The 57,671-nt window shown below is 49.3% G+C and carries 47 protein-coding genes and 1 tRNA gene (2 of these 48 running past the window's edge); 35 read left to right on the top strand and 13 right to left on the bottom strand.

Annotation, left to right across the window (positions count from 1 at the left end):
• From V3C10_19195 to V3C10_19180, 4 genes are all read right to left on the bottom strand, one after another.
• Positions 1–307, bottom strand: partial view of a cell wall-binding protein gene (locus tag V3C10_19195; GenBank protein ID WVP61408.1) — the start only. It extends 1,061 nt beyond the left edge of the window; only the first 307 of its 1,368 coding nucleotides appear in the window; the start codon lies at positions 305–307; its stop codon lies beyond the left edge, outside the window.
• Between the two features lie 284 nt (positions 308–591).
• Positions 592–2,199 (bottom strand): aldolase catalytic domain-containing protein, encoded by a 1,608-nt coding sequence (locus V3C10_19190; GenBank protein WVP61407.1) that lies wholly within the window; start codon positions 2,197–2,199, stop codon positions 592–594.
• Between the two features lie 14 nt (positions 2,200–2,213).
• The gene (locus tag V3C10_19185) at positions 2,214–2,927 is read right to left on the bottom strand and encodes an HAD hydrolase-like protein (GenBank protein ID WVP61406.1); all 714 of its coding nucleotides are present in this window, start codon (positions 2,925–2,927) and stop codon (positions 2,214–2,216) included.
• Positions 2,928–2,954: 27 nt separating this feature from the next.
• Positions 2,955–3,716: an NTP transferase domain-containing protein gene (locus V3C10_19180; GenBank protein WVP61405.1), complete on the bottom strand. Its 762-nt coding sequence runs from the start codon at positions 3,714–3,716 to the stop codon at positions 2,955–2,957.
• A 605-nt stretch (positions 3,717–4,321) separates the two neighbouring features.
• Between V3C10_19180 and V3C10_19175 the strand changes: the two genes are divergently transcribed.
• The 9 genes from V3C10_19175 to V3C10_19135 all read left to right on the top strand — a co-directional run bounded on the left by V3C10_19175 (position 4,322) and on the right by V3C10_19135 (position 17,864).
• Positions 4,322–4,834 carry an ATP-binding protein gene (locus tag V3C10_19175; GenBank protein WVP61404.1) on the top strand — a complete coding sequence of 171 codons (513 nt, stop codon included), beginning with the start codon at positions 4,322–4,324 and terminating at the stop codon, positions 4,832–4,834.
• A gap of 214 nt (positions 4,835–5,048) precedes the next feature.
• Positions 5,049–6,980, top strand: a complete 1,932-nt coding sequence (locus tag V3C10_19170) for a thiamine pyrophosphate-binding protein (GenBank protein ID WVP61403.1) — start codon at positions 5,049–5,051, stop codon at positions 6,978–6,980.
• Between the two features lie 37 nt (positions 6,981–7,017).
• Positions 7,018–7,950, top strand: coding sequence for an NAD(P)-dependent oxidoreductase (locus V3C10_19165; GenBank protein WVP61402.1), 933 nt, complete (start codon positions 7,018–7,020; stop codon positions 7,948–7,950).
• 156 nt (positions 7,951–8,106) lie between these two features.
• Complete coding sequence (locus V3C10_19160; GenBank protein WVP61401.1) at positions 8,107–9,171, top strand: glycosyltransferase family 2 protein; 1,065 nt, start codon at positions 8,107–8,109, stop codon at positions 9,169–9,171.
• Between the two features lie 4 nt (positions 9,172–9,175).
• A complete protein-coding gene (locus tag V3C10_19155; GenBank protein WVP61400.1) occupies positions 9,176–11,362 on the top strand; it encodes a glycosyltransferase family 2 protein in 2,187 nt (728 codons plus the stop codon).
• 11 nt (positions 11,363–11,373) lie between these two features.
• On the top strand, positions 11,374–12,375 hold the full coding sequence (locus V3C10_19150; GenBank protein ID WVP61399.1) for a glycosyltransferase family 2 protein: 1,002 nt from the start codon (positions 11,374–11,376) through the stop codon (positions 12,373–12,375).
• Positions 12,375–14,333 (top strand): LCP family protein, encoded by a 1,959-nt coding sequence (locus V3C10_19145; protein ID WVP61398.1) that lies wholly within the window; start codon positions 12,375–12,377, stop codon positions 14,331–14,333. The genes V3C10_19150 and V3C10_19145 overlap by 1 nt, the downstream gene beginning before the upstream one ends.
• Positions 14,334–14,415: 82 nt before the next feature.
• Positions 14,416–15,837: an undecaprenyl-phosphate glucose phosphotransferase gene (locus V3C10_19140; GenBank protein WVP61397.1), complete on the top strand. Its 1,422-nt coding sequence runs from the start codon at positions 14,416–14,418 to the stop codon at positions 15,835–15,837.
• A gap of 26 nt (positions 15,838–15,863) precedes the next feature.
• Positions 15,864–17,864 carry an LCP family protein gene (locus V3C10_19135; protein WVP61396.1) on the top strand — a complete coding sequence of 667 codons (2,001 nt, stop codon included), beginning with the start codon at positions 15,864–15,866 and terminating at the stop codon, positions 17,862–17,864.
• Between the two features lie 112 nt (positions 17,865–17,976).
• Here the strand turns inward: V3C10_19135 and V3C10_19130 are convergent, their stop codons facing one another.
• Positions 17,977–19,185: a class I SAM-dependent rRNA methyltransferase gene (locus V3C10_19130; GenBank protein WVP61395.1), complete on the bottom strand. Its 1,209-nt coding sequence runs from the start codon at positions 19,183–19,185 to the stop codon at positions 17,977–17,979.
• A 1,126-nt stretch (positions 19,186–20,311) separates the two neighbouring features.
• Between V3C10_19130 and V3C10_19125 the strand changes: the two genes are divergently transcribed.
• From V3C10_19125 to clpX, 3 genes are all read left to right on the top strand, one after another.
• Positions 20,312–21,787 (top strand): trypsin-like peptidase domain-containing protein, encoded by a 1,476-nt coding sequence (locus V3C10_19125; protein WVP61394.1) that lies wholly within the window; start codon positions 20,312–20,314, stop codon positions 21,785–21,787.
• 342 nt (positions 21,788–22,129) lie between these two features.
• Positions 22,130–23,545 (top strand): transglutaminase-like domain-containing protein, encoded by a 1,416-nt coding sequence (locus V3C10_19120; GenBank protein ID WVP61393.1) that lies wholly within the window; start codon positions 22,130–22,132, stop codon positions 23,543–23,545.
• A 46-nt stretch (positions 23,546–23,591) separates the two neighbouring features.
• The gene (clpX, locus tag V3C10_19115; protein WVP61392.1) at positions 23,592–25,082 is read left to right on the top strand and encodes an ATP-dependent Clp protease ATP-binding subunit ClpX; all 1,491 of its coding nucleotides are present in this window, start codon (positions 23,592–23,594) and stop codon (positions 25,080–25,082) included.
• A 47-nt stretch (positions 25,083–25,129) separates the two neighbouring features.
• Here the strand turns inward: clpX and V3C10_19110 are convergent, their stop codons facing one another.
• A complete protein-coding gene (locus tag V3C10_19110; GenBank protein WVP61391.1) occupies positions 25,130–26,824 on the bottom strand; it encodes a S8 family peptidase in 1,695 nt (564 codons plus the stop codon).
• A 166-nt stretch (positions 26,825–26,990) separates the two neighbouring features.
• On the opposite strand from V3C10_19110, the gene lspA reads away from it, so the two are divergent.
• Positions 26,991–27,491 carry a signal peptidase II gene (lspA, locus tag V3C10_19105; protein ID WVP61390.1) on the top strand — a complete coding sequence of 167 codons (501 nt, stop codon included), beginning with the start codon at positions 26,991–26,993 and terminating at the stop codon, positions 27,489–27,491.
• A gap of 85 nt (positions 27,492–27,576) precedes the next feature.
• On the opposite strand, the gene coaW is transcribed toward lspA, so the two are convergent.
• On the bottom strand, positions 27,577–28,413 hold the full coding sequence (gene coaW, locus V3C10_19100; GenBank protein WVP61389.1) for a type II pantothenate kinase: 837 nt from the start codon (positions 28,411–28,413) through the stop codon (positions 27,577–27,579).
• Positions 28,414–28,583: 170 nt separating this feature from the next.
• Here coaW and V3C10_19095 point away from each other — a divergent pair, with 170 nt between their 5' ends.
• Complete coding sequence (locus tag V3C10_19095) at positions 28,584–29,894, top strand: hemolysin family protein (protein WVP61388.1); 1,311 nt, start codon at positions 28,584–28,586, stop codon at positions 29,892–29,894.
• A 146-nt stretch (positions 29,895–30,040) separates the two neighbouring features.
• On the opposite strand, the gene V3C10_19090 is transcribed toward V3C10_19095, so the two are convergent.
• Positions 30,041–30,400: a TIGR04086 family membrane protein gene (locus V3C10_19090; GenBank protein ID WVP61387.1), complete on the bottom strand. Its 360-nt coding sequence runs from the start codon at positions 30,398–30,400 to the stop codon at positions 30,041–30,043.
• A 206-nt stretch (positions 30,401–30,606) separates the two neighbouring features.
• On the opposite strand from V3C10_19090, the gene scfA reads away from it, so the two are divergent.
• The 8 genes from scfA (at position 30,607) to V3C10_19050 (ending at position 38,808) form a co-directional block, all read left to right on the top strand.
• The gene (scfA, locus tag V3C10_19085) at positions 30,607–30,753 is read left to right on the top strand and encodes a six-cysteine ranthipeptide SCIFF (GenBank protein ID WVP61386.1); all 147 of its coding nucleotides are present in this window, start codon (positions 30,607–30,609) and stop codon (positions 30,751–30,753) included.
• Positions 30,754–30,885: 132 nt separating this feature from the next.
• A complete protein-coding gene (gene scfB / locus V3C10_19080; GenBank protein WVP61385.1) occupies positions 30,886–32,283 on the top strand; it encodes a thioether cross-link-forming SCIFF peptide maturase in 1,398 nt (465 codons plus the stop codon).
• 67 nt (positions 32,284–32,350) lie between these two features.
• Positions 32,351–34,507, top strand: a complete 2,157-nt coding sequence (gene secD, locus V3C10_19075; protein ID WVP61384.1) for a protein translocase subunit SecD — start codon at positions 32,351–32,353, stop codon at positions 34,505–34,507.
• Between the two features lie 3 nt (positions 34,508–34,510).
• On the top strand, positions 34,511–35,653 hold the full coding sequence (gene tgt / locus V3C10_19070) for a tRNA guanosine(34) transglycosylase Tgt (GenBank protein WVP61383.1): 1,143 nt from the start codon (positions 34,511–34,513) through the stop codon (positions 35,651–35,653).
• Between the two features lie 88 nt (positions 35,654–35,741).
• Entirely contained in the window at positions 35,742–36,014 is a 273-nt protein-coding gene (gene yajC / locus V3C10_19065; GenBank protein WVP61382.1) for a preprotein translocase subunit YajC, read from the top strand.
• 1,114 nt (positions 36,015–37,128) lie between these two features.
• Positions 37,129–37,722, top strand: coding sequence for a TetR/AcrR family transcriptional regulator (locus V3C10_19060; protein WVP61381.1), 594 nt, complete (start codon positions 37,129–37,131; stop codon positions 37,720–37,722).
• A complete protein-coding gene (locus tag V3C10_19055) occupies positions 37,691–38,362 on the top strand; it encodes a hypothetical protein (GenBank protein WVP61380.1) in 672 nt (223 codons plus the stop codon). The genes V3C10_19060 and V3C10_19055 overlap by 32 nt, the downstream gene beginning before the upstream one ends.
• A 23-nt stretch (positions 38,363–38,385) precedes the next feature.
• Entirely contained in the window at positions 38,386–38,808 is a 423-nt protein-coding gene (locus V3C10_19050; GenBank protein WVP61379.1) for a DUF2871 domain-containing protein, read from the top strand.
• A gap of 88 nt (positions 38,809–38,896) precedes the next feature.
• Here the strand turns inward: V3C10_19050 and V3C10_19045 are convergent, their stop codons facing one another.
• Entirely contained in the window at positions 38,897–39,769 is an 873-nt protein-coding gene (locus tag V3C10_19045) for a helix-turn-helix transcriptional regulator (GenBank protein ID WVP61378.1), read from the bottom strand.
• Positions 39,770–40,154: 385 nt separating this feature from the next.
• Between V3C10_19045 and V3C10_19040 the strand changes: the two genes are divergently transcribed.
• The 8 genes from V3C10_19040 to V3C10_19005 all read left to right on the top strand — a co-directional run bounded on the left by V3C10_19040 (position 40,155) and on the right by V3C10_19005 (position 50,293).
• Positions 40,155–40,373, top strand: a complete 219-nt coding sequence (locus tag V3C10_19040; GenBank protein ID WVP61377.1) for a 4Fe-4S binding protein — start codon at positions 40,155–40,157, stop codon at positions 40,371–40,373.
• A complete protein-coding gene (locus V3C10_19035; GenBank protein WVP61376.1) occupies positions 40,370–40,951 on the top strand; it encodes a 4Fe-4S binding protein in 582 nt (193 codons plus the stop codon). Before V3C10_19040 ends, V3C10_19035 begins: the two co-directional genes overlap by 4 nt.
• Before the next feature lie 490 nt (positions 40,952–41,441).
• Positions 41,442–42,530, top strand: a complete 1,089-nt coding sequence (gene leuB / locus V3C10_19030; GenBank protein ID WVP61375.1) for a 3-isopropylmalate dehydrogenase — start codon at positions 41,442–41,444, stop codon at positions 42,528–42,530.
• Between the two features lie 514 nt (positions 42,531–43,044).
• Complete coding sequence (ilvD, locus tag V3C10_19025; GenBank protein ID WVP61374.1) at positions 43,045–44,715, top strand: dihydroxy-acid dehydratase; 1,671 nt, start codon at positions 43,045–43,047, stop codon at positions 44,713–44,715.
• Positions 44,716–44,782: 67 nt separating this feature from the next.
• Positions 44,783–46,471, top strand: a complete 1,689-nt coding sequence (ilvB, locus tag V3C10_19020; GenBank protein ID WVP61373.1) for a biosynthetic-type acetolactate synthase large subunit — start codon at positions 44,783–44,785, stop codon at positions 46,469–46,471.
• Between the two features lie 106 nt (positions 46,472–46,577).
• Complete coding sequence (gene serC, locus V3C10_19015; protein ID WVP61372.1) at positions 46,578–47,663, top strand: 3-phosphoserine/phosphohydroxythreonine transaminase; 1,086 nt, start codon at positions 46,578–46,580, stop codon at positions 47,661–47,663.
• Between the two features lie 61 nt (positions 47,664–47,724).
• The gene (locus tag V3C10_19010; protein ID WVP61371.1) at positions 47,725–48,894 is read left to right on the top strand and encodes a phosphoglycerate dehydrogenase; all 1,170 of its coding nucleotides are present in this window, start codon (positions 47,725–47,727) and stop codon (positions 48,892–48,894) included.
• An 85-nt stretch (positions 48,895–48,979) separates the two neighbouring features.
• Complete coding sequence (locus V3C10_19005; protein WVP61370.1) at positions 48,980–50,293, top strand: DUF1015 family protein; 1,314 nt, start codon at positions 48,980–48,982, stop codon at positions 50,291–50,293.
• A gap of 2 nt (positions 50,294–50,295) precedes the next feature.
• On the opposite strand, the gene V3C10_19000 is transcribed toward V3C10_19005, so the two are convergent.
• Complete coding sequence (locus tag V3C10_19000) at positions 50,296–51,570, bottom strand: M23 family metallopeptidase (protein WVP61369.1); 1,275 nt, start codon at positions 51,568–51,570, stop codon at positions 50,296–50,298.
• Positions 51,571–51,773: 203 nt separating this feature from the next.
• Here V3C10_19000 and V3C10_18995 point away from each other — a divergent pair, with 203 nt between their 5' ends.
• Positions 51,774–52,253, top strand: a complete 480-nt coding sequence (locus tag V3C10_18995) for a PaaI family thioesterase (protein WVP61368.1) — start codon at positions 51,774–51,776, stop codon at positions 52,251–52,253.
• A gap of 42 nt (positions 52,254–52,295) precedes the next feature.
• Here the strand turns inward: V3C10_18995 and V3C10_18990 are convergent, their stop codons facing one another.
• Positions 52,296–53,108, bottom strand: a complete 813-nt coding sequence (locus V3C10_18990; protein ID WVP61367.1) for an MBL fold metallo-hydrolase — start codon at positions 53,106–53,108, stop codon at positions 52,296–52,298.
• A gap of 171 nt (positions 53,109–53,279) precedes the next feature.
• Between V3C10_18990 and V3C10_18985 the strand changes: the two genes are divergently transcribed.
• Positions 53,280–55,217 carry a fructose-1,6-bisphosphatase gene (locus V3C10_18985; GenBank protein ID WVP61366.1) on the top strand — a complete coding sequence of 646 codons (1,938 nt, stop codon included), beginning with the start codon at positions 53,280–53,282 and terminating at the stop codon, positions 55,215–55,217.
• 30 nt (positions 55,218–55,247) lie between these two features.
• A complete protein-coding gene (locus V3C10_18980) occupies positions 55,248–55,715 on the top strand; it encodes a DUF1700 domain-containing protein (protein ID WVP61365.1) in 468 nt (155 codons plus the stop codon).
• Between the two features lie 173 nt (positions 55,716–55,888).
• Here the strand turns inward: V3C10_18980 and V3C10_18975 are convergent.
• Together V3C10_18975 and V3C10_18970 are read right to left on the bottom strand one after the other, a co-directional pair.
• Positions 55,889–55,961, bottom strand: a tRNA-Gln gene (locus tag V3C10_18975).
• A 144-nt stretch (positions 55,962–56,105) separates the two neighbouring features.
• Positions 56,106–56,573, bottom strand: coding sequence for a hypothetical protein (locus V3C10_18970; GenBank protein ID WVP61364.1), 468 nt, complete (start codon positions 56,571–56,573; stop codon positions 56,106–56,108).
• Between the two features lie 255 nt (positions 56,574–56,828).
• Here V3C10_18970 and V3C10_18965 point away from each other — a divergent pair, with 255 nt between their 5' ends.
• A complete protein-coding gene (locus tag V3C10_18965; protein ID WVP61363.1) occupies positions 56,829–57,551 on the top strand; it encodes an acyl-ACP thioesterase domain-containing protein in 723 nt (240 codons plus the stop codon).
• 1 nt (position 57,552) lies between these two features.
• Positions 57,553–57,671, top strand: the 5' end (the start) of a protein-coding gene (locus V3C10_18960; protein ID WVP64666.1) for a S1-like domain-containing RNA-binding protein. 721 nt of this gene lie beyond the right edge of the window; 119 of the gene's 840 nt are visible here — the first part of the coding sequence; it begins with the start codon at positions 57,553–57,555; its stop codon lies off the right edge, out of view.

The raw sequence follows: 57,671 nt of genomic DNA, 5'->3' as shown, positions 1-57,671 counted from the left end.
CCACGGATACCCACTGGTTTTTCACCATGCGGCCTGTGGAGTTAACATAATACTCGTCAATTCTCTGGCTTACGGCAAGGTCGCCGTTCTCATCCAGGTAGAACCAGTCGCTGTCTTTCTTCTTCCAGGTGTTTGTCTCTTTGTAGCCGTCTTCATCATAGAAGAACCAGCTGCCGTCTTCTTCTACCAAACCCTTAGCTGCTGCATAAGATGTGTGGATACCTGTGTAATTTGTTGCCATTGGTGCAGCCGCAGCCATGATTGCCGCAGCGGATAATACAGCCATTAATTTTGTTTGCTTGCGCATTTTTTAATCTCTCCTTTTTCGTTAAATGTCTCTGGCCGAAAATCCATCGTTGCATTACGTTGTGATTATAGCTTATCAGGTGAGGAAAAAGATAGTGCAGGTTGCTGGTAAGGATGGAAGGAAATAGGACTTAAGGAAGTGAGGAGGAGAATGGGAGAGAGTTACGTCTGTGCGCAGCCAGGTGCCGCCCGTAAAACAGGGCAGCCAAAGCCCCCGCGGTGTGCAGGGGTTAGGGCATTACCGTACACGGAGTGAACAGTAACGTCAGGGCTGCCCTTGGCAGATTAACGCTGATACAGCGAATCTGTAATAAATTCGACATCCAGGGTTCCGGATAGACGGTTCAGGGTGTCTTTGACATACTGGTTGATGCCCTGTGATTTTTCCCGGGCAATCTGGTAATCCATATCTGCATTAAAGTAGTTGTCGCCGTGATAGCTGTATCCGTCGAAACCGGCACATGCGGCATGGCGTACGCCTGTTTTAACGAGCACATTTAAAAGCATGACGAATGAATTATCAATAATCTCGGCATCCAGATCGATCAGGGAGCTGTAGTTTAAGGTGTAATCGAAGCGATCCTTTACGTTGGTGACATTGGATGTCGCAATGACCCTGACTGCATTTTCCGGTGAATCGGAGAGCTCCAGCAGTCGGCTGCCGAGCTGGACGTAGCGTCTGGAGTTGCTCAAAAACGCATAGTTGATGGAAATGCCGTCCGGAATATAGTTCACGGAAATAATGATTGGTTTTGTTTTTTCAATGTAAGAAAGCACCTTTTCTTTTTGAAGTTCCATATTTTTGCCGGGACCCAGGAGAAGGACGGGTTTGCCCGCCAGGCATTCGGTCAATTTGTTTATGTCGGCCTCGTCGTTGCAATCCGTGCTCTGGTAGGTGCGGTACAACTGCTCGATATATTCTTTATCGTAGAGCAGTTTTTTCTCGGGTTCGATGCTGTCCAGGATCCCGTTCAGGGCCTTTAAGGACAGGGTCTGTTTGTCCATCAGGAATTTTACGTAGCTTGGATGACAGTTGTTGGAGGCGGCAATATAGAAGAAAAGGTTATATCCCCATGGGGTTTTCCTGAAAAACGGCATGATATTGATATCAATGGCCTCCAGCATCTGGGCAGTATTGTAATTCTTTCCGAAGAAGGTATTCATGTACATGGCGATCAGCTCCAGCGGAAGGTTTCCCGCGCTTTTGCCCATCCCATATAAGGAAGCGTCGATCAGAACCATGCGGTCTGCAGGTTCACGGAGGATATCAATGCTGTTGGAATAAGCTAACTGGAAATTGTTATGTGAGTGATAGCCGATTCCGATTTCCTTTTTCAGATTATGGTTTAAAAGTTCAAAATAGTGCAGCAGGTTCTCCTGGTGCAGCAGGCCGTAAGTGTCTACGATGGAAAGGGCGTAGGGTTCCAGCTCATTTACCAGATCGATTAGATCGAGCATTTCCCGGTCGGAATAGCTGGTGATGGAGACGGCCTGTACGAATACGTCATATCCCAGCTCTTTAACCTGGCGGCAGTAGTCGATTGCCTCTTTCATTACATGTTTTTTAAAGATCACCCGGATTCCGTCGATAAAGGTCTCTTCACAGCGGGAAAGGTTTGAGATGCCGCAGGTTCCATAGTCTATCATGGCGACAATCATGGAATTACCCTTACTAAGCTTGTCAAAAATTTTGTCTGCACTTTTTGTGTCGGGCATAATCGTCCTGTTTATGTCAAAGGGACGGCGGTCATCCAGAAAACCGATTTCCAGTGTATCCACACCCGAACTGATAAGGCGTTCAAATATATTGACAATGTTAGCGTGTCCGAAATTCCAGTCGTTGACAAATCCGCCGTCGCGCAGCGTACAGTCGAGTAATTTTACTTCTTTCATAAGTAATTCTCCCTTCAGGTTTCTGGCTCTAAGCCTAGAAACAATCCAATGTCTGCCGGTTTACCGGCTATATAAACGGGGTCAAACTCTTTCCAGCCGTCCGGTGTGGAGGGGCCGAAGCCATAGGTTACCCCAATCAGATCGGTTCCCGCCTTTCTGGCGCCATTGCCGTCGGAAGCGGTATCTCCGATTAGAACAGCCTCGTCGGGCGACAGGTTCAGTCCGCCCAGACATTTCTTCAGCACATCGGTCTTTTGCATTTTGCTGGCAAAATCGCTGCCGCAGATACAGTCGCAGTAGTTGCTGATGTGGTAATGCTCAAGAAGAGTGACTGCGTAATCTTCCCGTTTCAGCGTGGCAACGCCGATGAGATACCCCTCCTTTTTCAAATCCTCCAGAAGTTTCATCATGCCCTCGTAGGGAGCGGCCTTCAGAAGATCGTGATCTTTATAACGGTTCCGGAAAATTTCGGTTGCCCGGACTGCTTCCTCCTCACCGATATTATATACCTGCATAAGAGAGTGTTTGATCGGAGGGCCGATAAAGGTCTGCATCACATCCTCATCCGGTGTTTCATATCCCATCATCCTGGTAGTGTAGCGGACACTTTCCAGAACGCCTTCTGCGGTATCGAGCAGAGTGCCGTCCAAATCGAAAATGATGCCGCGGTATCGGCGGTTACTTTTAGTTTTCCGGTTTCCCGGAATCTTCTTTTGATTAATTGGCATTTGTGTGAGACTCCTTTTTATCGATAACTACAATGAATGGTTCTCCCTGGCCGCGAACTGTTTCCTGACTTTCTCCAAATCCTTTGGCGTGTCGACCGAAAGTGTGGGACCGGGGATTTCTGCAAATAAAACGGTTTTACCATGTTCCATGAAACGCAGCAGATCGAATTCCTCTATCTCTTCCAGCTGGCCTTTACGGGTGGAATCAAAAAAGTTCAGGGCCTCTTTGGTGTAAACACCGATACTGACGAACTTCTTATACTGATAATCGAGGCTGCCTTTCGGATAGGGGATGGGGCCGCGGGAGGCGTAAAGGCCTTTTCCACTGCCGCTGCATACGATTTTTATGTTGGCGCAGTCAAATACTTCAGGAGCTGCGGAAATGGGAGTCATGGCATTTACCACAAAGGGCCTTTCCTCCGTATCCGGTCTTGTCATGGCCATCACTGCTTTTTCCGTCACAAGTCTGATATCTTCCGGAGTGAGCAGCGGCTCGTCGGCTCCTACCATAACATAAAGATCGGCATCCACCTGTCCCGCGGCTTCACAGATACGCGAGGTGGGATTCTGGTGGCCGGTACCGGTCGTCAGGCAGGGAATCTGATATGTTCCGCAGGCTTTACGGATTGACTCATGGCCGGATGCAACATAGACGGCGTCGAACATACCGCTTGAAACTGCCGCATGGTAAACATGCCAGAACAGGGGCCTGTCTCCTAACAGGGTAAGAACTTTACCCGGAAAGCGGGTGGAGTCAAGCCTTGCGGGTATCATCCCAACAATTCTCATAGTACTGCCTCCTTCCGACGGCGGAGCCGTCAAGCATATATGCAATTATAGAAAAATTCGGAGGAAAAGACAATAGGGAAATGGGGAATGAAAAATGAGGATGGGGGGAATGGGGTGGTTAGTGGGAAGGGGTGGGTTTTGAGTCCCGGCCGCAGCCTGTCCGGGCGGAATACGGGCAGAAAAAGTTCCTGCGGGAATCGCTTGCGCTCTATGGAATTCCTAGCGGACACTAACCTCGTGAGAAACCTCGGTAAGTGCCGAGGAACTCCAACGTTCCCGCAGGAATCTTTTTCTCCCTCCTTCCGCCCCGGACAGGCTGCGGCCGGGACTCAAAACGCGAAGGTTATTGTCCACCCCATTCCGTATCCCGGCGGGAGCCTCTTTTTTCTGGGGGAGGGGAGTGGGAATTCAGTGTATGGATATATTGTTTTGGAGATGGTAGAATAGGAATATTGAAGATACCGGGATGTTTGGATGAAGGATTGACTAGAGGTGATTTTATAGTTATTGTCCACGGGTATTGTTTCGCGAGGTGTTTTTGACCGTTTTTGTACATCTCTGAGCATCGCGAAATGCAGTAATTTATATGAGCAGGAGGGGATACTATGGTTGTTTTGATTGCGGGAGCATCGCATACGGGGAAGACGTTTTTGGCTCAGAGGTTGTTGGAGCGGTATGGTTATCCGTATTTGTCGCTTGATTTGCTGAAGATGGGACTGATCAGGAGCGGGAGGACTGAGCTGACGCCGGAGGAGGATGGGGAACTTGTGACGTATCTCTGGCCTGTTGTCAGGGAGATTGTTAAGACGGCGGTGGAGAATCATCAGAATTTGATTGTGGAAGGCGTGTATATTCCCTTTTCATGGAAAAATGATTTTACAGAGGATTATTTAAAGGAGATCCGATTTTTCTGTCTGGTAATGTCACGGAGATATATTGAGAATCATTTCGCTGAGATTGCCGGTTTTGCCAATGTGATTGAAAGAAGACTGGATGACTCTTACTGCAGCCGCGATTTATTAATCAGGGATAATGAATATAATAGGGAGATGTGTGCGAAGTATGGATGTGATTCTGTTTTAATCGATGATAAATATGAGGTGGAGATTGAGCTGTAGTACCCGGCTGATTGTGAGGGGGATGGATGAAACTGGATGGAACTGTCGGTTTTCGGCTCTGGAAATCCCTTTAAAACCCTAAGAAGTAAGAAAATCTTATATATGCAGACGGAAGAGAGTATGGTATAATGTCGGCGTAGCAGACGTTATAGTATGAAAAAATAAACAATGGAAATTTATAAATAATAGAGTTTGAAGAGGAGAATGAATCACTATGCAAAAGAAAGTTTCCAACTATATTGCGGAAAAACTTTTAGACGCAGGAATTACCGATGCTTTTCTGATTACAGGCGGAGGTGCGATGCACCTGGATGATGCCCTGGGGCATCAGGAAGGTCTTCACTGCATGTACAATCACCATGAGCAGGCCTGTGCCATGGCGGCGGAGAGTTATGCGAGGATTCATAATAAGATCGCTGCTGTCTGCGTAACTACCGGGCCGGGGGGGATTAACGCCATGACGGGAGTGGCAGGCGGTTATATGGATTCCATTCCGATGTTTGTGATTTCCGGGCAGGTCCGTTACGATACGACGGCCAGGAGCACCGGCCTTCATCTGAGGGCCATGGGAGATCAGGAATATGACATTACGAAGTCCGTGGCGAATATGACGAAATACTGCGAGATGGTCATCGATCCGATGAGAATCCGTTTCTGTATGGAGAAGGCGCTGTATCTGGCATACAGCGGCCGTCCGGGTCCCGTATGGCTCGATATTCCGTTGAATGTGCAGGCTGCTGTGATTGAGACGGACGATCTGATCGGCTTTGACGCGGATGATTATAAGGCGGGCGGAACCGGCTGGAGCGCGCCGTCGGCTTCTGAGATACCCGAGGACACAAAGGGGAAGGGAGAGTACCGGGAAGTCCTTCCCGCGCCGGTGAGCCGTGATACGGCAAAGGCGGTTATTGAGAAGATACGTTCTTCCAAACGCCCGGTTATCAATGCGGGCAATGGAATCCGCATTGGAGCCGCCCATGATGTATTTATGCGCGTTGTGGAAAAACTGGGAATTCCGGTTGCCACGGGAGCGGACAGTATCGACTGCATCTATGATGAACATCCGCTGTATGTGGGAAAAGGCGGCAATGTGGGCGATCGGGCCGGTAATTTTGCAATCCAGAACAGCGATTTGCTGCTTTCCCTGGGAAGCCGTTTGAGCTTCCGCCAGGTTGGATACCGTTTCGATACCTGGGCAAGAGCCGCCTATGTGATTGTTAACGACATCGATGCCGAAGAGCTGAAAAAACCGACGTTCCATGTGGATATGCCGGTTCATGCCGATGTAAAAGATCTCCTCACCGTGATGGAAGAGGTGCTTGACGCGGAGGGAACGCCGGAGGGCGCCGCACCAATCACAGAAGAATATAAAACGGCGCAGGAAGAGTGGGTGAAGACCTGCCAGGGCTGGAAACGCGATTATCCGGTCGTTTTGAAACGCCATCTTGAGGACGGTACGGAGACGGAGGCCAATGTATATGCCTTTGCACGCCTGATGAGCGAACGGCTGAACGAGGGACAGATTGTCGTAGTAGGCAACGGCTCTGCCAATGTGGTCTGCGGACACGGCAATATTATGAAAAAAGGGCAGCGGTTTATTTCCAACTCCGGAATTGCCTCTATGGGGTATGGCCTTCCGGCGGCGATTGGAGCCTGCGTTGCGGACCATGACCAGGATATTGTTCTTGTAACCGGGGACGGAAGCATCCAGATGAATCTGCAGGAGCTTCAGACCGTGATAGGGAACTATCTGCCGATTAAGATTTTTATTATCAATAACGGCGGTTACCATTCCATCCGCCAGACCCAGAAGAATTTCTTCGGGGAGCCTCTGGTCGGCATCGGCGTGGACAGCGGGGATTTGACGTTCCCGAGCATGGAAAAACTGGCCTGGGCCTACGGTTTCCCGTATGTTGCAATCCACAATAACGCGGAAATCGGCGATAAGGTGGAAGAAACCCTGGCTTTGGACGGACCGGTTATCTGCGAAGTGTTTGTAACGATGGAACAGAACTTTGAGCCGAAGTCGGCGGCGAAAAAACTTCCGGACGGAACGCTCGTGTCACCGCCGCTCGAGGATTTATCCCCATTTCTTCCCGATGAGGAGATGGATAAGATTATGATGATACCGAGAATCAGAAACTGATTTGAAATAAAGGAAATCTGAAATAAAGGAAAAAAGAATGAATATAGTAGTGACCGGGGCGACCAGCTTTGTCGGGACCGGGGCGGTAAAAGAGCTTCTCCGGAGAGGCCATCATGTGTTTGCCGTTCTCAGGGAACACTCGGCAAAGGCGGATTTGCTCCTTGAAAATCATAAAATCCCTGAAAATCTTACAATTATTGAAGAAGATTTGGGAAATCTGGGTAACCTTGTTAATAGGATTGAAGAGCCGTGCAGCGTATTCCTTCATATGGGATGGCGCGGCGCCGGCAGCAATTCCAGGAAAGATGCGGGGGTACAGGAGGAAAGTGTGAAGGATTCCTTAAATGCCGTGAGGACGGCGGCGGCTCTTGGCTGCAACCGTTTTCTTTTTACCGGCTCCCAGGCGGAATACGGAATCCATGACACGCTGATGGATGAGAATATTTCCTGCCATCCCGGTTCTCCCTACGGGGAAGCGAAATTAAGGGTCCGCCATGAAGCGGAAAAGCTTTGCAGGGAACTGTCGCTGGATTACGGACATGCCTGTATCTTCAGCACCTACGGACCGGGGGATCATCCGTGGTCCCTCATTTCCACCTGTATCGGCACATTCTTAGAGGGCGGTCATATGGAACTGTCGGACTGCACGCAGAAGTGGAACTTCCTTTATATTGAGGATGCCGGACGTGCGCTTGCGGCGCTTGTGGAGTATGGGGGCAGGCTTCTGGATCATGGCTGTGTCTATAATCTGGGGGGGCCGATGGAAGAAACGGGGCCGCTCCGTAATTTTGTGGAGCAGATTTATGAACTCTGCGGCCGTCGTGGAAGCTTCGAATACGGCCTCCGGGCGCCCAATGCCGAGGGCGTTGTGAACCTGATTCCCGATATCGGGAAGATGGAACGTGTGGCCGGATGGCGTCCGGAAATAAGATTTGAGCAAGGAATCCGTAATATTTTAAGAAAATTGTAGGTTGTCAAATGCTGTAAAGGCGTTTAGAATATAAGGAAGTTATAAGTTACGGCCATTATTCGGTACTGTTCACAGGCAATGGCCTGCGGGGAGTTCCCTCACATTTTAGTGCGGGAGCGTAAAAGACAGGTAAAAAGAAGAGAGAGAAGTTTCCCAATGAAAAAAATCAGTATTTTAATACCCTGTTATAACGAAGAGGAAAATGTCGGCCCTATCAGCGAAGAAATTGTAAAAACCATGGAACGTGATTTGCCGGGCTATGATTATGAGCTGGTATTTATCGACAATGACTCATCAGATAATACGAGGCCGGTTCTTCGGAGGCTCTGCAGTGAGAACTGCCGGATCAAGGCGATTTTCAATGCAAAGAACTTTGGGCAGTTTAATTCGCCCTACTATGGAATGCTTCAGGTGACGGGTGACTGTGTCATCAGCATGGTGGCGGATTTCCAGGATCCGGTGGAACTGATTCCCCAGTATGTCAGGGAATGGGAGAACGGCTATAAAATTGTAATCGGAATAAAAAAGGGCAGCAAAGAGAACCCGGTCATGTACTGGCTCAGAAGCTGCTACTATAAATTGATAAAGAAATTGTCCGATGTCGAGCAGATTGAGCATTTTACAGGCTCGGGGCTCTATGACAGGGACTTTATTGAGATCCTGCGGGGACTTGACGATCCCACGCCGTTTCTGCGGGGGATTGTGGCGGAACTGGGATATAAGAGGAAAGAAATTCCCTATGTCCAGCCGGAAAGAAGAGCCGGAAAGACACACAACAATTTTTACAAGTTATATGATGCCGCGATGCTGAGCATCACGTCCTATACAAAGGTAGGACTGCGGCTGGCAACTATTTTCGGCAGCGTCTGCGCTGCCATCAGTATGGTTGTGGCCCTCATCTATCTCATCATGAAATTATGGCACTGGTATGATTTTCCGGCCGGCATGGCCCCGGTTCTTATCGGTATGTGCTTTCTGGGATCTGTTCAGATCTTTTTCATCGGTCTGGTGGGAGAGTATATTCTGTCCATCAATTCAAGAGTGATGAAACGGCCGCTTGTCGTAGAAGAGGAACGGCTGAATTTTGATGAAAAAAGTGATATGGAAACCGGAAACGCAGGTATGAAACGTTCAGATGCGGATTCGGAAAAAAGTTCGGACGCGAAACCGGTGGAGCCGGATGTCAAATCAGACACGGATGCGGCCGGGAACAGCAGGTGACAGTATGAAATTTAATGTGGATGTGGTAAGAATACGGGAAAATTCCATACAGCTTAACGGCTGGGCCATCGGAAAGACGCCGGATACGAAGATTACGTACGGAGTCGAGGACGAGGCCCATAATCCGCTTCAGTATAAGTATGTTCCAACCAGAAGGGATGACGTGAGCCAAATCTATTTTGGCAGGGGGCTGGACCGGGAATTCGGCTTTGACATTCAGTTTCCCTATGAGCGGGGGAAGGATTATTATCTGGTGATCCGCGGGGAGAGCAGGCGTATCAGGGTTAAGTACAATGAGGATTTAATTAAGAAGAGAAGCAGCGTGGCCCATAAGAGAATGCAGAAGATACGCGATCTGATGAACATGGAGACGGTTCATGTCTGCCTGGATTTCTGGAAAGAGAACGGGTTTAAGGCCCTTCTTCTGAAATCCCGCCATAAGCTTCAGGGGATTGACAACGACTATGATTACGGAGAGTGGTATTCCCTGACGAGGCCGTCTCCCGAAGAGCTGGAACGGCAGAGACAGGAACGCTTTGATTATATGCCGAAGTTTTCCATCATTATTCCTGTTTTCAAGACGCCGGAGCGGTATCTGAAGGAGATGCTGGATTCGATTCAGGAGCAGACTTATGGGAACTGGGAAGTCTGCGTCGCCGACGGAAGCCCGAGAGGCGAGAGCGTGGAACGCGTCCTGCGCCGCTATGCGGAAAAAGACAGACGTTTTAAATATGTGATCCTTGGAGAAAACAAAGGAATTTCCGGCAATACCAATGCGGCGATTGACATGGCCGACGGTGATTTCATTGTACTGGCCGATCACGATGATGTGATGACGGCGGATGCCCTGTATGAATGTGCAAGGACGATCAATGAGAATCCGGAATGCGATGTTCTTTATTCCGACGAGGATAAAATGGATATGGACGGCGGGGCTCTTTTTGATCCCCACTTCAAACCCGATTTTAATATTGATTTGCTGTGCAGCGTTAATTATATCTGCCATCTGTTTGTGGTAAGCCACGAACTGGCGGCCGAGGTCGGAGGATTCAGAAACGAATTCGACGGCGCCCAGGACTATGATTTTATATTCCGCTGTACGGAGAAGGCGGCCCGGATCTGCCATATCCCGAAGGTGCTGTACCACTGGCGCTGCCATCAGGACTCCACGGCCAGCAATCCGGAGAGCAAGCTTTATGCGTTCGAGGCCGGAGCCAGGGCAATCATGGCCCATTATGACAGAGTCGGCATAGAGGCGGAGAAGGTGGAAAAGGGAGTGGATTACGGGATTTACCACTCGGTTTACCGGATTAAAGGAAGCCCGCTTGTCTCCGTTATTATTCCAAACAAGGACCACCATATGGATCTGGACACCTGTATCCGCGGCATCTGTGAGCGCGCTACCTACAGGAATGTGGAATTCGTCGTAGTTGAGAATAACAGTACGAAAAAAGAAACATTTGAATACTATGATAAGATACAGAAGGAATTTTCCAATGTCCGTGTCGTAAAATGGGAGCGCGAGTTTAATTATGCGGCGATCAACAACTTCGGCGTGACATTTGCAAATGGAACGTATCTGCTGTTTTTAAATAACGACACCGAACTGATAGCCCCCAATTTTATCGAGGAAATGCTGGGACTCTGCCAGCGGGACGAGGTGGGCATTGTAGGAGCGAAGCTTCTGTATCAGGATGATACGATTCAGCATGCCGGTGTGGTAGTGGGATTCGGAGGAATCGCCGGCCATACGTTTATCGGCCTGCACCAGGCGGAGAACAGTTATTTCCACCGCGCGATGAGTACACAGGATTACAGTGCGGTGACAGCGGCCTGTATGATGAGCAAGAAGGAGCTGTTTGAGGAGGTCGGCGGTTTCTCGGAAGAGCTGGCCGTTGCTTTTAACGACATCGACTATTGCATGAAAGTGCGCAGGGCAGGTAAACTGGTGGTATATAACCCATATGCCCTGTTATATCATTACGAATCCAAGTCCAGGGGACTGGAGGACACTCCGGAGAAGGTAGAGCGCTTTAACAGGGAGATAAAGATATTCTCTGAAAAGTGGCCGGAGATATTACGGGACGGCGATCCATATTACAATCCGAACCTGACGCTCAGAAAATCGAATTTTGCCCTGAGGGATCTGAAGAAGGAAAAGATAGGGGAACCATACAAGCTGGAAATTTAAAGGAAATGAATATGGAATTTACAACAACGGTTATTATTCCCAACTATAACGGGCTTAAGTTTATGGATGAGTGCATCGGTGCGCTGAAAGCCCAGACTTACAGGAATTTTAAAATTCTGGTTGTGGATAACGGGTCCTCCGACGGAAGTGTGGAGTGGCTTAACGAACATCGGATTGAAACGGTTTTCCTCAGTGAAAACATGGGATTTTCCGGTGCGGTCAACATCGGCATTAAAGCGTCGGATACACCTTACGTGCTTCTTCTGAATAACGATACCAGGGTGGATGAATATTTTGTCGCCGAGATGGTCAGGGCTGTTTCGTGTTCACGGAAGGTTTTTTCCGTCAGCAGCAGGATGATTCAGATGTACCATCCGGAGCTTATGGATGACGCCGGTGATATGTATTCTCTGCTCGGCTGGGCCTACCAGCGTGGAGTCGGCCAGGACGTAAAACGTTACCGGAAACCGTGCAGGGTATTTTCGGCCTGTGCCGGTGCGGCCATTTACCGCCGGGAAGTATTTGAACAGATTGGTTATTTTGATGAGATGCACTTTGCCTACCTGGAAGATATCGACGTGGGATACCGGGCAAAAATTGCCGGATATGACAACATATACTGTCCTCAGGCGGTTGTGTACCATGTGGGCAGCGGAACCAGCGGTTCCAAGTACAATTCTTTTAAAGTGAAGCTGGCGGCACGGAATAATGTTTATTTAAATTATAAGAATATGCCGTGTTTGCAGCTTTTGATTAATGCGGTTCCGATCGCAGCGGGGACGTTTCTCAAGTATCTGTTTTTTAGAAAACTGGGATATGAAAAGGATTATCTGGAAGGCCTGAAAGAAGGTCTTAAGACGGCACACACCTGCAGGAAGGTGAAATACAGGCCGGAAAACCTGAGGCACTATCTTACAATCGAGATGGAGCTGATTGCCGGCACGTTCGTCTATGTATATGAATTTGCCGTCAGAAGACGAAAGAAAAAAATGGCGAAAGTTGAGGTGTCTTAATGAATTATGAGGACGATGAGCTGGAGCGCATGAGGGCCCGCAGGGAGCAGAGACGTGCTGCCGAAAAACGTGGTTCCGGGCACAGCACGGAAACGAGGCGCAGTGCGTCGGACAGCGGTGACGCTTTCCGATCCGGATACAGCGGGCCCAGGGGAAGCAGAGGAAGCTCCGTACGCGGAAGTAAAACCTCGGGTTCTTCCGGACGCGGACGCAGAGAACAGAAAGTAAATAACAGAAAGAGAAGACCCGATAAGAAAAAACGCATCATGATCATTGCAGCGGAGATTCTGATTCTCCTCGTTCTGGTAGTGGGCGCTGCAGGATGGTACATATACGAAAGAACGTTTGGTTCCCTTCAGGTGATTGACTTTAATGAGGAGGAAGTACAGAACTTAAACCTTACCCAGGATCAAATTGAAGGAATGAAAGGTTATCTGACCATTGCCTGTTTTGGCGTGGATTCCAGGAATGTCGGCGGTAAGATGAACGTGGGAAAAGGCACTAACGCGGATGTTAATATGATCTGCAATGTCAATCTGGAAACAGGGGAGATAAAACTCGTTTCCGTATTCAGGGACACTTATCTGAATGTAAATGATAAAAACTCTTATAATAAGATTAACTACGCTTATGCACAGGGAGGACCGGAACAGGCGGTAAAGGCTCTGAATAAGAACCTGGGCCTCAATATGACCCAGTATGCCACATTTAACTGGAAAGCAGTGGCCGATGCCATCAATATTCTCGGAGGAATCGACATTACGCTCAGTGAGAATGAATTCTCCTGGATTAATGCATATATTACCGAGACGGTAGAAGAAACGGGAATTTACTCCACCCATCTGAAAAAAGCCGGCGACGTGCATTTGGATGGCGTTCAGGCCGTAGCTTACGGCCGCTTGCGTCTGGGAGATACGGATTATGCCCGTACAGAGCGTCAGCGTATCGTCCTTAACAAGGCATTCGAAAAAGCGAAGAAAGCGGACTGGGTTACTTTAAACTGTGTAATTGAGACAGTTATGCCCCAGGTGGCTACGAACCTCACTCTTACGGATCTGCTTCCTCTTGCCAGGAATATTACCACCTATCACATGGGTGATACCTATGGATTCCCGGCGGCCAGAGGGGAGATGGATATCGGAAAAGTCGGAGACTGCGTTGTACCGCAGACGCTTGAATATAACGTAAAGGAACTTCATAAATTTTTATTTAATGTGTCGGACTACCAGGTACCGTCCAATGTTAGCCAGTACAGCGAACACATTGCCAGTGTGTCAGGCATGTATAATCAGGGAAAACTGATTGGGCACGTGCCGATTGACCAGGGAGTGAATGCCCGTTCCTATGTCAAGAAAAAGGCACAGAAGCAGGCAAATAAGGCGGCTGCGGAAGCGGCGGAGAAGAAGGCGGAAGAAGATGCCACGAGGGAATCATCCACGGAAGAGACCGATGAGACCGACGAGTCTTCCACCGATGAGAGCGGAACGGCAGACAGCAGTGAGTCCAGCACGGAAGAAAGCTGGGGTGATTGGCCCGACTGGCCCGACTGGGATGACGATGACAATGAGGGCTATGGACCGGGCAGTGTAGGCCCGGGAAGCGGTCCAGGATCTTCCACAAGGCCATCAAGTTCTTCGAAGCCCGGCTCCGATAAGACGACGGAGGCGGATCCGGACGGCAATGCAACCGGACCGGCAGCGACGGGCCCGGGAAATTCAACGGTAACCAAACCGGGAGAGACAAAAGAGAACAACAGTAAGCCGACGGCAGAGAGTTCTGTTTCACCGAACAGCAATCCGACATCGGGCGGCAATTCTCCTTCGGGGAACAATTCCCCGTCGGGCGGCAATTCTCCTTCAGGAAATAATTCCATGTCAGGCGGTAACTCTTCCTCAGGGACGAATACGGTTTCCAACCAGTCGCCCGGCGGAAACGGTCCGTCAGGACCGGGAGCCTGAGAAAAAAGAATGGCGGTGAAAGGTCCATACAGTGTACTTTTCACCGCCTTGATGAATAACAGCAGGATCTAGGTGAGATACTATGATAAAAGATAATCAGAAACGTCTGAATAATTTCCATGTGGTATTGGATGCCATTGTAATACTGCTTTCCTATGCCCTGGCTTGGTATATTCAGATTGGAAATCCATGGTTTGGTGTGACGCCTCACAATAAACAGGTAATGGCGGTCGTATACCTGATGACTGCCGTGGTTATTGTGCCGTTTTATCTGATACTCTATGCTTTTTTTCATTTATATACACCGAAGCGGGTGCAGGGGCGCAGGCTTGAGCTGGCGAATATTCTGAAAGCCAACACAATCGGCCTTCTGATCATTTCACTGTTCCTGTTCGCCCTCAGGAAAAACCCATATTTTATAAACTTTTCCGGCTCCATGCTGGTAGTCTTCTTTGTAATCAATGTAATCAGCGAAGTCCTGGTCAGGAATATTCTGCGCAAGGCGCTTCGTTCCATGCGTTCGAAGGGATACAACCAGAAGCATCTTCTCCTTGTGGGGTACAGCCGCGCGGCCGAGGGATTTATCGACCGGGTGAATGCAAACCCCGAGTGGGGGTACAAGGTCAGGGGAATTCTGGACGATCACGAGGAATGGGGCAGGGAATATAAGGATGTGCGGGTCATTGGTAAGACAACTGATTTGGATACAATTCTTGAACTTAATACCCTGGACGAGATTGCCATCACGCTGAGCATCAAAGAGTACGGTGATTTGGAGAGAATTGTGGCCGTTTGTGAGAAATCAGGCGTTCATACGAAATTTATCCCGGATTACCACAACTTTATTCCGACAAAACCGTTTATGGAGGATCTTCAGGGCCTTCCCGTCATCCATATCCGCCATGTCCCGCTGACCAGTCTGATGAATGCGACGGTAAAGCGGAGTGTGGATATTTTCGGAGCGCTGGTGGCCCTGGTTTTATTCTCACCGTTTATGCTTCTGACCGTAATCGGGATCAAGATAACATCCCCGGGACCGGTTATTTTCAGCCAGGAGCGCGTCGGACTTCACAATAAACCTTTTAAGATGTATAAATTCCGCTCGATGACGGTTCAGCCCGCGGTCAAGGAAAAAAGCCAGTGGACAACGCCGGGGGATCCGAGGGTTACCTCCATCGGCCGGTTTATCAGAAAGACAAGCATCGATGAGATGCCACAGCTGTTTAATGTCCTCAAAGGCGATATGAGCCTTGTCGGACCAAGGCCTGAGCGGCCGTTCTTTGTGGAGAAGTTTAAAGAGGAAATCCCGCGGTATATGATTAAGCACCAGGTAAGGCCGGGAATGACCGGCTGGGCTCAGGTCAACGGATACAGGGGAGATACTTCGATTACGAAAAGAATTGAACACGATCTCTACTATATTGAGAACTGGACCCTGGGATTTGATTTTAAAATTTTATTCCTGACATTCTTTAAGGGATTTATCAACAAGAATGCATATTAGTATATATTTGAGAAGAGGTCAGCTGCATGGGATATGATGACGAGGTGGACCGCTCCAGAAACAGGAAGAGCCGGGCCAGACAGCCTGTCAAACGGACGGGGGACAGGGAAATTGAACAGAGAAAACACAGAGAGCCTGGGTATTCACAGCCTGGGCTTAACCTGATCACAGATACATTTACGGACGGAGGCAGCCGCAGGCCGAACTATGACAGGCCGAATTACGACAGGCCGAATCATGAGAGGCCAAACCGCGGCAAGCCGAGTCAGGAGCAGGAAAGCCGGAAAAAAAGCCGCGGCCGGAAAGAGGCACCGCAGGAAAAAGATAAGGGAAGACGCCGCGGTGAGCCGGAAAAGGGCGGAGGAATTTATAATACTCCTGCCAGGAAAAAAGCGAAGAAGCGGAAAAGAAAGATTGTTATTATTCTCTTTGAAGTACTGATCCTCCTGAGCGTCATTGCCTTTGCCGCATATTCCTATGTGGACAAGCGGCTAAGCGGCATGTCGAGGCTTCAGTGGAATCCGGACGAGATTAAAAATATTGAAATCTCACAGGAAAAGCAGGAGCAGATGAAGGGGTACTGGACGATTGCCGTCTTCGGCGTTGACAGCCGTAATTCATCGGTGGGTAAGGGAAACAACTCGGATGTAAACATGATCTGCAATATTAACATGGATACGGGTGAGATTAAGCTGGTTTCCGTTTTCCGTGATACGTACCTCAACATCAGTGACAAAAATTCATACAATAAAATCAACGCGGCATACCTGCAGGGCGGACCTGAGCAGGCTGTAAAGGCTCTGAACAAGAACCTGGATCTGGATATAGACGATTACGCTACATTTAACTGGAAGGCGGTGGCGGATGCCATCAATATCCTGGGTGGTATCGATGTGGAGATAAGTAAGGCGGAACTTTACTATATTAATGCCTTCATCACCGAGACGGTCAAGGCGACGGGAGTTTATTCCGTCCATCTGAAGAAGACGGGAATGAACCATCTGGACGGTGTCCAGGCCGTGGCCTACGGAAGACTCCGCCTCATGGATACGGATTATGCCAGAACGGAACGGCAGAGGAAGGTTATTACCCTTGCATTTGAGAAGTTTAAAAAAGCCGACTGGTCTACAATCAACAATGTCATACAGACCATATATCCGCAGGTTTCGACCAGTATTCAGCTTAGTGACCTGCTTTCGGTAGCCAGGACATTGCCAAAGTTCCATATGAGCGATACCATCGGATTTCCCAGCGCCAGAGGGGAAGCCAAGATGGGGAAAAAGGGAGACTGCGTCATCCCGCAGACTCTTGAGAAAAATGTAATCGAACTCCATAAGTTCCTGTTTGGCGATGAGAACTATGTGCCAACGGATACGGTAAAGAGCATCAGCAGGAAAATTATTTCCGATACGGGCCTTGCGAAGGAGGCCAAGCCTGCCGGTGACATGGGAACGGGCGGCGGCCAGGTTCCGAAAACGACGGCGGCGGATGAGACGAAAGAGACAAAGGAACATGGAAGCGATATTACAATTGAATCCGGGGAGAGTGAGCACGGCACCCACGGAATGGACGAATCGTCATCCTCGGGATATTACCCGGGCAGGCCTACGGAGGCTGAAACGGATTCCCAGGGAAATATGATATTCCCGTCAAGGGAGAATGAGAGCAATCCGTCAAGACCCTCGGAAAGGCTTATGGAGACAGAGACAGGAAGCGTTATGAGGCCGGGAACGACGGAAGAAAGCACACATCCGGGCACGGAGGGCATGGGCGGTTACTACCCGGGAGGCGGCAACGGCAATCATAATGCGCCGGGAAGCGAAACGTCACCGGGCTACAATAATGCGCCGGGAGGTGGAGCGTCCAACTCCCAGAACCAGAATCAGGCGCCGGGAAGCAATACGGACACGGGTGTGATTCTGCCGCCGGGAACGGGCACGGGAAGTGGAAACGGCAGCAATTATAACACACCGGGTTCGAACAATTCCGGGAACAACGTGGAATATTCGGGCCCGCCGGGATATTAGAGTTTCAGATTATAACAGAATTGTATTGTGATAGAACCGTATTATATTGTAACAACGACAGCGCCCCTGCGGGACAGGTTATCAGAAAACCGGCCCGCAGGGGCGCTGTTTTTTATTTTTCGTCACACACCTGAAAAATGTAAAACTTCAGATAATAGGAGGATTCATCGCCGGACCAGAGAATCGGATGGTCTGCCGCCTGTGTCCGATATTCCACCTGGCGGAGACGTTTGTGGACGCTTGTGGCGGCCTCCCGGATGGTTTTTGTAAAAAGCTCCGGATTCATGAAGTGGGAGCAGGAGCAGGTAGCGAGGAATCCTCCGTCTTTTACCAGTTTGAGTCCTCTCATATTGATTTCCCGGTATCCCTTGACCGCATTCTTGATGGAATTTCTGGATTTCGTGAAGGCGGGAGGATCCAGAATAACCACGTCAAACTTTTCCCCCTTTTGTTCCAGCTCAGGTAAGAGTTCAAACACATCGGCGCAGAGGAAGGAGGCGGTTTTGGATACGCCGTTTAATTCGGCATTCTCCCTCGCCTGTGCGATTCCCAGCTCTGAGGCATCCACACCAAGGACCTCTTTGGCTCCCGAGACCGCTGCATTTAAGGCAAAGGAGCCGGTGTGGGTGAAACAGTCCAGGACACGTTTTCCCTTGCAGAGTTTCTGGATGGCCAGACGGTTATATTTCTGATCCAGGAAAAAACCGGTCTTCTGTCCGTCTTTCACATCGACATAGTAGCGCACCCCATTTTCTTCAATCTCCACGCGGGTGTCGAACGGTTCTCCGATAAATCCCTTATACCGTTCCATACCCTCCTGAAGCCGTACCTTGGCGTCACTGCGTTCATAGATGCCCCGGATGCGGATTCCGTCTTCCAGAAGCACTTTTTTGAGGATGTCCAGGATGATGGGTTTTAAGCGGTCGATGCCGAGCGCCAGTGATTCCACAACGAGGACATCGGTAAATTTATCAACCACGATACCCGGCAGGAAATCGGCCTCACCGAAAATAATGCGGCAGCTGGAGGTGTCCACCGTGGCTTTCCTGTATTCCCAGGCATTTCTGACACGCATCTCGATAAATGCATTGTCAATCACCGTATCTTTCCTGCGCGACATCATGCGGACGGTCAGCTTGGAGCGGGTGTTAATAAAACCGGTTCCCAGGACATAACCGTCAAAGTCCAGCACTCTTACCATGTCCCCGTTTTCAAACTCTCCCTCAATCCGTTCTATTTCATTATCATAAATCCACATTCCGCCTGCCTTCAGGGAACGGGCTTCACCTTTTTTTATATGGACTACTGCCTGTTCATTCATATCGTTATCCCTCTTTCTTTTATCGTTTTGTTACAAGTATACAGGAGTGGGAAATGGGTGGCAAGCAGAAATAAGGATTTAGTTGAGATGCGAGGACGCCTCTGTAAGACGGCGGATGGGGGAGTGGGAGGTTGGATATGAGTCTTCAGTCCCGGTTTGTAGGTTGTGGTGAGGGGGAATCCGGAGAAAGACTTTCCTGCGGGGACACGCTCCCGCTTGTGAAGCGCACAGCGGATGCTAAGCTCGAAAGGACCTCGCTAAGCACCGGCGGGCTTCAAGGTCACCCTTCGGAAAGTTTTTCTCCTCCTTCCCCCGGGCAGGTTGTCGACGGGACTGAAGACTCAGGGAAGGTTGTTGCCCCGTCCGCCGGCTTCAGGGCTGATTGTCTCTTTCGTCAAGTAAGGGGGGAGGTATTGTCGTGTCCACTATGTAGTCGTGAATCTTTTACTTTATGAAGGTATTTCGGGCTGGATTCAGAGAAAAATCCAAAGCGAAACTTAATGATGAATCAAAAAATTCAATAGTTATTTAAGGATAGGTCATGCGCTAAAGCTCTGATTCATCAATTGAATACCATACAGGGGGCATTCTCCTGGAATTCGAGGAAACGTAGTGGCAGCGACAATACCTCCCCCCTTTGAAGGAATAAGAACAAATCAGCGGCCGCAGGCCGGGGTTCGGGATGGCGAAAACCTTCGCGTCTTCAGTCCCGGACATAACCTTCCTGTGGGGAATCCGGGAGAAAAAGATTCCGCAGGGAACCTGGAAGTCCATCAGTACTTAGGCGGCGTATTTGGGCGCCTTAGTACTGCTATGCACTTCAAAGAGCGCAAGCGTTTCCCGCAGGAACTTTTTCTGCCCGGATTCCCCACCCGCGACAACCTGCAAGCCGGGACTGAAGACTCACAACCTCCCTCTCACCATCCCGCCCCCCGACCTAACGGCGGCGTTCTCATTCCTCAATTAAATCCTTATTTTATGGCTGAATAATAAAAAAAATTATAAAACATAATTTGGTGATATTTTCTTCACACTTCCATCACAAATAGCTGATAGACTAAGCCTTGTAAAGAGATAAATACAGAAAAAACGATAGAAAAATAGAAAACAGAGAGGAGACATGATTATGTATAATGAAAATGAACATGACAATCGCCAGGGCAATGGTTTGGGTCCGGAACACAATCCTGACAATGATTTAAATTATACGGAAGGAGCTTATGCCGACAGTAATTCTTCCAGGAGGCCGGAGAACAGTTACGGAGGCTACCACGATTCCAGATATATGGGAAATGCCGGAGGTTCTGATGGAAGGTATTCTGGAAATACCGGAGGTCCTGACAGGAGCTATATTCCTCAGGAACCAAACCGCGGTCACAGAAAAAGCGGCCGTATGGCAAAGCGGTTCGCAGGGATTGCGGCGGCGGGAATCCTTTTCGGCTGTGTGGCCGGAGGGACGATGGCGGGTGTGAATATCCTGGCCGGGCGCATGACGCAGGAGACGGTGCAGAGCAGCGAGGCGGCCGCTCCTTCGACACAGGCTACGGCGGAACAGCCAACAGCAGCGGCAGTGCCTGTGTCCACGGGCAATGATGTGTCGGCAATTGTTGACAAGGCAATGCCGTCCGTCGTAGCCATTAATAATAAGATGATCTACACACAGGAAGACTGGTTTTTCGGAAAACAGTCCTACGAGGTGCCGAGCAGCGGTTCCGGTATCATAGCGGGCCAGAATGATTCGGAACTTCTGATTGTGACGAACAATCACGTGGTAGAAGGTTCAGAGGAGCTTTCCGTTACATTTATCGATAATACAACGGTGAAAGCAGCGGTCAAGGGTACGGATTCCGATTCGGACCTGGCGGTAATCGCGGTCAACCTTTCCGACATTCCGGAGGAGACAAGGGGCAAAATCCAGCCGGCCACACTGGGCGATTCCGATACACTGAAACTGGGCCAGGGAGTTGTTGCCATCGGCAATGCACTCGGCCAGGGCCAGTCCGTGACGGTAGGTTATGTAAGCGCACTGAATAAAGAAGTAACCATCGGCGGAGTGGACAGGACGCTCCTTCAGGTGGATGCGGCTATCAACCCCGGCAACAGCGGCGGAGCGCTCCTTAACATGCAGGGCGAGGTGATTGGCATCAACGCCGCCAAATATGCGGATACGGATGTTGAGGGTATCGGTTATGCCATTCCAATTTCTTTTGCAAAGGACATCATTGACGACCTGATGACAAAGACGACCAAGATCACAGTGGATGAGGATCAGCAGGGGTACCTGGGAATCCAGCTTCAGAATATCGACAGCAGAATGGCACAGGCATATGGAATGCCGGAAGGAATCTATGTGTATAAGATTGTGGAGGGCGGAGCTGCGGCCAATTCCGACCTGCGTGAGCGCGATATCATCACAAAATTTGACGGTGAGACGGTTAAGACGGGAGACGAGCTTCAGAAGATGCTGACCTACTACAAGGGCGGCTCCAATGTAACTCTTACGGTACAGAGCCTGGAAAACGGAGCCTATGTTGAACGGCAGGTACAGATTACACTGGGCTTCAAAAAAGACAGCCAGAAACAGGAAGTACAGCAGAACTAAATGAAACAGTTCACGCTTTGCCGCCAGACTGTGTGCGGTGAAGCATAACAATTAAACATACACTGAAAGAACAGCGGGGCCGCTGTGCACGGAACAGGCAGAATGTGAAAAGAACATTTTACCTTCCGGGCATGGCGGCCCTCTGCGTGCGCAGCAGCTTTTTTGCCCGTTTCAGCGACTTGAAAATTCCAATTGGCCAACGGGGGAACGGGAACGGCCGGCCGGTGGCCGCCCCCCCTGTAACAAAAACTTTCCAATGACTTTTCAGGGTAAATATTGTATACTGAGAAGCAGGGCGGATACTTTAACTGCGGTAGCTGCCGAAGGATGGAGGAACGTATCATGATGGAAGAAAACAGAGCGAAAAGTCTGGCTGCGCTTACTGCGCCGCTGCCGGAGGATATAGAGAAACTGAAATGGCACGGGGATTTTAACAGAGCGCTCCGTCTGATTGAAGCACGCCTTAAAAAGGATTTGCCGGAGATGTTGAAGGAAAGGCTCAGGCTGGAACGCGAAATAATAAGCCGGCTCCCCCTGCAGTACCCATATACCACGGAGCAGGCCATGGAGATTGCGGTGGAAAAGGTCGGGGAATTTACGGCGGAGGAACTGGAAGCTCTAATTGACGACAATGCCATTGACTGGATGTTTATCGAGGGAGAGAGAAGGATTAAAGACGATTTCTTTGACAACCTCGTAAAAACAAGGGAAGATATCAGGGATCGCGTCTATGACAAGTCTCTTTTAGAGGATGGGATACAGGAAGGAATTCTCAGAGATAAAACGGTGAAAAAGATGAAAGAATCGGGAGGCCTTGCCTGCTATTTTCATATCAGGACCACGATGAAGCTCAGGGAAGATGCTGCGGAGCAGGGGAAAAAGATAAGGGTCTACCTGCCGATACCGCTTGAATATTCCCAGGTGAGAAATTTCAGGCTTCTTTACACATCGATGGAACCGCTCTGTATCGCGCCGCCGCTCTGGCCTCAGAGGACGGTCTGCTTTGAGGCGGAGGCCGGAAAGGATCACTGTTTTTCCATCGAATATGAATTCGAGAACCATATGCCCTATATAGCCCTGGATAAGTCATACGCCGGAGGCGGGAAGGCAGACGGGGAGAAGACTCACCCCGACAAAAGCAGGCTGAAAGACTGGCTGGGGGAACAGATCCCGCAGATCCGGTTTACACCGTTTCTTAAGAGCCTGGCCGGGGAGATCACAGGGGAGGAAACAAATCTGCTGCGTAAAGCGAAACTAATATATGATTACATTACTTCGCATGTGAATTATTCCTTTGTCCGCTCTTATTTTACCATAACCGACATTCCGGGATATGCGGCTTCGGGGCAGAAAGGCGACTGTGGAATCCAGGCTCTCCTGTTTATTACCCTTTGCAGGATTGCAGGTATTCCGGCCAGATGGCAGGCAGGTCTTTACGCCAGTCCGCGGGATATCGGCTGCCACGACTGGGCGCAGTTTTATATTGAACCTTACGGCTGGCTATATGCGGACTGCTCATTTGGCGGAGGTGCATACCGCGACGGTAAGGAAGAGAGAAGGGAATTCTACTTTGGGAACCTGGATCCCTTCAGGATTCCTATGAATTCAGAATTCGGCTGGCAGTTTATGCCGCCGATGAGATGGCATGGAAGCGACCCATACGACAATCAGATGGGGGAAGCAGAGTATGAGGACAGGGCGCTGGTTTACGGAGAATTTGAGACGCTCCAGGAAATAGTGGAAATCAGGGAACTGTAAAGATAGAGAAACGAATTATGCATTTACAGACAGGAGGAAACAGACGTTGGAAGACAGAGAAAAAGATAAATTGGAAGAGAGCATGTCCACGGAACATGATAACGGTACGTCGCAGGATGTGGAAAACAGCGTAAACCGGGAGACGGTTCCGGGAAAAGAGAACCATTCCGACAGCGACGACGATTATGAGAAAATCTGCTACGTGTGCCGCCGGCCGGAGAGCAAGGCGGGAACCATGATCACAATGCCGGGCGGGATGAATTTCTGCCACGACTGCATGCAGAAAGCATTTGATTCCGTAACACAGAGCGGATTTGACTTCAGCAAGCTGCAGAATATGCCGTATATGAACATGAACCTCAACGATCTTCCGAACATGGACGGCCTTAATATGGAGATTCCCAAAAAGAATAAGGTGAAGAAGAAAAAAGAAGAAGAAAAGCAGAAAGCGGATTTCAGCATCCGCGATATTCCGGCTCCCCATGTGATTAAATCACGCCTTGACGAGTACGTAATAGGCCAGGAGAAGGCAAAAAAAGTGATTTCCGTGGCCGTCTACAACCATTACAAGCGCGTTCTTCTGCAGAACGGCACACCGAAAGAGGATGGGGAAGAAAAGGATGTCCTGATTGAGAAGTCCAATATCCTGATGCTGGGACCTACCGGAAGCGGCAAGACATACCTGGTAAAGACGCTGGCCCGCCTTCTGGATGTGCCGCTCGCCATTGCCGACGCCACGTCACTTACGGAGGCAGGCTATATCGGCGACGATATTGAAAGTGTGGTTTCCAAGCTTCTCTCGGCGGCGGACAACGATGTGGAGAAAGCGGAACACGGCATTATCTTTATCGATGAGATCGACAAAATTGCGAAAAAGAAGAATATTACCAACCGTGACGTCAGCGGAGAATCGGTACAGCAGGAACTTCTGAAACTTCTGGAGGGGAGCCAGGTGGAGGTACCGGTGGGCTCGAACCAGAAGAATGCCCTGACGCCGATGACGACGGTCGATACGAACAATATCCTGTTTATCTGCGGCGGAGCATTCCCGGATTTGGAAGGGATTATCAAGGAACGTCTGACAAAATCCACGACGATGGGATTTATGGGAGAGCTTCGCGATAAATATGAATCGGATCCGAACATACTCTCCAAGGTGACGACGGAAGATCTGCGCGCGTTTGGAATGATTCCCGAGTTCCTCGGCCGTCTTCCTATCGTGGTGACGCTGCAGGCGCTCACAAAGGAGCTGATGGTCCAGGTCCTGAAAGAGCCGAAGAATGCAATCCTTAAGCAGTATATTAAGCTCCTGGAGCTGGATGAGGTGAAGCTTGTATTTGAGGATGAGGCGCTGGAGTGGATTGCAGAGGAAGCGCTTAAGAAGGAAACGGGAGCCCGCGCACTCAGAGCGATTATCGAGGAATTTATGCTCGACATCATGTATGAGATTCCGAAGGACTCCAATATCGGCTCGGTTGTTATAACGCGGGCCTATCTGGAAAAGAGCGGCGGGCCTATGATTGAAATGAGAGGATAAAGGTTTTACAGCACGACAGTCCGGCCGTAAAGCGAACTTCAATACGGCTACAGCCTCAACTGCAGGAACGAATTATAGAGATCCAGCATCCCATATCCCCATTCCCTGTTCGGGTAAATGAAATTGGGATTCCGGCGTGCGCCGCGGATCAGCATGGATTTGGCCGAGGTGGTGTTGATCGTGAGATCATTATTGCCCGTGATGGCCCATGAAAGAAGGTTGGCTGCCGCGCCTGCCATATGGGCCGCTGCGACGGAGGTGCCGGTTGCCGTCAGGTTGCCGGGAACGTTGACGCTTACTCCCGGTGCGGCAAGGTCGGGTTTAATTGCGCCGTTTCGCGTATAACCTCTGCTGGAATGAATGTAGATGCTGTTGTTACGGTGGTTATAGGCGGCTGCGGTGATGACGACGGCCGAATTTCCCGGATCGGTGATAATCGTGTTGGGATCGGGGCGCAGGAAAAAGGTGTTATTCGAAATAAGACCTGCGGCCGGGAGCCAGATATGGTATTCCCCCTGGATAACCAGGGCATTGTGAACCCTGATTTTCCAGATACCCGGTGTGGGAGACTGAAAACGCATCAGGATGAGCTGACTGCCGGTTGCGCTTTCCGCCCCGCTGTAACTTAAGTAGATGACCGTGTCTTCCAGAAGAAAGGTGAGCCGGTGTTCTACGGGCGAAGTATTCGGAACCCGTGGAATCTGTTCCCCGGTCGGGGAAATAAAGGAAATGGAATACAGTTCGGATTCTCTGGCCCACAGTTCCATGGTAAAACCGGGTTCATTGGCGCCTACTCGCAGCTCCACCTCCTCAAATTCCTCTTCGGAAGAGATATGGCCGAGAAAGTGATGGCCCAGACCGGTTTCATTGCCTCCTGCCACAACGCTGATTTGGCCCACGTTGTTGCTGGTGTCATTTAAGAAACGCGCCAGAGGGGAGGATCCGCTGTGGCTTCCCGTGTTGGTTCCAAGCCCCAGGACCGTAGTAAGCGGAAGAAGATAAGTTCTGGCCAGAATTCTCAGGTATTTAATGCCGAGCATAATGTCGTTTTCCTGAAAAGCGATGGCATCCTCGGTGATCATGTAAAAATCTCTGAGATATTTTTTTGCCGGTTTCAGTTTTACGATTGCAAATCTGCATTCGGGCGCGGCTCCGGTAAAATTTTTAGCGGGAACCTGATTGCCGCCGGCTATGGCCGCCATAAACGTCCCGTGGCCGTTGGTGTCTACCGAGGGGACGATCGAGAGCGGATTCTCGCTTCTCAAAGCTTCATTAATCTGTTCTTCCGTGTATGCGGTTCCATAGCGTATATCTTCTACAATATCGCCGGTCTCAATTCCGGGGCCTTCTATTGACTGATCCCAGATTCCAACGATTCTTGTAGAACCGTCGGGATTTCTGAAAAGTGGATTTTGATAATCAATTCCGGTATCGATAATGCCAATCAATGTTCCGCGCCCCTTGAACGCAAGCTGCGGCTGATCAAAGGTCTTTAAAATACCGGCGCTCTCCATATTGGTGGAATCCAGCAGGGTATAAAGGCTTGGGATCGCGTCGTATCCCATCCTCTCGGTGGATATCGGTTCCACTTCAGAGAGCGGACGGTAGATAATAACAAACTGGTTATTGACAAAATCAAAACATAAATCTTCACCTTCCAGGATGGAAAGAGGAGAGAATACATAGAAACGCTGAATAAAATCGGCAATGGATTCGGATGCAGGATTTTCAGTGCACGGCATGAGAAATTTCCTTAAATTGTTTTTATTAATATATGCCGGAGCGGGAAAAATATTATTAGATGTAATGCTTTAGAAACTACTGCGGTTAGCTTTACGGGAATATAAAAAAATGGTACGATAGAAGCAGTGAAAGAAAAAACAGAGAGAAAAGAATGGGAGGACGAAGATGCATTTTCTGGGTTTAATGGCCGGACTGTTTGGGCTCGATATTTTTTTAAAGGGTAAAACAGAAGCTGGGAAAGCGGAGGATTATCCCAGGGATTTAGAGGGAACTTCCGGAAGGATCAGACTGTACAGGAATCACAATGAGGGGTTCTGTTTTGGACTTCTCAAACAGAACAAGGAGCTTGTAAAAAACGTCCCTCTCGCATTTACGTCGGCCGTGACAGGCGTTTTTCTGTGGCTTCTGACGAGAAAGGGGCGTTTTATTGATAAACTGGGCTTTACTTTTGTGACGGCGGGAGCGCTCAGCAATCTTTTTGACCGGATGAAGCGGGGATATGTGGTCGACTATTTCAGCTTTCAGTTTGGATGGCTTAAAAAGGTGGTATTCAATATCGGCGACCTCTGTATCTTCTTTGGAACCTTTCTCCTGACCGTGTCGGAGTTTTTTCCCGGCACAGAGCATAAGAACATACCGGAAAAGGTGAAGGAAAAGGCAGAATAAAAGAGCGCAGAGCGTAAAAAACGGGAGACACAAAAAACAGCAGAGCGCCGTTTTTCCGGGACTCTGCTGTTATGGTTAGGCTGTCTCAGTTTTCATCAAAGTTCAGCATAACCGCGCCGATGGCGGTTGCAAAAGCGGCGTTCGGCGGGATGATGAAGTGGACGCCATAGAGGTCCTTCATCTCCTCAAACACATCGAATACCTTTACGGCCGGCGGCAGACAGGCGAGAGAGCCGGTCAGGACGATGTCGGTCAGTGTATCGTTGGTCAGGGCAAAGATAGCCAGGACACCGACGGTCTGATACACAAGATTAAACAGGGCGGCAGCGACGTCACAGTCGCTGGCGTCATTTTTTACCTTACCGAAATTGGCAGCGGTCAGTTCCGGGGGAAGTGAAGCGATGTCACCGCAGAAAATATCGCTCATCATCAGATCCACCTTTGACAGGCTGCCTTTTTCCGCCATGGAGGACAGAACAAAGATGTCGCTTTCGTGGAGAAAATGGGAGGCCAGTCCGGAGAGCGTTCCTCCGCCCACTCCGCTGCCGCCGATATGACGGATTTCGTTTTGATCCGCCCTTACAAAGGCGGTGCCGGTGCCGATACTGACGATCAGCGCCGCGTCCAGCCCCGCGAGAGCCAGCCCGCCGCGCGCAATGGCGTCCAGTTCCACCGCTTTAACGGTCTGGATCCCATAAATATCTTCATTGACAAAAGAGGCGCCCACTCCGGTAAGTACGATTTTCGACACATCCTCCAGTGAGAGACTCTGCTCGCGCAGAAACCGGCCTAGAGCGCCATACATGGACGTCATCTGATCCGAGGCCTTGACCTGGAGCGTGCCGAGAAGCTTCTTATCCTCTGAAAACCCGGCGATTTTCGTCGTAGAACCGCCGATATCGATACCAATCGTTGCTTTCATGATTTTTTCCTTCCGTGTTGAGAGTAATCCGTTCAATATCCGAATTATTACCATTATATACAGAGGGCGGTTTTTTAGCAAGCCGGGATTTCGTTGGGATGTAACTTGACAGGCACTGTGAAATAATGTAAAATCAGCTATAAAATACTTAAAAATAGGAGTTGATCTTTTTGGATTCAAGTGACGCCATACAGTTGCTTATATTAGTTGTTTTGCTTGCTTTATCTGCATTTTTCTCATCGTCAGAGACTGCCCTTACCACGGTGAACAAGATTCGGATGAGGACTCTGGCCGATGCCGGTGACGGCAGGGCTGAGTTTGTCATGAAAGTAATCAGTAACCCGGGCAAGATGCTCAGTGCGATTCTAATCGGCAATAATATCGTAAACCTTTATGCTTCTTCCCTGTCCACGCTGCTGGCGACCAGAGTGTGGGGCAATGAGGCGGTGGGATTTGCGACAGGTGTGCTGACTTTATTCATTCTTGTGTTCGGTGAGATCACACCGAAGACAATTTCCACCCTATCAGCAGAGAATATAGCGCTTCGCTTTGCAAAAATTATATATCTTATTATGATCATTTTGACACCGGTGATTTATGTTGTGAACCACCTTTCCTTTGTTGTATTGAAAATCTTCCGGGTCGATCCGAATAAGAGAGGCGAGTCCATCACAGAGGACGAGCTGAGGACGATCGTGCAGGTCAGCCATGAGGAGGGCGTAATCGAGTCGGAAGAGAAAAAGATGATCAATAATGTGTTTGATTTTGGTGACGCCGTAGCAAAAGATGTGATGGTGCCGCGTATCGACATGAGTTTTGTGGATGTGAACAGCAGTTACGAAGAACTGATTGATCTGTTCCGCGAAGAAAAATACACCAGGTTTCCCGTCTATGAAGAGACAACGGACAATGTGCTGGGGATTATCAACATCAAGGATATTTTCCTGGCAGAGAACAGGGAAGACTTTTCGGTGAGGAGTTATCTGCGCCAGCCGCTCTATACCTATGAGTTCAAGAAGGTTTCGGAGCTGATGATTGAGATGAGGAAGGCGATGATCAATATTGTTATCGTCCTGGATGAATACGGCGCAACGGCGGGGCTGATTACGCTTGAAGATATGCTGGAGGAGATCGTCGGGGAGATACGTGATGAGTACGATGAGGATGAGGAGAATTCCCTGATCCAGATCAGCCCGAAGGAATACGTGGTGGAAGGTTCCATGAAGCTGGCAGATTTAAATGACCATCTGGAGCTGAATCTTCAGTCGGAGGATTACGATTCAATCGGCGGCCTGGTGATAGGACTTCTGGATCACCTTCCCGAGGAGGGAGAAGATGTTGTGATAGATAATGTCCGCCTGAGAGTGGACAGCGTGGAGAAGAACAGAATCGATAAAATCCATGTATATATTCTGAATCCGGTGGAGGCCGTAACGGCGATGCGGAAGGAAGAAGCAGAGAAAAAAGAAGAGAAACATTAACAACGAAAAGCGTGATTCGCGAGGGTTTTATTGGCATTCAATTAAGGATAATCCCCGTATGTTTACTGCCCAGGAGAAGGCGGAAAACATACGGGCTTTTTGTTGAGTGGCAATGAATCGTTCGCGAAGCTTACTTTTCGCTGCTGTCAGCTGATCATCCCGCCGATGGTGCCGCTGCCGGCACACATGGCGAAAATGAGAGCCAGTTCGTTCATATTGCTTCCAATGCTTTTGTTAATAACGAAGGACACGGCCAGAAGCACCAGGAAATAAACGGCGCCGGAGAAGAATCCCCACAGAAACCGTTTCATCTTGGCGGCCTTTCCGGCCAGTACGCCGCCGATAAAGCAGGCGACAATGTAAATGACATTGATTCCCAGGTTTACCTGACTTTCACTCAAGTGAAACTGATAGAGGCTGAACGCCAGAATCAGCAGAAAAACGGCGGTGAGTATGTAGGTGGTAAAAATGGTGCGGATAAGAATCCGCAGACTGGACTTTCCCATATTGACTCCTTGTAAATTTTCATCTGCTTCATGTATATTCAGGAGAGGGGCGGGATATGCGGACAGGGTGGGAATTGGTTCCTCAGCTTCCTTTACCTGCCTGATTTCTCACGCAATATCAGGCCTTTTAGCTTGCACATGTGAGTAACATGTGATATAATCTGTAAGAATTTATATCGTAATTTTAATGAGGAGGATATAGAATAATGAAACACGTTAAAACATTGAACACAAATACTTTAAAGAATACGATGAAGAAGGGCGGCTGCGGCGAATGCCAGACATCCTGCCAGTCTGCATGTAAGACATCCTGTACGGTAGGAAACCAGAGCTGCGAGAACCAGAATCGCTAATTTCCTGGGAAAACGATGAAGAGTCTGCTTTGTCAACTTTTCACCGTCGGTAAACAGAAGAGATTTGACAAGGGAGGCAGGCAAGACACCAGTATTGCCTGCCTACATATGTCTGGATAAGGAGAAAAGCGAGTGATTCATCAATATATAAATAACGGTTTTTATATCGTTTTAGACGTGAACAGCGGTTCTGTCCATTCAGTGGATCCGCTTCTTTATGATGCAATTAAACTTCTCTCAGACAGGCTCGCGGATATGAGCGAACCTGCGCCGGTGCCTCAGGCAGTGGCTGAGGAAGTGACGGGCATTCTGGAGGAAAAATACAGTACGGACGAAATAAGGGAAGCGTTTTCCGACATTCAGGAGCTGATTGACCGGGAAGAGCTTTTTACCGCCGATGTGTATAAAGACTATGTCATGGATTTTAAAAAGAGGCAGACGGTGGTAAAAGCGCTTTGTCTCCACATTGCCCACGACTGTAATCTGGCCTGTAAGTACTGCTTTGCGGAAGAGGGAGAGTACCACGGCCGCAGGGCGCTGATGAGCTTTGAAGTGGGAAAGAAGGCGCTCGATTTCCTGATTGCAAATTCCGGTTCCAGGCGAAACCTGGAAGTGGATTTCTTCGGCGGCGAGCCTCTGATGAACTGGGAAGTTGTAAAACAGCTTGTGGAATACGGCCGTTCCCAGGAGGAACTTTACAATAAGAAATTCCGTTTTACCCTGACCACAAACGGCGTTCTGTTAAACGACGAGATCATGGATTTCTGCAACAGGGAGATGAGCAATGTTGTTCTGAGCCTGGACGGAAGAAAGGATGTCAACGACAGGATGCGTCCGTTCCGGAACGGAAAGGGAAGCTATGACCTGATCGTACCGAAGTTCCAGAAGTTCGCGAAAGAACGGGCGGAGCGCGACTACTTTGTCAGGGGAACGTTCACCAGGAATAACCTGGACTTCTCCGGGGATGTGCTCCATTTTGCAGATCTCGGATTTGAAAAGATGTCCATAGAGCCGGTTGTGGCTCCTCCGGAGGAAGACTATGCCATCCGGGAGGAAGATCTTCCTCAGATTATGGAGGAGTACGATAAACTGGCTGTAGAATATATTAAACGCCAGAAAGAGGGAAGGGGCTTTACCTTTTTCCACTTTATGCTGGATCTGAACCAGGGCCCCTGTGTTGCAAAACGCCTTTCCGGCTGCGGTTCAGGAACTGAGTACCTGGCAGTGACGCCATGGGGGGATCTCTATCCGTGCCATCAGTTTGTGGGAAATGAAGAATTCCTGCTCGGCAATGTGGATGAGGGAGTGACGAATTTGGCGATCCGTGATGAATTCAAGCTTTGCAATGTCTACGCAAAGGACAAGTGCAGGGACTGTTTCGCCAGATTTTACTGCAGCGGCGGCTGTGCGGCCAACTCTTTTAATTTCCACGGCTCCATCACAGATGCCTATGACATCGGATGCGAGATGCAGAAAAAGCGCATCGAATGCGCAATCATGATTAAAGCGGCTCTGGCCGAGGAAGAATAAAAGAAGAGATAATTTGAGAAACACGGCTGAAAAGCAAGCATAGATGAAAAGCAAAAGGAGAAAAGCAATGAAGAACAAAAAAGGAAAGGGCCTCTTAGGGCTGCTGATCCTGCTTGTTGCCGTCGGTATATTCGGCTATTTTGGATATTCAACGATGGAATCAATCAAGCTGGGACTGGATCTGGCCGGCGGTGTCAGCATTACCTACCAGGCAAAAGAGGAAAATCCGTCTTCAGAAGATATGGCGGATACGATCTATAAGCTGCAGCAGAGGGTGCAGAACTACAGCACCGAGGCTGAGGTTTATCAGGAAGGTAATAACCGTATCAACGTAGATATCCCTGGTGTTTCCGATGCCAATGCGATTCTGCAGGAATTAGGCAAACCTGGTTCCCTTGTTTTCCTGGATTCTGAATTCAACCAGGTCCTGGATGGAAAACAGGTGAGCAGCGCCAAAGCCGGCATGGATGACAGCAGCGGCGTAAAAGAGTATGTGGTTGCCCTGACCTTCAATGAGGAAGGCACAAAGGCATTTGCCGATGCAACGACAAACGGAGTTGGAAAACCAATTTATATCGTATATGACGGACAGGCCATTTCCGCTCCTAACGTAAAAGAGCCAATCACAGGCGGCCAGTGCCGTATCGACGGCATGGGAAGCTATGAGGAGGCTGAGAATCTGGCTGCTACAATCCGTATCGGTTCCCTTTCCCTGGAACTGGAAGAACTTCGTTCCAACGTCGTTGGCGCAAAGCTGGGCCAGGAAGCCATTTCCACCAGCCTTAAGGCCGGAGCAATCGGCTTTGCCATTGTTGTTGTATTTATGATTTTTGCATATCTGGTACCCGGAATTGCAGCTTCCATCGCACTGTGCCTGTATGTAGGACTGATTCTGGTTCTGCTGGCGGCCTTTGAGGTGACGCTCACCCTTCCTGGGGTGGCCGGTATCATTCTGTCCATTGGTATGGCCGTGGACGCCAACGTTATCATCTTCACCCGTATCAAGGAGGAGATTGGCCTTGGCAAGACGGTAAAATCAGCCATTAAGACAGGTTTTGCAAAAGCCCTTTCCGCTATTATCGACGGTAACGTTACAACCCTGATTGCGGCGGCAGTTCTTTTCTGGAGAGGTTCCGGTACGGTAAAAGGATTCGCGGCCACACTGGCGATTGGTATCGTCCTTTCCATGTTCACGGCTCTGTTTGTGACTAAATTCACTCTGAACTGTCTGTATGAGGCGGGATTACAGGATGCAAAATTCTACGGTATTAAGAAGGACACCAAGATAAAACCGTTCTTAAAATACAAAAAACTCTGCTTTGCAATTTCTGCAGTTATGATTGTGGCGGGATTTGCAGCAATGGGATTAAACAGCGCTTCCACAGGATCCATCCTGAATTACAGCATGGAGTTCCGCGGAGGAACATCCACCAACGTGACGTTCAACGAGGATTTATCCTTAGACCAGATTTCGTCCGAGGTTGTCCCGGTTGTGGAGAAAATTACAGGTGAAGCGGGAACTCAGACTCAGAAGGTAGCGGGTACGAATGAGGTCATCATCAAGACGAGAACCCTGAGTGTGGAAGAGAGAGAAACGCTTGATCAGGCTATGGTTGATAACTTCGGTGTGGATCAGGAGAAGATCACGGCAGACAGTATTTCCGGCGCCATCAGCAACGAGATGAAGCAGGATGCTATTATCGCCGTAGTCATTGCCACCATCTGTATGCTGCTTTACATCTGGTTCCGTTTCAGCAACATCACGTTTGCGGCCAGCGCGGTTCTGGCTCTTGTGCATGACGTACTCGTGGTCATCACGTTCTATGCGGTATTCAAGTGGTCCGTAGGCTCCACCTTTATCGCGTGTATGCTTACCATTGTGGGTTATTCCATCAACGCCACCATTGTTATTTTCGACCGTATCCGTGAGAATATGAAGCTGAAAAAGCACACACAGACGGTTGAAGATGTTGTAAACTTAAGTATCAGCCAGACGCTGACAAGAAGTATTAATACTTCCCTTACCACCTTTATCATGGTATTTGTGCTCTTCCTGATGGGCGTTTCCTCCATCCGTGAGTTTGCGCTTCCGTTAATGGTTGGTATTGTCTGCGGTACGTATTCTTCCGTCTGCCTGACCGGTTCCCTGTGGTATGTCTTCAGCCAGAATAAGGAGAAGAAGGCCGCTGAGGCACGTTCGGTAAAGACAAAGAAAGAGAAATAATTTATGGAATACAAGATTCTTTATAAAGATGGACGCGCCAAGAGGGCGGAGATGAAAACCGCCCACGGCACTATCCAGACACCGGTTTTCATGAACGTGGGTACGGTCGGCGCCATCAAAGGCGCCGTGTCGACCGACGATTTAAAGGAAATCGGCACGCAGGTGGAGTTGTCCAACACCTACCACCTTCATGTGAGGACCGGAGACAAGCTGATTAAACAGTTTGGCGGCCTTCACAAGTTTATGCACTGGGACAGGCCGATTCTGACTGATTCCGGCGGTTTCCAGGTATTTTCCCTGTCGGGTCTCCGAAAGATTAAGGAGGAGGGCGTTTATTTCAATTCCCACATCGACGGCAGGAAGATATTTATGGGGCCGGAGGAGAGCATGCAGATTCAGTCCAACCTGGGTTCCACTATCGCGATGGCATTCGATGAATGTCCTTCCAGCGTGGCCTCCAGGGAGTATGTCCAGGCATCGGTAGACAGGACCACGAGATGGCTTGTCCGCTGTAAGGAGGAGATGAAACGTCTTAACTCCCTGCCTGACACGGTAAACCGGGAGCAGCTCCTTTTTGGAATCAACCAGGGCGCTGTTTACGACGATATCCGTATTGAACATGCAAAGACCATCAGTGAGATGGATTTGGACGGTTATGCGGTGGGGGGGCTGGCCGTGGGGGAAACCCACGATGAGATGTATCGTATACTGGACTCGGTTGTTCCATATCTGCCGGAGAATAAACCTACTTACCTGATGGGAGTGGGAACGCCGGCCAACATTCTGGAGGCGGTAGACCGCGGCGTGGATTTCTTCGACTGCGTATATCCGACCAGAAACGGACGCCACAGCCATGTATACACAAACCATGGCAAGATGAACCTGCTCAATTCAAAATATGAGCTGGATCCGAGACCTCTTGAGGAGGGATGCGGCTGTCCGGCATGCCGTTCTTACAGCCGGGCGTATATCAGACATCTCTTCAAGGCAAAAGAAATGCTCGGGATGAGATTATGTGTATTGCATAATTTATATTTTTATAATAAAATGATGGAAGAGATTCGCGACGCAATCGAACATCACCGTTATGCCGAATATAAGGCTGCAAAGCTGGCCGGCATGATGGCCGGTGAGGAACAGAACTGAGAACACTCAGTTAGGAGCTCCATCCGGGAACAAACTAAAAATTAAGATTACGCGGCGAGGCGGCGGATCGGTCAAAGGAGGAAAGAAAATGGGCACAATGGGCTGGGTACTTTATTTTGTCTTTATCATAGGACTTATGTACTTTATCGCAATCAGACCACAGCAGAAGGAAAAGAAAAAGATGCAGGAACTGATGGCAGGTGTTTCAGTAGGCGACAGCGTTCTGACATCCAGCGGATTTTACGGTGTTATCATCGACATGACGGATGACACGGTTATCGTTGAATTTGGAAGCAATAAGAATTGTCGTATTCCAATGCGCAAGGATGCAATCGTCCAGGTTGAAAAACCGGAACTGTAATTGAAAAATAGTGGTTGAAGATACGTAACAGTATTGTTTTACCGCAGCAAACGCTGTCTGGAAATTATCCGGGCGGCGTTTTTTTAGTGGGGATTTAGTTGAGGAATGAGAACGCCGCCGGGACGGTCGGGGGGCGGGATGGTGAGAGGGAGGGGATGAGTCTTCAGTCCCGGTTTGGAGGTTGTCGCGGGTGGGGAATCCGGGCAGAAAAAGTTCCTTCGGGAAACGCTTGCGCTCTTTGAAGTGCATAGCAGTACTAAGGCGCCAAAATACGCCGCCTAAGTACTGATGGACTTCCAGGTTCCCTGCGGAATCTTTTTCTCCCGGATTCCCCACGGGAAGGTTATGGACCGGGACTGAAGACGCGAAGGTTTTCGCCATCCCGAACCCCGGCCTGCGGCTGCTGAATTGTTCTTATTCCTTCAAAGGGGAGGAGGTACTGTCGCTGCCACTACATTTCCCCGGATTCCAGGAGAATGCTCCTGTATGGTATTTAATTGATGAGGTTAAACTTTAGCGCCTGACCTATCCTGGAATAACCGTTGAATTTTAGAGCAATCGTAAAATTTAGTTTTGGATTTCTCTCTGAATTCAACCCGAGATACCTTCAAAGGTAAAAGGTTCACGACTACATAGTGGCCGCGACAAGACCTCCCCCCTTACTTGACGAAAGAGACAATCAGCCCCTGAAGCCGGCGGACGGGGCAATCACCTTCGCCGAGTCTTCAGTCCCGTCAACAACCTGCTCGGGGAAGGAGGAGAAAAACTTTCCGGAGGGAGACCTTGAAGCCCGCCGGTGCTTAGCGAGGTCCTTTCGAGCTTAGCATCCGCTGTCCGCTTCACAAGCGGGAGCGGGTTCCCGCAGGAAAGTCTTTCTCCGGATTCCCCCTCACCACACCCTACAAACCGGGACTGAAGACTCATATCCACCCTCCCACTCCCCCGTCCGCCGTCTTACAGAGGCGTCCTCGCATCTCAATTAAATTCTTATTAAAAGAACTAAAAGATAGCACTTTTAATGAACACGTTCATTATAGCATTGACAAACAGGAATCACCAGCATATAATATAAATGAACATGTTCATTTAACAGAAACAGGGGAAGGGTTACAGCATGAGAAAAAAAGACGACAGTCTGCGCGGCACTCTGATTGATTCTGCGCGGGCGATTGCAGATACGGAAGGAATTGAGGCGGTCAATATGCGCTCGATTGCACAGAGGGCAGGGGTAGCGACCGGCACGGTTTATAACTATTTTTCCAGTAAGGAGGATATCCTGCTGGCCCTGACGGAAGAGTACTGGAAGAAGACGCTGTATGAGATGAGGACGGCGGTCACGGCAGATTCTTTCTGCGGACAGCTTGAAGAGATTTTCATCTTTCTGAAGGAACGTATCGACAGCTCGGGAAGTTCGCTTATGAACAGCCTGGGTGAAGTGAAAAAAGCGGGGCAGGAACGCATGGAATCGATGCAGGCGGTACTGGCTGAAACGCTGATCCGGCGGATGGAGCAGGATCCTTTCGTGCGGAATGATATTTGGGACGGGACATTTACCATGGAACAGTATTCGCGTTTTATTGTGGCGAATATGGTCATGTTATTGAGGACGGAGCCGTATGAATTCCATTTCTTTATTGAGATGGTCAGACGTACGCTCTGCAGGACAGGAGACGAAGATGGCACAGGCGATTGCGGAAACAATATTTGATATTTTATATCTAGGGTTTGCCCTGATAACGGGACTGACCATGCTGGCTAAGGGAAAGGGCAGGCTTGTGAAGCTGGCCGGGCTTATGACGGCATTACTTGGAGCGGGGGATGCATTTCATCTGGTTCCGCGTTCTTATGCACTATGGACAAACGGGCTGGAGGCCAACGCTGCTGCGCTGGGGATTGGCAAATTTGTCACCTCCATCACCATGACGGTTTTTTATCTGCTTCTTTATTATATATGGCGTGAACGGTATGGAATCAGGAAAGAGAGGCAACTCACGGCGGCCATGTGGATTCTCTCAATTATCAGGATTGGGCTCTGTCTTCTGCCGCAGAACCAATGGCTCCAGTACCGCCAGCCGTTGAGCTTCGGCATACTGCGCAACGTGCCGTTTGCGGTAATGGGCCTTATTATCATTGTGATTTTTGCACGGGAGTTAAAGCGGACAAACGACGGTGTATTCCGTTTTATGCCCCTGGCGGTGGGGCTGTCCTTTGGATTTTACCTGCCGGTCGTACTGTTCAGCGGAACCGCGCCTGCGGTCGGCATGCTGATGATACCGAAAACACTGGCTTACGTGTGGATTGTGATGATGAACCGAAGACTTTATAAACAGGAACGGCAAATCAGCTGAGAGTTCCACAGAAAGGGGAGCAAATGATGAAGCATTACGCAAACGCATCTCTTGTATACGCGGCGGCAGCCATGGTATCGGGAGTGTTTTACAAGGAATACACAAAATGGAACGGTTTCACAGGCTATACAAATTTGTCTGTGATGCATGCGCATTATTTTATTCTGGGAATGTTCTTTTTTCTCATATTGATGCTGCTTGAAAAGAATTTTAGATTTGCGGGAGAAAAGGGCGTTGGAACGATTATCGCCGTCTATCATGCCGGGCTGAATATTACCGGACTTGGCTTTTTACTCAGGGGGCTGACACAGGTATGGAACAGCACGCTGACCAGGGGCATGGACGCCTCTATCTCGGGCATTGCGGGGATTGGCCATATTCTGCTTTCCGTCAGTGTGATTCTTCTGCTGCTGAGGCTCAGGAAACAGGTAATTAAGGACAATTAGTATATCAGGCCGGGGGTAAATACATCCGTGAAGAGCTGAGGCCTGCGGAACGTTCACATTGTGAATGCCCCGCAGGCCTGACTTTTTCTTATCCTTTATCACCCAGGAACAGGCAGATGATTCCGCAGAAGATACCGGCGATTGGGAAAATAACCGCCGCGTAGCGGAACATGTCGAACGCAAGGCCGAGGAATAGAAACAGGGCGGTGGCAAGCAGCATAGCGGCTCCGCACAGTTTTCCGGCCAGCCGGCCTTTTTCCGTATCCTGAGAAAGGTTTGCCCGGTTGTACTTTTCAATATGGTACTTATCTTTCTGAAGGCCAAAGTAGATAAAAATGCCCACGGCAAGAGAAGTGCAGATGAGAAAAACAGCGCCGCCAGCCTCGTCAAAGTAAGGAAACTGCATGTATTCCAGAACAACATTCAGGCAGAGGGCAAACAGAAGCAGGCTGACGCCGGATGCCATGGCGATTGCATATTTCCTGTGAAAATCGTCCCGCTGTTCTTCCGTATAGAAGTCGGCGACGGAGGGATAGCGTTTGCAGTAATATCTGTGATTGACGTTTGATATAATCAGTATATATACGCCGATGCCAATCAGGATAAACATAATGATGCTGGTGAAGGCCTCGTTGAGAATTCCTTCAAGAGAAGCGGCGGGAACCACTGAAAGTATGATCAGGGAAACCGCAAAGGCCGTCATAATGGAAAAATGGTTCATATGAAGGTCATAGCCGGCCAGGTCTTCTTTCTCCGCCTCCGTCACATCGCCCTTGAGCAGCGTGTCCATCGAACAGCCAAACAGTTCACAGATCTGAAGCAGTTTGTCAAGCTCCGGGTAGGACTGGCCGGACTCCCACTTGGATACCGCCTGCCTGGATACCTCCAGCTGTTCGGCAAACTGTTCCTGGGTCAGGTTTTGTTTTTTACGTAAATATTGCAAATTATCAGTAAAACTCATATTTTATCCTCCTGCAGAATGTATTTTATGTGTTTTATTCTACAGTTGCACCGGCGCTACTTCCACCAACTTCATGTATCATATCGGATTTTGTCCGCTACCTGAGGTTGCGGAGACTGAAACAGGCATAAAACGGTACAAAACAGCATGTTCTAAGTCTATTTTACCGAATAAGCATAAAATCATCAACCTTTTCCGGTAACATGCTCTACGATGCAGCGAAACATTACTGCTCACAGGCAATGGCCTGCGATAAAAGATACGGCAAAACGTCCCGCGAAATACAACCAGTGCAAACAGGGCGGGTCAAAACGTGACCTGGTTACAGAACGAAGCGCGATTATATGATATGCTTTTAATCATCAAACATAAAGGAGTTATATAAATGTCTGTTAAATCAACTGCAAAACGATGCGTATCTGTGAATGAGAAGAGCTGTGTCGCCTGCGGGGCATGTCAGAATCTATGTCCAAAAGGGGCGATTGAGGTTTTCAGAGGATGTTATGCCGCCGCTGATCCGGAGCGGTGTGTCGGGTGCGGGATCTGTGCCAGGATTTGTCCGGCCGGAGCGCTTTCTATTTTTACCAGGGAGGTGCACTCATGAAAAATAAACACTGGTATGACTATCTGTGGATATGGTCGATCATCTATTTTGCCCTTGGATTTTTTAACATACTTTTTGCCTGGCTGGGGATGATTGATTTCCTGCTGCCGATGTTCATTGCGATATTTGGAAAAAATAAATGGTTTTGTAACAACCTCTGCGGCCGCGGCCAGCTTTTTGCCATGCTGGGAGGAAAATATAAGTGCTCCAGAAACAGGCCGACTCCGCGCTTTCTTGTAAGTCCGTGGTTCCGCTACGGTTTTTTGGCCTTTTTCCTTACCATGTTCTGTAATATGGTATTCCAGACATACCTTGTGGCGGCCGGGGCATCAGGCCTCAGAGAGGCGATCAAGCTGTTCTGGACCTTCAGGGTACCCTGGGGCTGGACTTACACGGCCGGTATGGTACCTGACTGGGTGGCCCAGTACAGCTTTGGTTTCTACAGTCTGATGCTGACATCCCTGCTAATCGGGCTGATTGTGATGGTGCTCTATAAACCGCGTACCTGGTGTACCTTCTGTCCGATGGGAACCATGACCCAGGGGATCTGCAAGCTGGAAAACAGGAAGAAACAGTAGGTTAACCGGTAATGCCAGGAATACTTTATGCATTGCAGACCTTACATTGCGGACTTTACATTCCGGGGGATTAACAGCTCATAACGGCCGGTATGGATTACTTTTACTTTAACCATTAAGAACGGAGAAGTTAAGCCGTTCCCCTGCCTTAATAAATGTCCTGAAGCATATCATAGTCCTCCCTGGAAACATGGGAAATTCATGGCATTTATTAAGGTTTTCCCTATTTGGGAATTACTGCCATAAACCCAGATAACTTGAGGTTATAGGTCGGATTCCAAATTACTATACGCCGTGAGCCGGTAAATCGGTGCAGACGGTTGAAAAATCAGGTTGAATAAGATATGATGGATACAGCGATAATCTGTGCGCCGGGCGTACAGGCCACCGTCATCAATCAGTTAGAGCGTGTATGAAAAACCACTTCCACGGAAATGAGTTTTCATACACGCTCTATATAATAAATTAAGAAACGCAGGAGGACAGGGATATGAATTATCAGATAGCAGTGATTCCGGGAGACGGAATCGGACCGGAAATTGTGAGAGAAGCATGCAAGGTGCTGGATCGGGTGGGAGAAGTCTACGGCCACACCTTTCAATATACGGAGGTGCTGATGGGAGGCGTTTCCATCGATGCGCATGGGGTACCGCTTACGGATGAGGCGCTTGAGACGGCAAGAAAGAGTGATTCCGTGCTTTTAGGGGCTGTCGGCGGTGATGTGGGCAATTCCAGATGGTACGATGTGGCTCCGAACCTGCGTCCGGAAGCAGGGCTTCTGGCTATCAGAAAGGGGCTGGGACTTTTTGCCAATATCCGTCCCGCTTACCTTTATAATGAACTGGCCGGCGCCTGCCCGCTGAAACGTGAGATAATCGGGGACGGGTTCGACATGGTAATTATGAGGGAACTGACAGGCGGCCTTTATTTTGGCGAGCGTCATACTGAGGAAGTGGACGGGGTGCTTCAGGCCGTGGATACCCTCGTTTATAATGAGAATGAAATCAGAAGAATTGCCGTTAAGGCTTTCGACATTGCAATGAAGAGAAAAAAACACGTGACCAGCGTCGATAAAGCCAATGTACTTGATTCCTCAAGGCTCTGGAGAAAAGTGGTGGAGGAAGTGGCAAAAGATTATCCGGAAGTCACCCTGTCCCATATGCTGGTCGATAACTGCGCAATGCAGCTTGTCATGAATCCGGGACAGTTTGATGTTGTTCTTACGGAAAACATGTTTGGCGATATTTTGTCCGACGAGGCGAGCATGATTACGGGGTCCATCGGAATGCTGTCCTCGGCCAGCCTGAATGAGGGCAAGTTCGGCCTCTACGAGCCAAGCCACGGTTCTGCGCCCGATATTGCAGGAAAAGGGATTGCAAACCCTATCGCAACCATCCTGTCGGCTGCGATGATGCTCAGCTATTCCTTCGATTTGGATGAGGAATCAAAGGCGGTCGAGAATGCGGTACAGCAGGTTTTGACGGAAGGATACAGGACGGTTGACATTATGGCGGACGGCTGTTCCCAGGTCGGCACCACTCAGATGGGGCAGTTGATTTGTGAGCGGATCCACAAATAAGAAAAAACGGAACATAAAGGCTTGAAGAAAATGACACTGTGTGCGATAAACAACGAAAACATATGAAGCGTTGATTATTGTTTGGGCATTACTTGAAAATCGTTTGAAGATTGCTTGAAAACGCAAGATACATTGATCAAATACTAATTGTAAATAAATGATTACTATAAATAAATGATTATATAAATCCCCAAAAAACAGAAAAATTGTTACAAGAATAAATGATGGAGTTTTGCACAAAACTCCATCATTTATAAAATTACATAAAAGGCAGAAACGATGCGCCGATCCGCGGCAGGTTTTACAAAAACGCGGTAAAAGCCCAAAATACTTGAAAGAATCCAAAAAAAACCTGGAAAAAAGCATATAAAACAGGTGAAAAAAGCTGGGAAATGCTGTAGAATAAAAGATAAACCAAAATGGACGTTTATCTGGACGTGTAAATACCGGCCGAAGAATCGGCCATATTGTAACAAGACGGAAAAAGGGCAGAAAGAAAAGGAGACGAGAAGATATGAAAAGTGATGCAGTAAGAAAAGGGATGCAGCAGGCACCCCACCGTTCATTATTTAATGCATTGGGCATGACCGAGGAAGAAATGAGAAAACCAATGGTGGGAATTGTCAGCTCTTACAATGAGATCGTTCCCGGCCATATGAATCTGGATAAAATTGTCGAAGCGGTTAAACTGGGAGTTGCAATGGCAGGCGGCACACCGGTGGTATTCCCGGCCATCGCCGTCTGTGACGGCATCGCCATGGGACACATTGGAATGAAATATTCACTGGTGACAAGAGACTTGATTGCGGATTCCACAGAGTGTATGGCGTTAGCGCATGCATTTGACGCCCTTGTCATGGTTCCAAACTGTGATAAGAACGTTCCGGGACTTCTGATGGCGGCGGCCAGAGTCAATGTACCGACCGTGTTCGTCAGCGGCGGCCCGATGATGGCGGGAAGAGTCCATGGACAGAAGAGAAGTCTTTCCAGCATGTTTGAGGCGGTGGGTTCCTACGCAGCCGGCACGATGACGGAGGAAGAGGTAACGGAATTTGAGAATAAAGTCTGCCCGACCTGCGGTTCCTGCTCCGGCATGTACACCGCCAACAGCATGAACTGCCTGACCGAAGTACTGGGCATGGGACTTAAGGGCAACGGAACCATTCCGGCCGTATATTCCGAGCGCATCAAGCTGGCAAAACACGCCGGTATGAAGGTAATGGAGATGTATGAGAAGAACATCCGCCCAAGGGATATCATGACAAAGGATGCATTTTTAAATGCCCTCACCGTAGACATGGCGCTCGGATGTTCCACCAACAGCATGCTTCACCTTCCGGCTATTGCTCATGAGGCAGGAGTTGATCTGAACATGGAGCTGGTCAATGAGATGAGTTCAAAGACGCCGAACCTCTGCCATCTGGCGCCTGCAGGACCTACATATATGGAAGATTTAAATGAAGCCGGCGGCGTCTATGCCGTTATGAACGAACTGTCGAAGAAGAACCTGTTAAACCTGGACTGCATGACGGTGACGGGCAAGACGGTCGGCGAGAATATTAAGAACTGTGTAAACCGCGATCCCGAGATCATCAGGCCGATCGATAACCCATACAGCCAGACAGGCGGTATTGCCGTATTAAAGGGCAATCTGGCTCCCGACACGGCGGTGGTAAAACGTTCCGCCGTAGCGCCGGAGATGCTCGAGCACCAGGGACCGGCCCGCGTATTCGACTGTGAGGAAGATGCAATTGCCGCCATCAAGGAAGGAAAGATTGTGGCCGGAGATGTGGTTGTGATCCGTTATGAAGGCCCTAAAGGCGGACCGGGCATGAGAGAGATGCTGAACCCGACGTCGGCGATAGCGGGAATGGGACTGGGTTCCTCCGTCGCCCTGATCACGGACGGCCGTTTCTCAGGCGCATCCAGAGGCGCATCCATCGGACACGTTTCACCGGAAGCAGCCGTGGGCGGACCGATTGCCCTTGTGGAAGAGGGAGATATCATTTCCATCGACATCAACCAGAATAAATTAAATGTACTTGTTTCCGACGAGGTATTGGAGGAGAGAAGGAAGAACTGGAAGCCGAGGACCCCTCAGGTTACAACCGGTTACCTGGCAAGGTATTCGTCTATGGTTACCAGCGGCAACAGGGGAGCCGTACTGGAGGTTCCGAAGAAATAAGCGGAGTCCCCGAAAGAACCGGCATCAGCCGTGAGATAAAAGATCACAGGAAAGCAGAGGAATATAAATGAAAACATTAACAGGAGCAGAAATCGTCATCGAATGTTTAAAAGAACAGGGAGTTGACACCGTATTCGGCTACCCCGGCGGTTCCATTTTAAACATATACGATGCGCTTTATAAACATCAGAATGAGATCACCCATATCCTGACTTCCCACGAGCAGGGAGCATCCCATGCGGCCGACGGTTATGCCAGGGCCACGGGAAAGGTGGGCGTCTGCCTGGCCACGTCGGGACCGGGAGCGACGAACCTTGTTACAGGAATTGCAACCGCCAATCTGGACTCCATCCCGATGGTGGCCATCACCTGTAACGTGTCGATGAACCTTCTCGGAAAAGACAGCTTCCAGGAGATCGATATTCTCGGCGTGACAATGCCGATTACGAAATATAACTTCATTGTGAAGGACGTAACAAAACTGGCCGGCGTGCTGAGAAGGGCATTTACCATCGCAAGCAGCGGGCGTCCGGGCCCTGTCCTTGTGGATATTACCAAGGATGTTACGGCGGCGGAATGTGATTACGAATACAAAAAGCCGGATGAGATAAGGCGCGAAGATTCCGAGATTACGGAGGAAGATCTGGAAAAAGCCCTCGGCATGATCCGCGCATCCAAAAAGCCGTTCATTTTCGTGGGCGGCGGAGCCGTAGCTGCGGAGGCGGCCGATGAACTCCATGCATTTGCCCATAAGATCCAGGCCCCGGTGGCCGACAGCCTGATGGGAAAAGGCGCGTTCGACGGAACGGATGAACTCTACACGGGCATGATCGGCATGCATGGCACCAAGACTTCCAACTTCGGCGTGGCCGAGTGCGATCTTCTGATTGTAGTGGGAGCCAGGTTCAGCGACCGCGTGGTGGGAGACGCATCCCGTTTTGCGTCCCATGCAAAAATTCTCCAGCTCGATGTGGATCCCGCGGAGATTAACAAGAATATCATGACGGATGCCAGCGTAATCGGCGATGTCAAAGTGATTTTAAGGAAACTCAACGCCCGTCTGGACCCAATCAACCATGACCAGTGGATTGCCCATGTGGAACGGTTAAAGGATATGTATCCGCTTCGCTACAACAAAGAGATACTGACTGGTCCGTATATTATGGAAAAGATATATGAGGTGACGGACGGTGAGGCAATCATCTCCACAGACGTAGGCCAGCATCAGATGTGGGCCGCCCAGTATTATAAGTACAAGAGGCCGAGACAGCTTCTCACGTCGGGCGGACTGGGCACGATGGGATATGGCCTGGGCGCCGCCATCGGAGCCAAGATGGGATGTAAGGACAAAACTGTCATCAATATCGGCGGAGACGGCTGTTTCCGCATGAACATGAACGAGATTGCCACCGCAACCCGTTATAACATCCCGATTATCCAGGTGATATTTAACAATCATGTGCTGGGCATGGTACGCCAGTGGCAGACGCTGTTCTACGGCATGAGATATTCACAGACCGTCTTAAACGATCAGGTGGACTTCGTGAAGGTGGCGGAAGGCCTTGGCGCAAAGGCTTACCGCGTGACGACGAAAGAGGAGCTGGAGCCGGTTCTGCGCGAGGCGATCAGCCTGAATGTCCCGGTGGTAATTGACTGCCAGATTGGGACGGACGACAAGGTATTCCCGATGGTTCCTGCGGGAAAACCGATCGAAGAAGCCTTTGATGAGATTGACTTACGGATTGAACAGTTGTAAAATAGAGAACATTCCATATTCTGGGATATGATCAGTAACAGTATTCTGGGATGTGAGCAGTAACAGAGTTTGAGAAGAGATATGAGGAAAAGAGGAGGAACTATCTATGAGCAGAGTCTACAATTTTTCGGCAGGTCCGGCCGTTCTGCCGGAAGAGGTACTGAAAGAAGCAGCCGTTGAGATGATGGATTACAATGGCAGTGGCATGTCCGTTATGGAGATGAGCCACAGATCAAAGGATTTCCAGGATATTATCGACGACGCTGAAAAAGATCTGCGCGAACTGATGAATATTCCCGACAATTACAAAGTATTATTTGTACAGGGAGGCGGACACGTACAGTTTGCCATGGTCCCGATGAATCTGATGAAGAACAAAGTCGGCGACTATATCATCACAGGCCAGTGGGCAAAGAAAGCATATTCGGAGGCAAAGCTGTTCGGTAAGGCGAATGCGGTTGCATCAAGCGCAGATAAGACATTCAGCTACATTCCGGACTGTTCGGATCTGCCTATCGATGAGAATGCGGATTACGTTTATATCTGCCTGAACAACACAATTTATGGTACCGTATACCATGAACTTCCAAACACCAAGGGGAAACCCCTGGTGGCCGATATTTCCTCATGTTTTCTCTCAGAACCGATCGATGTAAGTAAGTTTGGCATTTTATGGGGCGGCGTACAGAAGAACGTAGGGCCGGCCGGTGTTGCCATTGTGATTATCCGTGAAGACCTGATTACGGAGGATGTACTTCCCGGTACACCTACGATGCTGCGCTACAAGACATATGCGGACAGTGATTCCCTTTACAACACACCGCCGACCTATACGATTTATATGTGCGGCAAGGTGTTCAAGTGGCTGAAGAAGATGGGCGGCCTGGAAGTGATGAAAGAGCGCAATGAGAAAAAAGCGAAGATCCTTTACGATTTCCTGGATGAGAGCGCTCTGTTTAAAGGCACGGTGGAGAAGAAGGACCGCTCCCTGATGAACGTACCGTTCGTAACGGGAGATGAAGAGATGGATGCCCTGTTTGTCAAAGAGGCAAAGGCAGCCGGATTTGTAAACTTAAAGGGACACCGCACGGTAGGCGGTATGAGGGCCAGCATTTACAATGCCATGCCAATCGAAGGCGTGGAGAAGCTGGTGGAGTTTATGCGTGAATTTGAGAAGAAGCACGCGAAGTAATCAATGGTTACTGTGCACGGAGTGAACAGTAATAATCAATGAGACGGAGGACGTAACGGATATGAAAAAGAGAAAGATACATTGCCTCAATCCGATTTCCAAATACGGAACCGGGTTGTTACCTGAAGAATATGAGATGACGGACTCTGCGGCCGAGGCCGACGGAATCCTTGTAAGAAGTGCCTCCATGCATGAGATGGAGTTCTCGGAGAACCTCCGGGCCGTGGCGCGTGCAGGGGCCGGCGTGAACAACATCCCTCTGGATGCCTGCGCGGAGCGCGGTATCGTCGTATTCAATACACCGGGAGCGAATGCAAACGGAGTGAAAGAGCTGGTAATCGCAGCCCTTATGCTGTCTGCCCGCGATATTGCCGGAGGAATCGCATGGTGTAAAAAAGAGAAAGAAAATCCGGACATTGCAAAAGACGTCGAAAAGGCGAAAAAGGCATTTGCCGGCACCGAGATTAAGGGCAAAAAGCTGGGCGTAATCGGCCTCGGCGCGATCGGCGCGGAGGTTGCCAATGCTGCTGCGGCGCTGGGAATGGAAGTTTACGGATATGATCCTTTTATTTCCGTAAGCGCGGCCTGGATGCTTTCAAGAGATGTAAAACACATCATGTCGGCCGATATTATTTACAAAGAGTGCGATTACATAACCGTTCACGTTCCGCTTCTCGACGGAACGAGACAGATGATTAATAAGACCACGATGGCAGATATGAAGGACGGCGTCGTCATCCTGAACTTTGCAAGGGATCTGCTTGTAAATGACGATGATATGGCCGAAGCGTTGAAGTCCGGCAAGGTGAAACGCTATGTAACCGATTTCCCGAACCCGAAGGTTATGGCTATGGAGCATTCCATCGTTACGCCTCACCTGGGCGCGTCCACGGTAGAGTCCGAGGATAACTGCGCCGCTATGGCGGTAAAAGAGATGATGGATTATCTCAATAACGGCAACATTAAGAATTCGGTCAACTATCCGGATTGTGATATGGGCGTGTGTGCTTCCGTGAACCGTGTGGCTCTGCTGCATATGAATGTTCCGAACATGATCGGCCAGATTTCCGCAATCCTGGCTGCCGCCGACATGAATATTGCCAATATGACCAACAAGAGCAAGGATAAATATGCCTACACACTGATTGATCTGGAGACGGAACTGGATGATCTGACACGCCAGAAACTGAATGCGATCAAAGGCATGATGCGTGTGCGCGTAATCAGATAATTGTTGATGAATGCAGGATACGCCGGAGCGGCAGCTTGATAAAGAGCGGCCGCCCCGGTATTTTTAATGATGAAGGAGGAAGAAAATGGCCGATATTAAACCGTTTTACTGCATGCGGCCCGCCGCAGAATGCGCATCCAGGGTGGCGGCCCTGCCCTATGATGTTTACAACAGAGAAGAGGCTAAAACAGAGGTGGAGAGAGAACCCCTCTCCTTTTTAAGAATTGACAGGGCGGAAACGTCTTTTCCGGACGACGTGGATACCTACGATGAGCGCGTATACGCCAGGGCCAGGGAGCTTATGGCACAGATGGAAGCGGATGGGATTTTTGTTACGGAAGAGGTTCCCTGCTATTATCTCTATGAGCTTACGATGGGCGGCCATACCCAGACCGGTATCACGGCCTGCTCATCGGTGGACGACTATCTGAACCAGATTGTGAAAAAGCATGAGAACACCAGGGCGGATAAAGAGGTGGACCGTATCAGGCACGTCGATGTGACGGATGCCCAGACAGGCCCTATTTTCCTCGCTTACCGGTCCAGCGGCGTGATAAAGAAACTGGAAGAAGCGGTGAAAAAGGAAGAAGCTCTCTATGACTTTACTTCCCCTGACGGAGTGCGCCACAGAGTATTCAAAATTGCGCGCCCGGAATGGGTAAGCGCGATCACGGAAGAATTTTCCCATATTCCCTATACCTACATAGCGGACGGACATCATCGTGCGGCTTCGGCCGTCAAGGTTGCATTAAAGAGGCGGGCAGAGCATCCGGAATACACGGGGGAGGAAGAGTTTAATTATTTCCTTTCCGTCCTGTTTCCGGATGATGAACTCCAGATCCTGTCCTATAACAGGGTGGTAAAGGATTTGAACGGACTTGGGACGCAGGAATTTCTCAATCGGGTACAGGAGGCATTTGAGATAACCGGGAAAATTGAGAGGAAAGCCGAGAATGCTGACAGGAAAGCGTCCGAACATACAGTGAACACCGAAAATGCCGGATGCGATGCATGTTCCGGAAAAATTCCCGCCCGCAAGGGTGAAATCTGCATGCTGCTTGACGGCGCCTGGTATACGCTGAAAGCCAGGGAGAGCATCATGACCGAGGATCCGGTGAAGGGACTGGATGTATCACTTTTGCAGGAACATCTTTTGACCCCGGTCCTCGGAATCGGAGATCCGAGGACCGATAAGAGAATCGAGTTTATCGGGGGAATCCGGGGCACGAAGGAGCTGGAGCGGCGGGTGGATACCGACATGGCAGTTGCCTTTTCGATGTATCCGACCTCCATGGCCGAGCTTTTGTCCGTTGCCGACGAAGGGCTTCTGATGCCTCCGAAATCTACCTGGTTTGAGCCGAAGCTGCGCAGCGGGCTGTTTATCCATAAGCTTTCATAAAACTATTGAGTGACTTCACCCACGGCAGGATCCTTCATCTGGTAGACGCGGGTCCATTCCTTGGTGCCGTCTACCTTGACGGATTCGCTGCGGTTGACGCTCAGGAATTTAATGATTTCATAGCAGTCGATCCAGATTTCATTGTTTCCCTCCTTCTGGGATTCATCGAAAATCAGCTGGAGGCCGAAATGCAGATGCGGTTCATCAATATTGTTTGTATTTTCCGTTGCGCTGTATCCGGTCCGGCCAAGGTATCCGACCACATCGCCGGCCGTGACAATACTGCCTTCCTTAAGATTACCCTGATATGGGTAATCCTTGCGCAGATGGGCATAATAGTAATAACGTTTTTTGTCAAAGCTTCTGACGCCCAGACGCCAGCCTCCGTACTGGTTCCAGCCGATGGCTTCCACATAGCCTGATTCGACCGCAATGACGGGCGTTCCCGTCTGGCCCATCATGTCGTGGCCCAGGTGCTGTCTGCGGTAACCGTAGGAGCGTGACACCCCAAAATCATCGTAGTGGCTGTAGGGAAAGTTTTTGGCCAGTGGATGAAATGCCTTAAGGCCGTATTTGGTCACCCAGACTTTCCGTTCGCCATTCGGCGTAACCGGTTCCACATAAGGCGTTTCCTGATCGGCCGCATTCTGATTTTTGCCGCCGTCCTGTGCTGCACCCGGATCTCCTTCATTGATCTGGGTATCGGACAGGGCAAAGGCGGGAGCTTCCGATTCCGGGATCTGGATTTCATAATATCCGACGAGCCCTCCCAGAACGGCATTATATGCCTCAAGGTAATAGGGATAATATTTGAGATCTTTTGTGATTTCATCCATCGATGTGCCATTTTTAAGCTGTTCGGCCAATTTGTCCATATCGGAGGAGGAAAAACGTGAGAAATCGCCTCCATACCTGGCCCCGAGACAGGATAGCAGTTCAATCCAGTTTAAATGGATATCCTGCTGGCAGGTGGCTACGTCATAGCGGAAAGCCTGTGTCATGGCATCGGCCGAGACATCAAAATCCACCCATTTGATATAATCTTTTGTTCCCTTACCGTTTTTGGGGCCTTCCTCTTCATTGCGGAACATGGAGAAAAGGCCGCCGGAAAATGGGGAGGCTGAAGCGGATATTCCTTTTTGGCCCGTAAACCAACCTGCGAGCAGAAAAAGAACGGCCATAGCTTCAAGGCCGATGATAATCCCGGTTCGTCGTTTATGTAGAAAGAGAAGTAGCCGGTCGGCTCCGGCCGTTACTTTTTTAATAAATCGGTTCAAACGGATTCCCCTTTCACAAATATCGTGACACTGTCCGGGCGCGGGCGCCCCAGGGTTGTCTCGCAGATTTTATGGCGTCAGAGTCCCCTGTCATAAAGCTTCCGTGCGGTAAAAACCTGAAAAAAGTGTCTCTTATGATCATATGTGAAGAAAAGGCGGAATATACCGTGAACGAGAAAGAAAAAGAAAGGCGTGATTGACAGATGAAAGAGAATAAAACAGAAAATAGAATAGAAGAAAAAGAGAACGAAGAAAAGCAGGGCGGCACTTACGCGGACATTTATGCGGAGGGCGGCGCCCTTGGCCCGGATGCGGTGGATTTCAGGGATAAAATCGGAATGGTAACCCTGGAGCAGCGGCCCGGATATGCAAAATGCGAGATAGAGATTAGACCGTGGCATCTGAATGTGCTGGGCGTAATCCACGGGGGCGTTCTTTTTTCCCTGGCCGACACGGTTTCCGGCACGGCAGCTGCAGCATCCGGCGAATACCGGGTGACAACGGTCAGCGGAAACATCAATTATCTGAGGGCGGGAAAAAATACGTCTAAAATCACTGCGGAAGCAGTGGAAGTGAAAAACGGGAAAACATTTTCCGTATGCGATGCAAAGATTTTTGATGATAAGGGTGCGCTTCTGGCAACCACTACCATGACATTTTACCATCTGCTTCCGAGAGGATAGGTAAGGAAAAGTCCGCGAAGCGGGGGCGCCTGTTCAGTGCTTTTATAGTTCGATTACGGTTTTGTCATCCGGCACAAAGAGATTTCCATGATAATAGGCGGCTCCTTCTTTCGTGTAGAGCTCCCGGCGTTCTTTGATGGTTTTATCTTCCGTATGCCACAGGATCAGGGAAGGGATACGGAGACGCTCCGCCAGCTCGCAGGCATCTTTTACCGTACTGTGATGTTTTTCATAGGGCTTATAATTCTCTCTGTCGCCGTAGAGGCAGAATGCCTCGTGTAACAGCCAGTCGCTGCCCAGGGCATAGCTTTCGCACTGGGGATTTAAGGGTTCGTCCCCGGCGCAGCACAGCTTCCTTCCGTCTGAAAGGATGGCGGTGAAACCGAACTGTCTGGCCTTGGTGGAAAGAATGTCGAAAAATGTGATGTTGAGTCCCAGAATTTCAAGGGTCTCCTGATCTTTTACCGGGATCAGGCGGATGCGGCCGCCTATCATGGTGTAGAATTTTTTCTGCATGGTAAGGCGGCAGATGGTACTTATGGTTTCGGGCAGTTCATCGTGGCAGTAGATGTTTAAATCGCCTTCATAACCGCCCTTTTTCATGGCGGTTGCAATCATGCGTATCATCCAGACAATGCCCAGGATGTGATCCGTATGTTCATGGGTGATAAAAATGTGGTGTATTTTAGAGAGCGGGACATCCATGGATTCGAGAATGCCGAGAATGCCGTTGCCTCCCCCTGTATCGACCATAAAGTATTCGCCATTTACCGCCTGAATGGCAAAACATGTATTATAGCATCGGGTGACGGCGGCGTTGCCTGTCCCGAAAACGTAGAGAAGCTCTTTTTCCATGTGGAAACCTCCTTGTCGGTAGAAATATGCTAATAACTTTATTTTTTTTCCATCTTATGATACTATAAACCTATCATAAAAGCAATCGGACAGACAGAAGAGTGGAACGCCAGGCCTGTAAGCAGGCCTTTACAGGACTGTCCGTCTGCTGGCAGGGGGGGGAAATGTTGAATGAGAGATCTGGCATACCTGAAACTGATGTCACGTGAGTATCCGACCGTTGAAGCGGCGTCGAGCGAGATTGTGAATCTGATGGCAATCTGCGGACTGCCGAAAGGGACAGAGTATTTTTTCAGCGATCTGCATGGGGAGTATGAGGCTTTTATCCATCTGCTCCGCAGTTCCTCCGGTATTATCCGCGAGAAGATTAAAGAGACATTCGGCCATATTGTTTCCGAGGAAGATGAGATACAATTGGCGAACCTGATTTATTACCCGGACAGGCAGATTGCAAAGCTCAAACAGGAGCAGAGATACACGGAAGACTGGCAGAGGATTGCCCTCTACCGTCTTGTACAGATCTGCAAGGAGGTTTCTTCCAAGTACAGCCGTTCCAAGGTCCGCAAGAAGATGCCGCCGGAGTTTGCCTATGCGATCGATGAACTTCTCCATGTGGATTACAATGATGACAACAAGAAGGTGTATTACAGTGAAATTATTCGCTCCATCATTGATATCGAGATGGCGGACAGCTTCATTATTGCCCTGTGCCGCCTGATTCAGAATCTGACCATCGATAATCTCCATATCATCGGTGATATTTTTGACAGAGGGCCAAGGGCTGATATTATTATGGAAGAGCTGATGCAGTTCCACGATGTGGATATCCAGTGGGGAAACCACGACATATCCTGGATGGGGGCCTCCACCGGCAATCCGGCCTGCATCTGCAATGTGTTAAGGATTGCAATCAGCTACAATGGTTTCGACGTGCTGGAGGACGGCTATGGGATTAATATCAGACCGCTCTCCATGTTTGCGGCCAGAGTATACCACGATGACCCGTGCGCGCGTTTTATGCCGCGTATTCTGGATCAGAATATCTACGATGCCGTGGATCCGGGACTGGCGGCCAAGATGCATAAGGCGATTGCCGTCATCCAGTTTAAAGTAGAGGGGCAGATTATCAAGCGCCATCCCGAATATGAGATGGACAGCCGGATTCTTCTGACGGCCATTGATTATGAAAAGGGGACCGTGACGATAGAGGGAAAAGAATACCCGATGATGGACATGAACTTCCCAACCATCGATCCGGCCGACCCGCTGAAGCTTTCCAAGGAAGAGGAGGAGCTTTTACATACGCTGACGCTGTCATTCTGCCACAGCTCTCTTCTCCACAAGCACATTAAATTCCTGTACTCCAACGGCAGCATGTACAAGTGCTGTAATTCAAACCTGCTGTACCACGGATGTATCCCGATGAAGGAAGACGGCAGTTTTGACGAAATGGTGGTGGACGGAAGAGGCTACCGTGGAAAAGAACTGATGGATTTTATCGACAGACAGGTCAAGAATGCGTATTTTCTGCCGGACAGCGCCCCTGATAAAGAGGCCAGCCGCGATTTTATGTGGTACCTGTGGTGCGGCGCCAAGTCGCCTGTTTTTGGAAAAGACAAGATGACCACGTTTGAACACTATTTTGTGGAGGACCGGGAAGCGTCCAGGGAGAAGATGAATCCCTATTATAAGCTGAGCGTCCGGGAGGAATACTGTGACAGGATACTGGAGGAATTCGGCCTTTTAACAACCGGTTCCCATATTATCAACGGACATGTGCCGGTGAAGATTAAGGACGGCGAGACTCCCATCAAGGCGGGAGGAAAGCTGTTTATTATTGATGGAGGACTCTCCAAAGCCTATCAGGGAACAACGGGGATTGCCGGATACACACTTATTTTTAATTCCAGGCATCTGGCCCTGGCGGAGCATAAGCCATTCGATCCGAAGAAAGAGAGCACACCGCGCGTCAGCATTGTGGAGAAGATGCAAAAGAGGATCATGGTGGCCGATACGGACGACGGTAAAGAACTGGCTCGGAGAATAGAAGACTTGAAAGAACTTGTGGCAGCTTACCGGAAGGGCGCCCTGAAGGAGAGAATCCGGTAAGGCGGGCAGCCGCAGCATAAGGAGTGACACATGAGAAAATCAGAATTTTTACAGGAGCTTAAGGATGCTCTGCAGGGGGAGGTTTCCGACAGAGTTTTGCAGGAGAACCTGAGATATTATGACAATTATATTTCTCAGGAGACATCGGCAGGACGCAGTGAGGAGGAAGTGATCGAGGAGATCGGCGGCCCAAGGCTGATCGCCAGGACAATCATCGACAGCAGCGAGGCGGCCGGTGATATACCGGGACAGAGTGAAGGTTACTATGAAAGCCAGGGAGGCGGATACAGGCAGCAGGAGAGCCGCAGCAGTTCTAGTTTCCACTATTTTGATCTGAATAAATGGTATTGGAAACTTCTGCTTCTGGTGGTCGTGGGTCTTTTTATGTTTCTCGTCATCACGGTACTCGGCGGGATATTCGCCCTGCTGATGCGCTTTGCGGGTCCGCTGATTCTGATTTGGCTGATTTATATGTTTATTAAGGGGATGAAAAGATAAGAAATAAAATACAAGGTTTCAGGGAGATATGATTATGAAAAAAGCCGCTGCCGGGATTGTGAGGGAGATATCCGGGCAGCGGCTCTTGTAAACAGCAACATACTTCAACATGCGCAGAACAAAAAAAGAGCATCAAGCTGCCTTCTTCGGCTGACTGAATGCTCTTTTTAAAGCTGGGCCACAAGGATTCGAACCTTGAAAATGACGGAGTCAGAGTCCGTTGCCTTACCATTTGGCGATGGCCCAATGAAATAACGATCTGTATTATACTTCGGGAAATGGGAGATGTCAAGCCCTTTTATGAAAAAAATATATAATAAAAATATATAAGATTCTGTACATCGCGAAGCGTTTTACTGCGTTTTGAATATGAAAGGAATAGGATGGCTGTTATTTTCTGTTTCGGTAATAGAAAAAGCCCAAATATAGAAAAACAAGCATAATTACTCCTATATGGAATAATGACATTTTCACAAAGCGATACGATATTACGAAATGGCTCCGGATAATTCTTCCTTTTGGTAATTTCTTAATTGAAATTGACTTTCCAACAAAATCTTGATATGCACGTACAACGGTGGCGTTTTTTATTCTGCCGTCTTCTTCATATTCAACGTTGGAATAGTAAAACCTGTAGCCATGGACCAGGTGGCTGCCATTGTAAAACCCTGTAATTTTCCCCTGGAATTGTGCTTCATTTTTTAACAAAGAATGGTTATTTAAATAATCTTTTTGTTCGGCGCCGGCTTCGATAAAGATACGATATAATAAAGACAACAACACCAATAACCAAAGAACAATTTTTATAATGATGTTTATGCGCCTGTTAATCTTACTGGCTTTTTTGTATTCGATCAAGTATATCACCCTCATAATATGAAATAATAATTATTTAGTTTTATTATACAATGTTATTTCAATTTACTCAATTGTGGTAAAAGTTATAATCAAGGGAACTATCAATTTATGCACATGTTGTCTGTATTTAGATAGAACAATTGCCGGCAGAGAATCGATAGACAAGTCCGGCAGAATCAGCTATAATATCAGCAGGATACCGGTCCGGCGGCTATCGATAGAGGGTGCAGGGACGGTATGACAGCGAGGTGGACTATGTATACATTTGAAAGCAGAGTGCGGTACAGCGAGATGGATGAGAACGGCCGCCTGTCGGTGACTGGGATTATGAATTATCTGCAGGACTGTTCTACATTCCAGTCGGAAGATTTGAAACTGGGACTTTCTTATCTGTACGATAAGAAGAGGGCCTGGTGGCTGAATACGTGGCAGATTCTGATTGACCGTTGTCCGGGGCTTGGCGAGCGTATCAGGATATCAACCTGGCCTTACGGTTTCAGGGGAATCTATGGATACCGGAACTTTACGATTACCGATTTGGATGGAAACTATCTTGTGAGGGCGGATTCCTGCTGGTTTTTCTATGATTTGGAGAAGAACTGCCCGGCCAGGGTGACCGAGGATGAAATACGGGGATATGGGCAGGGGGAGGAGAAACTTCCGCTTCCGGCTGCGCCGAGAAAAATCCTTTTGCCAAAAGATTACGTGGGCGGGGAACCGGTCACGGCGGCAAGACATCATATTGATACGAACCAGCATGTGAATAATGCGCAGTATGTGGAGATTGCCAGGGAGCTTCTGCCTGAGAAATTCGCAGTCCGGGAACTGAGGACGGAATATAAGAAGGCCGCGGTGCTCGGAGACGTGATGTATCCGAAGATAGGAAGAATTCCGGAGGGATATGTGGTGTCTTTACAGGACGTTTCCGGGAATGTGTTTGCCAACATATGGCTGGCTGAGAAAAGAGAGGACGAATGACATGATAGAACTGGGAAAAGTACAGGAACTGGAAGTACTCCGGGAAAAGGAGTTCGGCGTTTACCTGGGTGAGAAGGAGGACGCGGAGGCTTCCGTGCTTCTGCCGAAGAAACAGGTGCC

This window comes from [Clostridium] symbiosum, from assembly GCA_036419695.1.
In the GTDB taxonomy this organism is placed as follows: domain Bacteria; phylum Bacillota; class Clostridia; order Lachnospirales; family Lachnospiraceae; genus Otoolea; species Otoolea symbiosa_A.
The sequence above is the reverse complement of the archived record's forward strand: the minus strand, read 5'-3'. Positions and strand labels throughout refer to the sequence as shown.

Coding starts and splice junctions, on each gene's coding strand:
- V3C10_18980 (WVP61365.1), top strand. CDS start 55,248: ATGAGAAAATCAGAATTTTTACAGGAGCTTAAGGATGCTCTGCAGGGG.
- lspA (WVP61390.1), top strand. CDS start 26,991: ATGCATTTTCTGGGTTTAATGGCCGGACTGTTTGGGCTCGATATTTTT.
- V3C10_18985 (WVP61366.1), top strand. CDS start 53,280: ATGAGAGATCTGGCATACCTGAAACTGATGTCACGTGAGTATCCGACC.
- V3C10_19165 (WVP61402.1), top strand. CDS start 7,018: ATGAATATAGTAGTGACCGGGGCGACCAGCTTTGTCGGGACCGGGGCG.
- V3C10_19140 (WVP61397.1), top strand. CDS start 14,416: ATGATAAAAGATAATCAGAAACGTCTGAATAATTTCCATGTGGTATTG.
- yajC (WVP61382.1), top strand. CDS start 35,742: ATGGGCACAATGGGCTGGGTACTTTATTTTGTCTTTATCATAGGACTT.
- V3C10_19090 (WVP61387.1), bottom strand. CDS start 30,400: ATGGGAAAGTCCAGTCTGCGGATTCTTATCCGCACCATTTTTACCACC.
- V3C10_19160 (WVP61401.1), top strand. CDS start 8,107: ATGAAAAAAATCAGTATTTTAATACCCTGTTATAACGAAGAGGAAAAT.
- V3C10_19050 (WVP61379.1), top strand. CDS start 38,386: ATGATGAAGCATTACGCAAACGCATCTCTTGTATACGCGGCGGCAGCC.
- V3C10_19005 (WVP61370.1), top strand. CDS start 48,980: ATGGCCGATATTAAACCGTTTTACTGCATGCGGCCCGCCGCAGAATGC.
- V3C10_19180 (WVP61405.1), bottom strand. CDS start 3,716: ATGAGAATTGTTGGGATGATACCCGCAAGGCTTGACTCCACCCGCTTT.
- V3C10_18965 (WVP61363.1), top strand. CDS start 56,829: ATGTATACATTTGAAAGCAGAGTGCGGTACAGCGAGATGGATGAGAAC.
- ilvD (WVP61374.1), top strand. CDS start 43,045: ATGAAAAGTGATGCAGTAAGAAAAGGGATGCAGCAGGCACCCCACCGT.
- V3C10_19060 (WVP61381.1), top strand. CDS start 37,129: ATGAGAAAAAAAGACGACAGTCTGCGCGGCACTCTGATTGATTCTGCG.
- ilvB (WVP61373.1), top strand. CDS start 44,783: ATGAAAACATTAACAGGAGCAGAAATCGTCATCGAATGTTTAAAAGAA.
- V3C10_19155 (WVP61400.1), top strand. CDS start 9,176: ATGAAATTTAATGTGGATGTGGTAAGAATACGGGAAAATTCCATACAG.
- leuB (WVP61375.1), top strand. CDS start 41,442: ATGAATTATCAGATAGCAGTGATTCCGGGAGACGGAATCGGACCGGAA.
- secD (WVP61384.1), top strand. CDS start 32,351: ATGAAGAACAAAAAAGGAAAGGGCCTCTTAGGGCTGCTGATCCTGCTT.
- V3C10_19135 (WVP61396.1), top strand. CDS start 15,864: ATGGGATATGATGACGAGGTGGACCGCTCCAGAAACAGGAAGAGCCGG.
- V3C10_19010 (WVP61371.1), top strand. CDS start 47,725: ATGAAAAAGAGAAAGATACATTGCCTCAATCCGATTTCCAAATACGGA.
- V3C10_19125 (WVP61394.1), top strand. CDS start 20,312: ATGTATAATGAAAATGAACATGACAATCGCCAGGGCAATGGTTTGGGT.
- V3C10_19145 (WVP61398.1), top strand. CDS start 12,375: ATGAATTATGAGGACGATGAGCTGGAGCGCATGAGGGCCCGCAGGGAG.
- V3C10_19175 (WVP61404.1), top strand. CDS start 4,322: ATGGTTGTTTTGATTGCGGGAGCATCGCATACGGGGAAGACGTTTTTG.
- V3C10_19120 (WVP61393.1), top strand. CDS start 22,130: ATGATGGAAGAAAACAGAGCGAAAAGTCTGGCTGCGCTTACTGCGCCG.
- V3C10_19170 (WVP61403.1), top strand. CDS start 5,049: ATGCAAAAGAAAGTTTCCAACTATATTGCGGAAAAACTTTTAGACGCA.
- V3C10_18990 (WVP61367.1), bottom strand. CDS start 53,108: ATGGAAAAAGAGCTTCTCTACGTTTTCGGGACAGGCAACGCCGCCGTC.
- V3C10_19040 (WVP61377.1), top strand. CDS start 40,155: ATGTCTGTTAAATCAACTGCAAAACGATGCGTATCTGTGAATGAGAAG.
- V3C10_19185 (WVP61406.1), bottom strand. CDS start 2,927: ATGCCAATTAATCAAAAGAAGATTCCGGGAAACCGGAAAACTAAAAGT.
- scfA (WVP61386.1), top strand. CDS start 30,607: ATGAAACACGTTAAAACATTGAACACAAATACTTTAAAGAATACGATG.
- coaW (WVP61389.1), bottom strand. CDS start 28,413: ATGAAAGCAACGATTGGTATCGATATCGGCGGTTCTACGACGAAAATC.
- V3C10_19190 (WVP61407.1), bottom strand. CDS start 2,199: ATGAAAGAAGTAAAATTACTCGACTGTACGCTGCGCGACGGCGGATTT.
- V3C10_19035 (WVP61376.1), top strand. CDS start 40,370: ATGAAAAATAAACACTGGTATGACTATCTGTGGATATGGTCGATCATC.
- tgt (WVP61383.1), top strand. CDS start 34,511: ATGGAATACAAGATTCTTTATAAAGATGGACGCGCCAAGAGGGCGGAG.
- V3C10_19110 (WVP61391.1), bottom strand. CDS start 26,824: ATGCCGTGCACTGAAAATCCTGCATCCGAATCCATTGCCGATTTTATT.
- serC (WVP61372.1), top strand. CDS start 46,578: ATGAGCAGAGTCTACAATTTTTCGGCAGGTCCGGCCGTTCTGCCGGAA.
- V3C10_18995 (WVP61368.1), top strand. CDS start 51,774: ATGAAAGAGAATAAAACAGAAAATAGAATAGAAGAAAAAGAGAACGAA.
- V3C10_19045 (WVP61378.1), bottom strand. CDS start 39,769: ATGAGTTTTACTGATAATTTGCAATATTTACGTAAAAAACAAAACCTG.
- V3C10_19130 (WVP61395.1), bottom strand. CDS start 19,185: ATGAATGAACAGGCAGTAGTCCATATAAAAAAAGGTGAAGCCCGTTCC.
- V3C10_19055 (WVP61380.1), top strand. CDS start 37,691: ATGGCACAGGCGATTGCGGAAACAATATTTGATATTTTATATCTAGGG.
- V3C10_19150 (WVP61399.1), top strand. CDS start 11,374: ATGGAATTTACAACAACGGTTATTATTCCCAACTATAACGGGCTTAAG.